At 59.9% G+C, this 57,671-nt stretch carries 49 protein-coding genes (1 of these 49 running past the window's edge); 32 read left to right on the top strand and 17 right to left on the bottom strand.

Annotation, left to right across the window (positions count from 1 at the left end; all coding sequences use genetic code 11):
- On the bottom strand, positions 1-25 hold the 5' end (the start) of the coding sequence (gene torR, locus G5380_RS17550; protein WP_042080622.1) for a two-component system response regulator TorR. The gene continues 689 nt to the left of window position 1, outside the view; the window shows 25 of its 714 coding nt (coding positions 1-25); the start codon lies at positions 23-25; its stop codon lies off the left edge, out of view.
- Between the two features lie 145 nt (positions 26-170).
- Here torR and torC point away from each other — a divergent pair, with 145 nt between their 5' ends.
- The 6 genes from torC to G5380_RS17520 all read left to right on the top strand — a co-directional run bounded on the left by torC (position 171) and on the right by G5380_RS17520 (position 6,925).
- A complete protein-coding gene (gene torC, locus G5380_RS17545) occupies positions 171-1,337 on the top strand; it encodes a pentaheme c-type cytochrome TorC (RefSeq protein WP_080771394.1) in 1,167 nt (388 codons plus the stop codon).
- A gap of 27 nt (positions 1,338-1,364) precedes the next feature.
- The gene (gene torA / locus G5380_RS17540) at positions 1,365-3,857 is read left to right on the top strand and encodes a trimethylamine-N-oxide reductase TorA (protein WP_421352944.1); all 2,493 of its coding nucleotides are present in this window, start codon (positions 1,365-1,367) and stop codon (positions 3,855-3,857) included.
- A gap of 100 nt (positions 3,858-3,957) precedes the next feature.
- On the top strand, positions 3,958-4,626 hold the full coding sequence (gene torD, locus G5380_RS17535) for a molecular chaperone TorD (protein WP_181223322.1): 669 nt from the start codon (positions 3,958-3,960) through the stop codon (positions 4,624-4,626).
- A 7-nt stretch (positions 4,627-4,633) separates the two neighbouring features.
- Complete coding sequence (locus G5380_RS17530) at positions 4,634-5,002, top strand: hypothetical protein (RefSeq protein WP_216951965.1); 369 nt, start codon at positions 4,634-4,636, stop codon at positions 5,000-5,002.
- 170 nt (positions 5,003-5,172) lie between these two features.
- Positions 5,173-6,312 carry a hypothetical protein gene (locus G5380_RS17525; protein ID WP_421313401.1) on the top strand — a complete coding sequence of 380 codons (1,140 nt, stop codon included), beginning with the start codon at positions 5,173-5,175 and terminating at the stop codon, positions 6,310-6,312.
- On the top strand, positions 6,302-6,925 hold the full coding sequence (locus G5380_RS17520; protein WP_216951967.1) for a MipA/OmpV family protein: 624 nt from the start codon (positions 6,302-6,304) through the stop codon (positions 6,923-6,925). Before G5380_RS17525 ends, G5380_RS17520 begins: the two co-directional genes overlap by 11 nt.
- Here G5380_RS17520 and G5380_RS17515 read toward each other — a convergent pair.
- Both G5380_RS17515 and G5380_RS17510 read right to left on the bottom strand, forming a co-directional pair.
- Positions 6,915-7,148 (bottom strand): hypothetical protein, encoded by a 234-nt coding sequence (locus tag G5380_RS17515; RefSeq protein WP_216951968.1) that lies wholly within the window; start codon positions 7,146-7,148, stop codon positions 6,915-6,917. The two genes, G5380_RS17520 and G5380_RS17515, sit on opposite strands and share 11 nt — an antisense overlap.
- A gap of 277 nt (positions 7,149-7,425) precedes the next feature.
- Complete coding sequence (locus G5380_RS17510; RefSeq protein WP_216951969.1) at positions 7,426-7,704, bottom strand: hypothetical protein; 279 nt, start codon at positions 7,702-7,704, stop codon at positions 7,426-7,428.
- Between the two features lie 169 nt (positions 7,705-7,873).
- On the opposite strand from G5380_RS17510, the gene acs reads away from it, so the two are divergent.
- From acs to G5380_RS17475, 7 genes are all read left to right on the top strand, one after another.
- Positions 7,874-9,820 (top strand): acetate--CoA ligase, encoded by a 1,947-nt coding sequence (gene acs, locus G5380_RS17505; RefSeq protein WP_421255682.1) that lies wholly within the window; start codon positions 7,874-7,876, stop codon positions 9,818-9,820.
- A gap of 288 nt (positions 9,821-10,108) precedes the next feature.
- On the top strand, positions 10,109-10,558 hold the full coding sequence (gene aroQ / locus G5380_RS17500) for a type II 3-dehydroquinate dehydratase (protein WP_139743401.1): 450 nt from the start codon (positions 10,109-10,111) through the stop codon (positions 10,556-10,558).
- 36 nt (positions 10,559-10,594) lie between these two features.
- Positions 10,595-11,050: an acetyl-CoA carboxylase biotin carboxyl carrier protein gene (accB, locus tag G5380_RS17495; protein WP_216951971.1), complete on the top strand. Its 456-nt coding sequence runs from the start codon at positions 10,595-10,597 to the stop codon at positions 11,048-11,050.
- Positions 11,051-11,065: 15 nt separating this feature from the next.
- On the top strand, positions 11,066-12,406 hold the full coding sequence (gene accC / locus G5380_RS17490; protein WP_216951972.1) for an acetyl-CoA carboxylase biotin carboxylase subunit: 1,341 nt from the start codon (positions 11,066-11,068) through the stop codon (positions 12,404-12,406).
- A 127-nt stretch (positions 12,407-12,533) separates the two neighbouring features.
- Complete coding sequence (locus G5380_RS17485; RefSeq protein WP_005349483.1) at positions 12,534-12,797, top strand: YhdT family protein; 264 nt, start codon at positions 12,534-12,536, stop codon at positions 12,795-12,797.
- Positions 12,787-14,244 carry a sodium/pantothenate symporter gene (gene panF, locus G5380_RS17480; RefSeq protein WP_204420362.1) on the top strand — a complete coding sequence of 486 codons (1,458 nt, stop codon included), beginning with the start codon at positions 12,787-12,789 and terminating at the stop codon, positions 14,242-14,244. The genes G5380_RS17485 and panF overlap by 11 nt, the downstream gene beginning before the upstream one ends.
- A gap of 89 nt (positions 14,245-14,333) precedes the next feature.
- The gene (locus G5380_RS17475) at positions 14,334-15,761 is read left to right on the top strand and encodes a PTS transporter subunit EIIC (protein WP_346213141.1); all 1,428 of its coding nucleotides are present in this window, start codon (positions 14,334-14,336) and stop codon (positions 15,759-15,761) included.
- A gap of 1 nt (position 15,762) precedes the next feature.
- Here G5380_RS17475 and G5380_RS17470 read toward each other — a convergent pair whose 3' ends face one another.
- On the bottom strand, positions 15,763-16,635 hold the full coding sequence (locus tag G5380_RS17470; protein ID WP_167570465.1) for a LysR family transcriptional regulator: 873 nt from the start codon (positions 16,633-16,635) through the stop codon (positions 15,763-15,765).
- Between the two features lie 100 nt (positions 16,636-16,735).
- Here G5380_RS17470 and G5380_RS17465 point away from each other — a divergent pair, with 100 nt between their 5' ends.
- The 4 genes from G5380_RS17465 to G5380_RS17450 all read left to right on the top strand — a co-directional run bounded on the left by G5380_RS17465 (position 16,736) and on the right by G5380_RS17450 (position 20,968).
- A complete protein-coding gene (locus tag G5380_RS17465) occupies positions 16,736-17,752 on the top strand; it encodes a zinc-binding alcohol dehydrogenase family protein (protein ID WP_421352943.1) in 1,017 nt (338 codons plus the stop codon).
- Between the two features lie 537 nt (positions 17,753-18,289).
- Positions 18,290-19,168 (top strand): 50S ribosomal protein L11 methyltransferase, encoded by an 879-nt coding sequence (gene prmA, locus G5380_RS17460; protein WP_042080614.1) that lies wholly within the window; start codon positions 18,290-18,292, stop codon positions 19,166-19,168.
- 201 nt (positions 19,169-19,369) lie between these two features.
- The gene (locus tag G5380_RS17455; protein ID WP_421352942.1) at positions 19,370-20,347 is read left to right on the top strand and encodes a D-2-hydroxyacid dehydrogenase family protein; all 978 of its coding nucleotides are present in this window, start codon (positions 19,370-19,372) and stop codon (positions 20,345-20,347) included.
- A gap of 66 nt (positions 20,348-20,413) precedes the next feature.
- A complete protein-coding gene (locus G5380_RS17450; RefSeq protein WP_421352941.1) occupies positions 20,414-20,968 on the top strand; it encodes a sugar O-acetyltransferase in 555 nt (184 codons plus the stop codon).
- Between the two features lie 382 nt (positions 20,969-21,350).
- On the opposite strand, the gene G5380_RS17445 is transcribed toward G5380_RS17450, so the two are convergent.
- A complete protein-coding gene (locus G5380_RS17445; RefSeq protein ID WP_179902439.1) occupies positions 21,351-21,899 on the bottom strand; it encodes an NAD(P)H nitroreductase in 549 nt (182 codons plus the stop codon).
- Positions 21,900-22,013: 114 nt separating this feature from the next.
- Positions 22,014-24,041, bottom strand: a complete 2,028-nt coding sequence (locus G5380_RS17440) for an FAD-dependent oxidoreductase (protein ID WP_421352940.1) — start codon at positions 24,039-24,041, stop codon at positions 22,014-22,016.
- Between the two features lie 208 nt (positions 24,042-24,249).
- On the opposite strand from G5380_RS17440, the gene sppA reads away from it, so the two are divergent.
- Complete coding sequence (gene sppA, locus G5380_RS17435) at positions 24,250-26,094, top strand: signal peptide peptidase SppA (protein ID WP_421352939.1); 1,845 nt, start codon at positions 24,250-24,252, stop codon at positions 26,092-26,094.
- Between the two features lie 91 nt (positions 26,095-26,185).
- Here sppA and G5380_RS17430 read toward each other — a convergent pair whose 3' ends face one another.
- From G5380_RS17430 to G5380_RS17395, 8 genes are all read right to left on the bottom strand, one after another.
- Positions 26,186-27,106 (bottom strand): L,D-transpeptidase family protein, encoded by a 921-nt coding sequence (locus G5380_RS17430; RefSeq protein ID WP_005338927.1) that lies wholly within the window; start codon positions 27,104-27,106, stop codon positions 26,186-26,188.
- Between the two features lie 511 nt (positions 27,107-27,617).
- Positions 27,618-28,859, bottom strand: coding sequence for a tetratricopeptide repeat protein (locus G5380_RS17425; RefSeq protein ID WP_144714242.1), 1,242 nt, complete (start codon positions 28,857-28,859; stop codon positions 27,618-27,620).
- Between the two features lie 11 nt (positions 28,860-28,870).
- Entirely contained in the window at positions 28,871-29,506 is a 636-nt protein-coding gene (locus G5380_RS17420) for an energy transducer TonB (RefSeq protein WP_005343441.1), read from the bottom strand.
- A gap of 16 nt (positions 29,507-29,522) precedes the next feature.
- Positions 29,523-29,930 carry an ExbD/TolR family protein gene (locus G5380_RS17415; protein WP_005338933.1) on the bottom strand — a complete coding sequence of 136 codons (408 nt, stop codon included), beginning with the start codon at positions 29,928-29,930 and terminating at the stop codon, positions 29,523-29,525.
- A gap of 67 nt (positions 29,931-29,997) precedes the next feature.
- Positions 29,998-30,525, bottom strand: coding sequence for a MotA/TolQ/ExbB proton channel family protein (locus G5380_RS17410; RefSeq protein ID WP_005338936.1), 528 nt, complete (start codon positions 30,523-30,525; stop codon positions 29,998-30,000).
- A gap of 10 nt (positions 30,526-30,535) precedes the next feature.
- Positions 30,536-31,909, bottom strand: coding sequence for a MotA/TolQ/ExbB proton channel family protein (locus G5380_RS17405; RefSeq protein WP_110303404.1), 1,374 nt, complete (start codon positions 31,907-31,909; stop codon positions 30,536-30,538).
- On the bottom strand, positions 31,906-32,670 hold the full coding sequence (locus G5380_RS17400; protein WP_005343435.1) for a DUF3450 domain-containing protein: 765 nt from the start codon (positions 32,668-32,670) through the stop codon (positions 31,906-31,908). The genes G5380_RS17405 and G5380_RS17400 overlap by 4 nt, the downstream gene beginning before the upstream one ends.
- Positions 32,671-32,778: 108 nt before the next feature.
- Positions 32,779-35,334, bottom strand: a complete 2,556-nt coding sequence (locus tag G5380_RS17395) for a TonB-dependent receptor (RefSeq protein ID WP_216951982.1) — start codon at positions 35,332-35,334, stop codon at positions 32,779-32,781.
- 740 nt (positions 35,335-36,074) lie between these two features.
- Between G5380_RS17395 and G5380_RS17390 the strand changes: the two genes are divergently transcribed.
- From G5380_RS17390 to G5380_RS17370, 5 genes are all read left to right on the top strand, one after another.
- A complete protein-coding gene (locus G5380_RS17390; RefSeq protein ID WP_031227629.1) occupies positions 36,075-37,100 on the top strand; it encodes an ABC transporter permease subunit in 1,026 nt (341 codons plus the stop codon).
- A gap of 106 nt (positions 37,101-37,206) precedes the next feature.
- The gene (locus tag G5380_RS17385; RefSeq protein ID WP_005343430.1) at positions 37,207-38,250 is read left to right on the top strand and encodes an ABC transporter permease; all 1,044 of its coding nucleotides are present in this window, start codon (positions 37,207-37,209) and stop codon (positions 38,248-38,250) included.
- A 149-nt stretch (positions 38,251-38,399) separates the two neighbouring features.
- Positions 38,400-40,217, top strand: coding sequence for an extracellular solute-binding protein (locus G5380_RS17380; protein ID WP_368166975.1), 1,818 nt, complete (start codon positions 38,400-38,402; stop codon positions 40,215-40,217).
- Positions 40,218-40,248: 31 nt separating this feature from the next.
- The gene (locus G5380_RS17375) at positions 40,249-41,307 is read left to right on the top strand and encodes an ABC transporter ATP-binding protein (protein WP_421342010.1); all 1,059 of its coding nucleotides are present in this window, start codon (positions 40,249-40,251) and stop codon (positions 41,305-41,307) included.
- The gene (locus G5380_RS17370; protein ID WP_158110256.1) at positions 41,304-42,350 is read left to right on the top strand and encodes an ABC transporter ATP-binding protein; all 1,047 of its coding nucleotides are present in this window, start codon (positions 41,304-41,306) and stop codon (positions 42,348-42,350) included. The genes G5380_RS17375 and G5380_RS17370 overlap by 4 nt, the downstream gene beginning before the upstream one ends.
- Positions 42,351-42,451: 101 nt before the next feature.
- On the opposite strand, the gene G5380_RS17365 is transcribed toward G5380_RS17370, so the two are convergent.
- The gene (locus G5380_RS17365) at positions 42,452-43,063 is read right to left on the bottom strand and encodes a YitT family protein (protein ID WP_421209943.1); all 612 of its coding nucleotides are present in this window, start codon (positions 43,061-43,063) and stop codon (positions 42,452-42,454) included.
- Between the two features lie 309 nt (positions 43,064-43,372).
- Between G5380_RS17365 and G5380_RS17360 the strand changes: the two genes are divergently transcribed.
- The 9 genes from G5380_RS17360 to glnE all read left to right on the top strand — a co-directional run bounded on the left by G5380_RS17360 (position 43,373) and on the right by glnE (position 54,461).
- The gene (locus tag G5380_RS17360) at positions 43,373-44,386 is read left to right on the top strand and encodes an NAD-dependent epimerase (protein ID WP_227341320.1); all 1,014 of its coding nucleotides are present in this window, start codon (positions 43,373-43,375) and stop codon (positions 44,384-44,386) included.
- Positions 44,387-44,496: 110 nt separating this feature from the next.
- Entirely contained in the window at positions 44,497-45,102 is a 606-nt protein-coding gene (locus G5380_RS17355; RefSeq protein ID WP_421209946.1) for a DUF2076 domain-containing protein, read from the top strand.
- 204 nt (positions 45,103-45,306) lie between these two features.
- The gene (locus G5380_RS17350) at positions 45,307-45,495 is read left to right on the top strand and encodes a hypothetical protein (protein WP_043822919.1); all 189 of its coding nucleotides are present in this window, start codon (positions 45,307-45,309) and stop codon (positions 45,493-45,495) included.
- 155 nt (positions 45,496-45,650) lie between these two features.
- Positions 45,651-46,508 (top strand): lytic transglycosylase domain-containing protein, encoded by an 858-nt coding sequence (locus G5380_RS17345; protein WP_421209948.1) that lies wholly within the window; start codon positions 45,651-45,653, stop codon positions 46,506-46,508.
- Positions 46,509-46,615: 107 nt separating this feature from the next.
- The gene (locus G5380_RS17340) at positions 46,616-47,446 is read left to right on the top strand and encodes a 5'-methylthioadenosine nucleosidase (RefSeq protein WP_216951989.1); all 831 of its coding nucleotides are present in this window, start codon (positions 46,616-46,618) and stop codon (positions 47,444-47,446) included.
- A 186-nt stretch (positions 47,447-47,632) separates the two neighbouring features.
- Complete coding sequence (ettA, locus tag G5380_RS17335) at positions 47,633-49,300, top strand: energy-dependent translational throttle protein EttA (protein WP_421352938.1); 1,668 nt, start codon at positions 47,633-47,635, stop codon at positions 49,298-49,300.
- A 162-nt stretch (positions 49,301-49,462) separates the two neighbouring features.
- Complete coding sequence (locus G5380_RS17330) at positions 49,463-49,792, top strand: hypothetical protein (RefSeq protein ID WP_227341326.1); 330 nt, start codon at positions 49,463-49,465, stop codon at positions 49,790-49,792.
- 264 nt (positions 49,793-50,056) lie between these two features.
- Entirely contained in the window at positions 50,057-51,400 is a 1,344-nt protein-coding gene (locus tag G5380_RS17325; protein ID WP_005343409.1) for an NCS2 family permease, read from the top strand.
- A 187-nt stretch (positions 51,401-51,587) separates the two neighbouring features.
- Positions 51,588-54,461, top strand: coding sequence for a bifunctional [glutamate--ammonia ligase]-adenylyl-L-tyrosine phosphorylase/[glutamate--ammonia-ligase] adenylyltransferase (glnE, locus tag G5380_RS17320; protein WP_421352937.1), 2,874 nt, complete (start codon positions 51,588-51,590; stop codon positions 54,459-54,461).
- 173 nt (positions 54,462-54,634) lie between these two features.
- Here the strand turns inward: glnE and G5380_RS17315 are convergent, their stop codons facing one another.
- The gene (locus tag G5380_RS17315) at positions 54,635-56,797 is read right to left on the bottom strand and encodes an AsmA family protein (protein ID WP_421209953.1); all 2,163 of its coding nucleotides are present in this window, start codon (positions 56,795-56,797) and stop codon (positions 54,635-54,637) included.
- A gap of 132 nt (positions 56,798-56,929) precedes the next feature.
- Positions 56,930-57,436 (bottom strand): NUDIX domain-containing protein, encoded by a 507-nt coding sequence (locus G5380_RS17310; RefSeq protein ID WP_421209955.1) that lies wholly within the window; start codon positions 57,434-57,436, stop codon positions 56,930-56,932.
- Positions 57,437-57,671: the final 235 nt, after the last annotated feature.

Genomic DNA, 57,671 nt, shown 5'->3' with positions numbered 1-57,671 from the left:
CAACAACCAGAATGTGGTAGCTCATGGGCAGGGTTCACGATGGTCGACAAGGGAGGATTATTCTATTCACATTTTGTCATAAATACCCCTATTTCATTAATTTGTGGCGGCAACCCTGTTCACAACGCCTCCCTATCATGGCTCCCATCAAAAAAGTGATGTGAGAGAGCATGATGAAAAAACTGTGGCACTTCCTGCGCACCCCCAGCCGTCGCTGGTCGGTACTGGCGCTGCTTCTGGTGGGCGTCGGCGTCACCCTCGCGGGCACCGTCGGCCTGCACTACGGCTTTGAGAAAACCAGCAGCCTCGAATTCTGTATCTCCTGCCACTCCATGAAAGACACCGTCTATCCGGAGTACAAGGAGTCCATCCACTTCAAGAATGCCTCAGGGGTACAGGCGGTCTGTACCGACTGTCATCAGCCGAAAGATTTCGTCGGCAAGGTTGCCCGCAAGATGGAGGCGGCCAACGACCTCTATCAGGAGTACATAGGCCACAGCATCGACACCCAGGAGAAGTTCGAGGACCGGCGCCTGCATCTGGCCGAGAAGGTGTGGGCGCGGATGAGCAGCCAGAACTCCAAGACCTGCAAGTCCTGCCACAGCTACGACAACATGGATCACGCCAAGCAGTCCCCGGCGGCAGCGCTGGCGATGAAAGATGCGGCGGCGAAGAACATGAACTGCATCGAGTGCCACAAGGGCATCGCCCACGAACTGCCCAACATGGCGGGCGGCTTCCGGGCCACTTACGCCACTCTGGTCAACGACGCGCAAGAGGCGCCAGCCGCCGAGACCCTCTACAACCTGGGTGAAAAAGATCTCTATGCCAGCGAACAGAGCAGCGACCCGGTCGGCAAACTGCTGCCTGCCTCCCGCATCGACGTCGTAGACCGCAGCGGCGATCGCCTCAAGGTGACCATCGAAGGGTGGCGCGAGAGCGACGGCAAGGGCCGGGTGCTGAGCGAATACATGGGCAAGCGGGTCTTCGTCGCCACCATCCGTGACGAACTGAAAGCGAGCGAGAAAGTGCTCAAACAGGAGACCGACAGCGCCACTCATATCAAGTGGGAGCAGGTTCAGGTGCAGGCCTGGGTCGATGGCAAGGGCTTTGAGTCCTCGCTCAAGCCAATCTGGGATTACGCCGGCGAGATGTACAAATCCACCTGCAACTCCTGCCACGGCGCGCCGGATCCCGCTCACTTCACTGCCAACGGCTGGATTTCGGGACTCAAGGCGATGTCTGCCTACTATCGCCTGAGCAAGGAAGAGGAGCGCACCCTGCTCAAATACCTGCAAAACCATGCCGCCGATACCGGTGGTCAGGGCAGCCACTAAGTCCGGATTCGAAAGAGGAATAACAAGATGATCAATATTTCCCGTCGTGGTTTTCTGGGTGGCTTGCTGGCCAGCGGTGCCTCTGCCCTGATCGGCCCCTCCCTGCTCGGTCGCGCCGTGATGGCCGCCGAGTCCGGCGAAAAACTGGTGCAGTCCGGCTCCCACTGGGGCGCCTTCCGGGCCCGGGTGGTCGATGGACGCTGGGTCGAGACCCTGCCGTTCGAGCATGACAAGCACCCCACCGACATGCTCAAGGCCTTGAGTGAGGTGGTCTACAACCCCTCCCGCATCCGCTACCCCATGGTGCGGCTGGACTGGCTGCGCAAGGGCCACCAGTCCGACACCAGCGAACGCGGCCAAAACCGCTTCGTGCGGGTCACCTGGTCCCAGGCGCTGGACTTCTTCTATCACGAGCTGGAACGGGTGCAGAAAACCTATGGCCCGAGCGCCCTCTATGCCGGCCACTCCGGCTGGCAGTCGGTGGGCAAGTTGCACTCCGCTGGCGCCATGCTGGGACGCGCCATGAACCTGCACGGCACCTATCTGGCCAAGGCCGGTGACTACTCCACCGGTGCCGCCCAGGTGATCCTGCCCCACGTGGCGGGCGCCATGGAGGTGTATGAACAGCAGACTTCCTGGCCGCTGGTGCTGGAGCACAGCAAAACCATCGTTATCTGGGGCTCAGATCCCATCAAGAACCTGCAGGTGGGCTGGCTGGTGCCGGATCACAGCGTCTACGACTACTGGGCACAGCTGAAAGAGAAGGTGGCCAAAGGCGAGATCCGGGTGATCAGTGTCGACCCGGTCAAATCCAAGACCCAGAAGTACCTCAATTGCGATCAGGTGACCCTGAATCCGCAGACCGACGTACCGCTGATGCTGGGCATCGCCCACACCCTCTACAGCGAGAAGCGCCACGACGAGGCGTTTCTGAAGAACTACACCACCGGCTTTGACAAGTTCCTGCCCTATCTGCTGGGCACCAACGATGGTCAGGTGAAGGATGCGGAGTGGGCCGCCGCCATCTGCGGCGTCCCTGCCGAGACCATCCGCGAGCTGGCCCGCGCCATGAGCAGCGGCCGCACCCAGCTTATCGGCGGCTGGTGCGTGCAGCGCATGCACCACGGCGAACAGTACGCCTGGATGCTGGTGGTTCTGGCCTCGATGATTGGCCAGATCGGCCTGCCGGGGGGCGGTTACGGCTTTGGCTGGCACTACAACGGGGCGGGCACCATCACCTCCAGCGGCCCCATCATGTCCGGTTTCAGCTCGGTCATTCCCGGCGTTAAACCACTCCATGATGGCGACTGGAAGGGCTACTCCAAATTCATTCCGGTGGCCCGTTTCGTCGACTGCATCCTCAATCCGGGCAAGCAGATCGCCTTCAACGGCCAGACCATCACCTACCCCCACATGAAGATGGCGGTGTTCTGCGGCAACAACCCCTTCCACCACCAGCAGGATCGCAACAAGATGGTCGCGGCCTGGCGCAAGCTGGAAACCGTGGTCAGCATCGATCACCAGTGGACCGCCAGCTGCCGCTTCGCCGATATCGTGCTGCCCGCCACCACCACCTACGAGCGGGATGACATCGAGCAGTGGGGTTCTCACTCCAATGCGGGCATTCTGGCCATTTACAAGGTGGTGGAGCCGCTGTTCGAAGCGCGGGATGACTACGACATCTTCGCCGATCTCTGCCGTCGCTTCGGTCGCGAGGCCGAGTTCACCGGTGGCAAGAGCAAGCTGGAGTGGATCCAGAGCATCTATGACGATGCCCGCCTGCAGGGCCGCGGCATCGGCATTCGTCTGCCCCGTTTCAGCCAGTTCTGGCACGGCGAAGGCTTCGTCACCTTCCCGGCGGGCCAACCCTGGGTACGTCACGAGTCGTTCCGTCAGGAGCCTGATCTGGAGCCGCTGGGCACCCCGTCTGGCCTTATCGAGATCTACTCCAAGACCATCGCCGACTACGGCTATGGGGATTGCCCGGGCCATCCGGTCTGGATCGAGCCCTACGAGCGCTCCCACGGCGGGTCGGGCAGCAAACAGTACCCGCTGCACCTGCAATCCTGCCACCCGGACAAGCGGCTGCACAGCCAGCTCTGCTCCTCCGACAACTATCGCGCCACCTACACAGTGCAGGGTCGCGAGCCTGTCTACATGAATCCGCAGGATGCCAAATCCCGCGGCCTCAAGGACGGCGATCTGGTGCGGGTGTTCAACGGCCGCGGTCAGGTATTGGCCGGTCTGGTGGTAAGCGATGACTACGCCCCCGGCGTGGTGCGCATTCAGGAAGGAGCCTGGTATGGCCCGCAAGAGGGTGGCAAGGTAGGGACTCTCTGTACCTACGGCGATCCCAACGTGCTGACTGCCGACATCGGCTCCTCCAGCCTGGCGCAGGCCACCACGGCCCATACCGCGCTGGTGGAGATCGAGAAGTTCCGCGGGCAGGCACCTGCCGTCACTGCCTTCGGCGCGCCGGAATCGGCAAAGGGCATCGACCCCATGTTCCCGGCACTCTGACCCCGGGGGGGACGAAAGCGCCCCCTTGAGTTTCCTTTATTTTTAAAGTCGTTAGAATCGGGAGCCATCAAGGCTCCCGATTGCCATCCACGGAGGAAAAATGCAGGAATTTATGGCTACCAGCGAACGCCGGGCCGAACTCTACTGGTGGTTCTCCACCCTGTTCGCCGCCGAACTCAGTGATGAGCAGATCGCCGAATATGACACCTATGATGTGCGAAGCTTCCTGAAAAGCCTCTCCACCCTGGATCCGATGCGCGAAGCCGTGGCCGAGCTCAACGATGCCATCGCTCGCCTGCTGGTGCGCCCGGATCGCCAGCTGGAACTAGCCGCCGACTTCGCTGGCCTGTTTCTGGTGGATCCCAAACAGGGCGCCCTGCCCTACGAATCGCTCTACCGCGGCGAGGCCAAGCTGCTGATGCAGGCCCCGATGGCCGAGATGCAGGCCCGCCTCGATCGCCTCGGCATCAATGTCAGCGACAAATACAAAGAGCCTGCCGACCATCTGGCCATCGAGCTGGATCTGATGGGCAATCTCATCATCCGCGCGGCGGAAGCCAAGAGCGCAGCCGAGCGGGAACGCTGGCTCGACGAGCAGGAAGCACTGCTGCACGGCCATCTGCTGGGCTGGTTTGAAAAGTTCGAAAGCGCCTGTCGCGCCGCCGACCGGTTTGGCTTCTACGGCGCCAGTGCCCGTCTGCTGGGGGTCTTCCTCAAGATGGATGCCAACTACCTCTCTCTGGTCAAACCGGCACCGTCCGCCGACTGAGGCCGCGATGAAGACAGCCCTGCTTCTGATTGCATGCTGGCTGCTGGCCCTGATCCCGCTGGATCAGGGCATTACTCCCCTGATCGCGCTGCTGTTCAACCCGGATCGCGAGCTCTACGGCACCGCCCAGCTCACCGGATTTGCCGGCATCCTGCTCACCCTCTACCTTGCCAATCTCGGCGTCGAGGTGGTGTTGCGCCGCCGCTTCCAGATCGCCGGCATGCTGGCGCTGCTGGCCGCCTGGATCGACTTTATCAACAGCAGCGGCAGCGAGTCGCACTTCCTGCTGCTCTATCTGCTTGCCCTCCCCTTCCATCTGCTCGGCTGGCTGGTACTGGTGCGCGGTATTCAGGCATTTGGCCGAGAGAAAGGCTAAAAAACAGCCAATAATATTGCAAATCATGACAGCAAGGTCAGGCACTTCCCAGTCATTACAAGCACATCGGTACAGCTCCCCGTAATATTTGCTTACATTCAGCTCCCGTTCAGTTTTAAAAAAGCCGATATAGTGCCGCTCCTTTCGCCACACTACACAGGAGCAATCGTATGCCTCCACAGGATGCGCGCATCACAGGCCTCGATCTGTTGCGCGGGCTTGTCATCTTCATGGCCGTCTTCGAGCACTACACCGGTTACCTCAACTACTGGTACATCGATTTCTTCAATCGGGAACATGCCTTGTGGGACAGCTTCTATGTATCACACAAGGCAATGGCGGGGCACCTGCTCCCCATGGATCAGCTGACAGCACACGCATCAGCCTGGTTAATCCCCTGGGTCAGCCAGATCTACCTGGCCTTGGCCGCATTCAACCTGAGCCGCCGCGATCAGGCCAGCTTCAAGCCGCAGCTGGGCAGCAAGCTGGCCCTGTTTACCAGCATCATACTGATGCTCTATGTCGAAGGGTTGGTCATCGCCCCCAACTTCGGCGAGGCCATCTCATTCTACCCGGTCATGCTCTGGATGTGCCTGCTGGCGCTCTTCTCCATGGTGTATGCCTGGTTCGGCATCCGCGGCATGCTCCTGCTGACCCTTCTAAGCCTGCTACTGGATCAACTCGGCGTACAGGATCTGCTCGGCCATATCGACAGCTGGATGAAGCTGCACGTTCACCCCGACTATGAGCTGGATGCCCGTCTCGACCTCTTCATGGCCAGTGGCTGTTTCGGCTTTCTCTATGGCTGGTGCTGGCATCAGCGCCCACAATGGCGAGATCGCCTCAACCGTCTGGTACTGACGCTGTCGCTGGTGGCGCTGGCCATCTATCTCATGTTCGGCGAGACAAGCACGGTCGAGCTCAACGACATCTACGCCAACGAACACGAACTGGCGCTGGACATGATCGGCCGAGCCGGGATCTGGGGTATGGAGTTTCTGGTGATCGGTACCGTGCTCTGGCTACACCAACACAATATCCGTCTCTGCTGGCGACCACTCAACTGGATCGGCATGTACTCGCTGACCGTCTTCATCTTCCACAAGAGCATCTTCGTGCACCTGTGGGGCCCCTTGCTACTGTGGTGGACCGCCCGTCAGGGCACCATACTGCCCAACAGCTTTGGCCTTATCATGTTGCTCTGCACCGCCAGCGTACTGCTGATTTATGCTTTCCAGCGCTCCGGCATCATCTGTCATCTGATGGGAATGCATCAGGATCGGGACTGGGCGCGGCTATATGGCAAATAAGTATTGGCTGTCGCTGCTAATACTGGTAACGCTACCATTGCAAGCAAAGGAGTTGTTACTCGGCAGCAGCTGGCAACTGGACAGTAACCAGGCCAGTAGTAACGCAACCCAGCACAGCCAACTCTGGTGGGGTTATGAACGGGAGACCCAGGTTGGGCTCCTTTTCACTAACGGAAGCAGTGCCGGGCTGGCACTACCTCTCTATGAAAAGAGTTTTATCGCCTTGGGAGTCGGATCCATGCCAGTGGTTGATAGTACCCGTTTCAGTGCTATGTGGCGCCTGGGATGGCAGCTGGATGATGACCATCAATTGACGTTGTCCCAGCTCGTCGACCTCACTGGCCGTTATGGCCAGCTCTGGTACATGGAGCACAGCCTGCCGCTGCCGGCCGGGCTCTCCCTCAACCTCTGGCTGACCCGGGGCAGTCAGGCCCACATGGCCGCTTATGATGCTCATGAAGGTTGGCGAGACTGGGGGCTAACCCTGGAGCACAGTTGGGCTTGGCAAAAGTGGCAACTCGACGCAGAAGCGGGTGCCAAGCAGTGGCTCATCAAGGATCGCGATTGGCAACCCGTCGTGAACCTGACCCTGAGCTATCGCTTCAGCTGGTAACACTCACACCACAGGCAACTTCCACGTTTACCAGCGCCCACCTATCTTGGGTCCAGCCAAATGAAAACGCACAGACAGTCAAACCCATCGCATCATTAGGCTCTACAATGCAACTGCTTCCTGCAATCAGGGGGATATCCTGTTGCTGCGCACTCCAGGTTTCCTGACCAAATGGCAACATGCCAACCATGTTGCCAAATTCCATTACAACAGAGTCAATCATCGTCAGCCCTCTTTGCCAGCAAGCCGCACAGCTCAAGCACTAACGCTCTGATCGCGCATGATAAACATCCTCTGTTAGCAACATAACGCTCTCTCGGGATGTCAAAAGGACCACGGTAGCAAGGGCTTGCAACTCAGGCTGAACATCTGTGCCCACAAGCCCTTAACAGGGGAAAAAGGGATTATCTATTGGTACGCAACGTCAGGTCGACTGCGTTCATCAAAGGATGATGATGTCATTGGTGCCGCAGGGGAAAATCCCCTAGCGATAGATATGACTATCTGCCAAACGTCAGGGTGGGAACACCACCATCATCCCGCTCATTGAGCATGCGTGTGAGCGGTGAGTCGCCAGAGTAACGGGATCCAGGCTCACTGAGGGAAAATTTGGCCCCCGGTTTTTTTGCCTGCCATGCGTTGCCAAGCTGATCGGCAACCCGATCCCGCACGGTCTGTGACGGCTCCTGATGCGTAATCGCAAACTCTTTGGGGGGCTTGTCTGCCAGTACAGGCACATCAAACTGCCAGAGGGATGCACAGAGCAATAGAGAGAACATAACTACCTCCATCCATCAAAGTCCTCCTTTTTACTCACTCACCACCTGAGTGTCACCCATTACCCTGTAACCAAATGTTGCAGTCTATCCAAAAGTCTAATTGCCCCCATCAGCCAAAGGTATAAGTTGTTACTTAATTATTAAAAGTATGTATTCAAAGGAGTGAGTGATGAGCGAGAGCAAGGTCTATCCGGTCAAACCCCATATCAGCAACAGCGCCCTGCTCGACAAGGGCGACTACGCCGCCATGTACCAGGCCTCCGTCGAGGATCCCGATACCTTCTGGGGTGAACAGGGCAAAATCCTCGACTGGATAAAGCCCTACACCAAGGTAAAAAACACCTCCTACGATCCGGGCCATGTCTCCATCAAATGGTTTGAGGATGGCCAGCTCAACGTCTCCGCCAACTGCCTCGATCGCCACTTGGCAGAGCGTGGCGACAAGGTCGCCATCATCTGGGAAGGGGACAACCCTGCCGAAGATCGCAAACTCACTTATCGCGAATTGCACGCCGAAGTGTGCAAGTTTGCCAACGTCTTGAAAGCACAAGGGGTTCACCGCGGCGACGTGGTCTGCCTTTATATGCCCATGGTGCCCGAAGCCGCCATCGCCATGCTGGCCTGTACCCGCATCGGCGCGGTACACAGCATCGTCTTCGGCGGCTTCTCGCCGGAAGCGCTGGCCGGCCGCATCATCGACTCGGGCTCGCGCATCGTCATCACCGCCGACGAGGGACTGCGTGGCGGCCGTCCGGTGCCACTCAAGAAGAATGTGGATGAAGCGCTCACCAACCCGGATACCCAGGTCAACAAGGTTATCGTGCTCAAGCGCACCGGCGGCAATGTCGCCTGGCACAACCACCGCGACATCTGGTGGCATGAAGCAACCGCCGCCGTCAGCAGCGACTGCCCGCCCGAGGCGATGAACGCCGAAGATCCGCTCTTTATCCTCTATACCTCCGGCTCCACCGGCAAACCCAAGGGGGTGCTGCACACCACCGGCGGCTATCTGGTCTATGCCACCCTCACCTTCAAATATGTGTTCGACTACCACGAAGAGGACATCTACTGGTGTACCGCCGATGTGGGCTGGGTCACTGGTCACTCCTATCTGGTCTACGGGCCGCTTGCCAACGGCGCCACTACCATCATGTTCGAAGGGGTGCCCAACTACCCGGCCACCAACCGCATGAGTCAGGTGGTGGACAAGCACCAGGTCACCATTCTCTATACCGCCCCTACTGCCATCCGCGCCCTGATGGCCAAGGGCAACGAAGCGGTCACCGGCACCTCGCGCCAGAGCCTGCGCATCATGGGCTCGGTGGGTGAACCCATCAACCCGGAAGCCTGGGAGTGGTACTACCGCACCATCGGCGACGAACGCTGCCCCATTGTCGATACCTGGTGGCAGACCGAGACCGGCGGCATCCTGATTACGCCGCTGCCCGGCGTCACCGACCTGAAACCCGGCTCAGCCACCAAACCCTTCTTCGGGGTGCAACCTGCGCTGGTCGACAACATGGGCGAACCGCTGGAGGGGGCCACCGAGGGCAATCTGGTGATCACCGACTCCTGGCCGGGTCAGATGCGCACCGTATTCGGCGATCACGAGCGGTTCGAGCAGACCTACTTCTCCACCTTCCCCGGCCGCTACTTCACTGGCGACGGTGCCCGTCGCGATGCCGATGGCTACTACTGGATCACCGGACGGGTGGATGATGTACTGAACGTCTCCGGCCACCGCATGGGTACCGCCGAAATTGAATCGGCGCTGGTGGCCCATCCCAAGATCGCCGAAGCCGCGGTGGTGGGGGTTCCTCACGAGATCAAGGGTCAGGGCATCTATGCCTATGTCACCCTGATCGCCGGGGAAGAGCCGAGCCGTGAGCTGCACAAAGAGGTGAAGGAGTGGGTGCGCAAGGAGATCGGTGCCATCGCCACGCCAGATGTCATTCACTGGGCGGAGGGGCTGCCGAAGACCCGTTCCGGCAAGATCATGCGGCGAATTCTGCGCAAGATCGCCACCGGCGAGACCGACAGCCTGGGGGATATCTCCACCTTGGCGGATCCGGGCGTAGTAGACAAACTCATCCGCGAGAAGTCGGAAGCAGCCTGATCCCGCTTCGTTTGTTGCTCGACAAAGCCGGCCCTGTGCCGGCTTTGCTGTTTCTACAGCGGTACAAACGGCCTGAGCGGCTGAAACTGGGTGCACAGGGAGGTGGAGCTCAATAAATAGCCAGATGTAGAGATTAGACCAGTAAAATGCTGCTAATTTTCACGAAATCAATATAATTGCGAAATCTGTGTGCCAGGGCACACCGATTTGCGCAGAAAATGGCTAGATTTCAGGTAGTCCACAAGATAGCTGACAGATAGCAGCATGATCATCGAGGATGCACTCAATATGTCGCAACATCGCCGAATTCTCCTGCTCAACGGTCCAAACCTGAATCTGCTGGGCAAACGGGAACCGGGTATCTACGGCAGCAAGACGCTCGATGAGATCGTCGCCGATCTGAAGCTCAACGCCAGCGAACTCGGTGTCACTCTGGAACATCTGCAATCCAACGCCGAACATGAGTTGGTCAGCCGCATCCATCAGGCCATGGGTCAGGTGGATTTCATCATCATCAATCCGGCCGCCTTCACCCACACCAGCGTCGCCATCCGCGATGCGCTGCTGGGTGTCGCCATCCCCTTTATCGAGGTTCACCTGTCAAACGTTCATGCCAGGGAGCCGTTTCGTCATCACTCCTATCTGTCTGATGTCGCCAAAGGGGTCATTTGTGGTCTGGGGGCCGATGGCTATCAATTCGCTTTAACCGCGGCCGTGCGCCATCTGCACGCGGCTTGATAATCACTGATCAGATAAAGAAGAAAGAGAATGCTAATGGATATCCGCAAAATCAAGAAGCTGATTGAACTGGTTGAAGAGTCCGGCATCGCCGAACTGGAGATCTCCGAAGGTGAAGAGTCCGTTCGCATCAGCCGCAACTTCGCAGGCCAGGTCACTGCCGCACCGCAGATGATCATGCAGCAAGCAGCCGCTCCGGTTGCCGCTCCAGCCGCCGCCCCGGTTGCCGCTGCGCCGGCCGCAGATGCCGCACCGAGCGGTCACCTGATGCGCTCTCCCATGGTTGGCTCCTTCTACCGCTCCTCCAGCCCGGAAGCCAAGCCGTTCGTGGAAGTGGGTCAGCAAGTCAATGTCGGCGATACCCTGTGCATCGTCGAAGCCATGAAAATGATGAACCAAATCGAGTCTGACAAGGCCGGTGTGATCAAAGCGATCCTGGTTGAAAATGGTCAGGCCGTCGAATTTGACGAGCCGCTGTTCATCATCGAATAAGGGAAATCGCCACCCATGTTGGACAAAGTAGTCATCGCCAACCGCGGTGAAATTGCCCTGCGGATCCTGCGCGCCTGCAAAGAGCTCGGGATCAAGACAGTGGCCGTTCACTCCACCGCCGACCGGGAGCTCAAACATGTGCTGCTGGCCGACGAATCCATCTGTATCGGCAAACCAGCCAGTACCGACTCCTACCTCAACGTTCCGGCCATCATCGCCGCCGCCGAGGTGACCGGTGCCGTGGCCATCCACCCGGGTTACGGCTTCCTTTCCGAGAACGCCGATTTTGCCGAAGTGGTCGAAAAATCCGGCTTCATCTTCATCGGCCCGCGCGCCGAGACCATCCGCCTGATGGGTGACAAAGTCTCCGCCATCGAAGCGATGAAGAAGGCAGGCGTACCGTGTGTACCGGGCTCTGACGGTCCGGTGGACAACGACACCAAGCGCAATGCCGCTATTGCCAAGCGCATCGGCTATCCGGTGATCATCAAGGCTGCCGGTGGCGGCGGTGGTCGTGGCATGCGCGTGGTACGCAGCGAGGCCGAGCTAGCCTCCGCCATTGCCCTAACCAAATCCGAAGCAGGCCAGTTCTTCAAGAACGACATGGTTTACATGGAGAAGTACCTGGAAAACCCGCGCCACATCGAAATTCAGGTGTTGGCAGACGGCCAGGGCAACGCCCTCTATCTGGGCGAGCGTGACTGCTCCATGCAGCGTCGCCACCAGAAAGTGGTGGAAGAGGCGCCGGCGCCCGGCATCACCGCCGAAATGCGCAAGTTCATCGGCGAGCGCTGTGTGCGCGCCTGTATCGAGATCGGCTACCGCGGTGCGGGTACTTTCGAGTTCCTGTACGAGAACGGCGAGTTCTATTTCATTGAAATGAACACCCGTATCCAGGTTGAGCACCCGGTCACCGAGATGGTCACCGGTATCGATCTGATCAAGGAGCAGCTGCGCATCGCCGCCGGTCAGCCCCTGTCGATCACCCAGCAGGATATCCGCATCCGTGGCCATGCCATCGAGTGCCGGATCAACGCCGAAGATCCGGCCACCTTCATGCCCTCTCCGGGTCTGGTGCAGCGCTTCCACGCGCCGGGTGGACTGGGCGTGCGTTGGGACTCCCACATCTATGCCGGTTACAAGGTACCGCCCCACTACGATTCGATGATCGGCAAGCTGATCTGCTACGGCGAGAATCGTGACATTGCTATCGCCCGCATGCGTCATGCGCTGGACGAGCTGGTGGTGGAAGGGATCAAGACCAACGTACCGCTGCAAAAAGAGATCATGAAAGACGAAAACTTCCAGCACGGTGGCACCAATATCCACTACCTGCACAAGAAGTTGGGTCTGTAAGGATCGCTGATAGTGACCGGACTTCCGGTGGAAGTCTGCTCCGCAAGGAGCCTCTGCTGAAAAAGGGCCATGGCGACATGGCCCTTTTTTGTTATCCTTGCGCCCCTCAAATTTGTCGGAGGCCAAGGTGAACCGTTTTGCTCTCGCCCGCCGGGAAGCAGCTTTCTGCCTGCTGCTGACCCTGTTCTACTTCTTTGCCTGGTATGGCACCGCCTATTTTATCCCGCTCCAGCTGGAGTTGTGGGGGCTGCCGCTATGGTTCCTGCTCAGTTGCATGGTGATGCCGCTGCTGTTCATTCTGCTCTGCGCCCTGATGGTGAACCGGCTGTTTGTGGAGATCCCCCTCGATACCCACTCCCCTTCCGGCAAGGAGTCATCCCATGAATCTTGAGTTGATGCTGCCGCTCGTCATCTATCTGGTGCTGGTGCTGGGGGTGGGTTTCTGGGCCAGCCGCCATCGCGCAGAAGGCAACTTCGTGCAGGAGTACTTCATCGGCAACCGCAGCATGGGCGGGCTGGTGCTGGCGATGACGCTAGTGGCCACCTACACCTCGGCCTCCTCCTTTATCGGTGGGCCGGGCGCGGCCTACAAGATCGGTCTGGGCTGGGTGTTGCTGGCGATGATCCAGCTGCCCACCGTCTGGCTCACTCTGGGAGTGCTTGGCAAGAAGTTCGCCATCATCGCCCGCCGGGTCAATGCGGTGACCATCAACGACATGCTGTGGGCCCGCTACCAGAGCAAGGCGGTGGTGATCCTCGGCTCCATTACTATCATCCTCGCCTTTATCGCGACCATGGTGGTGCAATTCATCGGCGGCGCCCGCCTGCTGGAGACCGCTACCGGCCTCTCCTACCAGCAGGGGTTGATGCTGTTTGCCAGCTGCGTGCTGCTCTACACCATCATCGGCGGCTTTCGCGCGGTGGTGATGACTGATGCCCTGCAGGGGATCATCATGCTGATCGGCACCGGCGCCTTGCTGGCGGGGATTTTGATTGCCGGTGACGGCCTGCCGAACCTCATCCACCAGCTCAGGGAGATCGACCCCAAGCTGGTGAGCCCGCAGGGGGCCGGCGACATGCTGACCCAGCCCTTTATGTTGAGCTTCTGGATCCTGGTCTGTGTCGGGGTGGTGGGGCTGCCCCACTCGGCGCTGCGCTGCTTTGGCTATCGCGACAGCAAGGCGCTTCACCGCGGCATCCTGATCGGCACAGTGGTCAGCGCCCTGCTGATGTTTGGCATGCATCTGGCGGGCGCCCTTGGCCGCGCCATCCTGCCCGGCATGGACAGCCCGGACAAGATCATGCCCTCCCTGATGATGGAAGTGCTGCCCCCCTGGCTGGCCGGGGTCTTTCTGGCGGCACCGATGGCGGCCATCATGTCCACCATCGACTCCCAGCTGATCCAGGCTTCCGCCACTCTGGTGAAAGATCTCTACCTCAACTATCTCAATCCAAAGCAGGAGAAGCTGGAGGTGCGCATCCCCCGCCTCTCCCTGCTCTGCACCCTGATCTTGGGCACCCTGGTGCTGCTGGCGGCGCTGCAACCGCCCGAGATGATCATCTGGCTCAACCTGCTCGCCTTTGGCGGTCTGCAGGCGGTGTTCCTCTGGCCACTGGTGCTCGGCCTCTACTGGTCGCGGGCCAACGGCCCGGGCGCGCTGGCCAGTATGGTCAGCGGCATCGTCAGCTATGGGGTACTGAGTCAGTGGGGGATCAAGCTGGCTGGTCTGCACGCCATCGTGCCAAGCCTCACGCTGGCGCTGGTGGTCTTTATCACGGTGAGCCTGCTGACGGCACCGCCCTCGCGGGAAGTGCGCGAGCTTTTCGGGCAGAAATAATAAAAATATAAATTAGGGGTTCCAAAACTATCCCCAAATAGGTGTTTTCCGGTTAAACTGTGCGCCAAGTCACAGAACGTAGCCGCTGTATGCCCGTTAAAGCCACTCGACAAGTCGTTACTCAAGCCCTGCAGCGGCTCGGTTATGCCCTGCTGCTGCCCGTCTCCATCCTGCCGATGGCGGCGCTGATCTACCGGCTTGGCCAACCCGACGTGCTCGATTTGGCGGTGCTCTCCCTCACCGGTCAGGCGATCTTCAGCCAGATGCCGCTTATCTATGCGGTGGCGATCGCCTTTGGCCTGAGTCGGCAGGAGCTGGGCGGACAGACGCTGGCGGGTGCGGTCAACTTCCTGCTGCTCAGCACCGCCTTCAATACGCTGGCCCCCAACCTGCACGCAGACATGATCTGCGGCCTGCTGGCGGGACTCACCACCGCCATTATCTATCCCTGGGTTCACCAGCAAACCCTGCCCCGCTGGCTGCAGATCGCCAGGGGGGAGTTTCCCAGCCTGCTGGTGTCGGCCTTGGCCTGCCTGCTGATCGCCATCCCCCTCTCGCTGCTGTGGCCGCCACTGGAGCGCGGGCTGACCCTGCTCACCTCCGAGCTGCTCACCACGCCGTTTGGCGCCTTCTGCTACGGCACCCTCAACCGGCTGCTGATCCCGCTCGGGCTGCATCAGGTATTGGGCAGCGTCATCGGCCTTGGCGAGAGCAACCTGCAGGCGCTGGCCACCGCCCAACCCCTTCATGAAGGGTATGTGGCCGGTCTCTACCCCATCATCATGTTCGGACTACCGGGCGCCTGTTTTGCCATCTGGCTGCACCGCCAGCGGATGCAGCGGCTGCCACAGGGCGGGCTGCTACTCACCCTGGCGCTCACCTCGGCACTGGTGGGTATCACAGAGCCTATCGAATTTCTGTTCGCCTTTACCGCCCCCTGGCTGTTTCTCGCCCACGCCCTGCTGACCGGGCTATCGCTCGCTGTCTGTAGCGGGCTGGGGATCAAGGTGGGCAGTTACTTCTCCGCCGGCCTGCTGGATCTGGTGCTGAGCTATCAGGCAGGGGAGCACAGCTTCTGGCTCATTCCGGTCGGTATCCTGTTCTTCGTTGCCTACACCCTGCTGTTCTATCAGCTGCTGGAGCGTGCCCCCCTCAGCATGCCGAGCAAGCCCATCGCAGTGGAGCATCCGCGCCTTGCCAGCGTTGCCCCCTCAGACCCGCAGATGCTGGCGATCCAGTACCTCAAGGTGCTGGGCGGGATGGACAATCTGGTGGCGATGAGTGTCTGTATCACCCGCCTCAGCCTGCGGGTGCGCGATATTTCACTGGTGGATGAATCTCGCCTGCTGGGCCTGGGCTGCCTCTCCTGGATCCAGCTCAACGACCACCAGCTGGTGCTGGTGCTGGGCCCCAGCGCCAGCCTGATTGAAGGGCAGATCCGCATGCTGGCGGAGCGCCAGTCGGTCCCCCTCGGCCTCAAACCCAATAAGGAGTCGGCCAGCCAGAGCAGCTGGTAACTCAGGCAAACGGCAAGCGCTCGGCCACGAAATCCATCAGGGTGCGCAGAGCGGGGGCCAGATGCTCCCGGCTCGGATAGATAAGGTAAAACGGGTTGGCCGGAATGGGCTGATCCGGCAACACCTTCTGCAATCGCCCCGCCGCCAAATCCCCTTCGCAGACATGGTGTGGCAACAGGGCAATCCCACCGTCATGGAGCGCCATCTCCCGCAGCGCCAACAAGCTGTTGCTGACACAGGCCCCCTGCGGCCGCCAGCCCCCCTCCTGCAATGGCCACACCGGCATGGCCGAGTGCACCAGACAGGCATAACGGCCCAGCTCGCTCAACTGCTGCGGCATGCCGTGGACCGCCAGATAGGCGGGCGCTGCCACCAGATGACGCGCCACCTGCCCGATGCGCCGACAGATGAGGCTGGAGTCTTTCAGCGGCGCCGCCCGCAGCGCCAAATCATAACCTTCCCCCACCAGATCGAGCTGTTCATCGCTCAGGGTCAGTTCCAGCACCACCTCGGGATAGAGGGCGCGAAACTCGGCGAGGATCCGGCCAAGCAATAGAGTACCGGTCGCCTCGGGGGCAGTGATCCGCACCCGCCCCGCCGGGGCCGAGCGCAGCCGTGCCATCGCCAGATTGGCGCTGCGGGCCAGTGCCAGCAGCCCCTGACAGTGCTCCACATAGAGCTCCCCCTGCGGGGTCAAGCTCAACCTGCGAGTGGTACGCTGCAACAGCCGCACCCCGAGCTGGGATTCGAGCCGCGAGATCTTCTGGCTCACCGATGACTTGGGCATACCAAGCAGCTCGGCGGCCCGGGTAAAGCTTCCCTGCTCCACCACGGTGGCAAACAGTCCCATCAACTCCAGATCGACATTGTTCATATATTCAAACAGTCTTTACCTATTACCCATCTTAATCTTCATAATCAACCAGACTAGAGTGAGTGGCAATCCCGAACACAGCGATTTGAAAGGAAAAACCATGAAAGCCATTGCCCTGACTCACTATCTGCCAAGCGACCACCCCGACTGCTTCATCGCCGCCAACCTGCCCGATCCGGTTCCGGGTCCGCGGGATCTGCTGGTGCGGGTCACCGCCACCTCCGTCAATCCGGTAGATACCAAGGTGCGCTCCCCCAAGGCCAAAATTGAAAGCTCGCCCAGGGTACTGGGCTGGGATGCGGTGGGGGAAGTGATCGCCACCGGCAGCGAAGTGACCCTGTTCAAGGCGGGCGACCGGGTCTGGTATGCCGGCGACATCAGCCGCCCCGGCAGCAACAGCGCCCTGCAACTGGTGGATGAGCGTATCGCCGCGATCGCCCCCACCAGCGTGAGCGATGTGGAGGCCGCCGCCCTGCCGCTGACCGCCATCACCGCCTGGGAGACCCTGTTCGAGCGCTTCGCCCTCACCCGCGAAAGCCGTGGCAAACTGCTGATCATCGGCGGCGCCGGTGGCGTGGGCTCCATCGCCATCCAGCTGGCCCGCCAGCTCACCGGCATGGAGGTGATTGCTACCGCCTCCCGCCCCGAGAGCCGCGAGTGGTGCCTCGAGATGGGGGCCCATCAGGTTGTGAACCACCACAAGTTGCAGGAGGAGCTGACCGCCCTTGGCATCACTCAGGTCGATACCATCTTCTGCACCAACGCCACCGCCGAGCACTGGGCCACCATGGCAGGGCTGATCCGCCCGTTTGGCCATATCTGTACCATCGCCGAATCGAGTGAGCCGTGGGATCTCTCCCTGCTCAAGAGCAAGAGCGTCACCTTCAGCCAGGAGTTCATGTTCACCCGCTCCCTGTTCCAGACGCCGGACATGATCGAGCAGCACCACCTGCTCTGCCGGGTGGCGGCACTGGTCGATGAAGGGGTACTGCAGACCACTCTGACCAGAACCATCCCCTCACTGACCCCAGTCACGCTGGCTCAGGCCCATTCCGAGGTTGAAGCGGGCCGCATGGTAGGCAAGCTGGTGATCGACATGAGCGGCTTTGCCAACTAAGCCTTCAAACGCACCATGATGGGATAAGTTCACCAAGGAGATGCCCCAAACGGGCACAACCAGCAGCGCTAATGCCAGCCAGCGGCAGGCCAACATCCAACAATCAGCCAAAAAAGAGGCCATTTCGCGAGAAATGGCCTGAATACCTGAACATTGGGGTAACAATCACACACATATCCTTATGCAGGACATATTAGTCTTTGCATCTGGCGTGCCAACTGCAGCATGAATGCGCCAAAACGGCGTCAGTCCATCCTTGAGCAAGGTGCCGACCTTGCTCTTTTTTTGTCTGGCAGACTGTTTACCAGGCAAAGGAGTGCAGATAAAAAAATGCCACCCGAGGGTGGCAGTGAAAGATGACGGAACTTGAGCAAAGCGTTCAGCGAAAACCGGTCGTCTTCGCCTGCATAGAGCAATACAGGAACCGTGCCAATCCGGCAAAAGCCCCCGTATCCCTCCACGTCATGGGCAAACCACGACAGCACTGCCCCATGATGGTAGAATCTCGCGGTTTCACATTTATGAAGAGTCGACGCCATGCCCTGGATACAAATTCGAATCAACGCCACTGCCAAGACCGCAGACAAGGTGAGCAACATGCTGCTGGGGCGTGGTGCCCAGGCGGTGACCTTTATGGATGCCAAGGATGTGCCCGTCTATGAACCCATGCCGGGCGAAACCCCGCTGTGGGGCGAGACCGAAGTGATGGGGCTGTTTGACGCCGAAACCGATCCGGCCCCCACCATCGCCTTCTTCCAGCAGATCTTCGGCGAAAATGTCGGCTACAAGGTCGAGCAGCTGGAAGACAAGGATTGGGTGCGCGAGTGGATGGATCACTTCCACCCCATGCAGTTTGGCGAGCGCCTCTGGATCTGCCCGAGCTGGCGCGATGTGCCGAACCCCGATGCAGTTAACGTGATGCTGGATCCGGGCCTGGCCTTCGGTACCGGTACCCACCCCACCACCGCCCTCTGCCTGCAGTGGCTGGACGGGCTGGATCTGAGCGGTAAAACCGTGGTCGATTTTGGCTGTGGCTCCGGCATTCTCGGCATCGCCGCCCTGAAACTGGGTGCTGCCCGCGTTATCGGCATCGACATCGACCCGCAGGCCATTCAGGCCAGCCGCGACAACGCCACGCGCAACGGTGTCGCCGACCAGATTGAGCTCTATCTGCCGGCCGACCAGCCACAAGATGTCGAAGCGGATGTGGTGGTCGCCAATATCCTGGCCGGCCCGCTGCGCGAACTGGCACCGCTGATCGCCGGTCACGGCAAAGCGGGCAGCCTGATGGCCCTCTCCGGCGTGCTGGAGAGCCAGGCTCCGGAGCTGGAAACCATCTACGGTCAGTGGTTCGAAATGGACCCGACCGCCGTCAAGGAGGAGTGGTGCCGCCTCTCCGGCCGCAAGCACGGCTAAGCGCGGGCAACATAGACGCCAACCTCATGCCATCAGGGCTCCCGTTCGGGGGCCCTGATTGTTTTGGCCTACCGAGCTCATCCAGGTCCGTGAGCATGGGCTTGATCGCCCTCCCTTCTGATTGTGTTCGTTTGAAAACAACAGACACCTTTATTCCGGTAAGATAGCGGTCCGAGCCAACGCAACCGAGAAGGATTTCTTATGCGGATTGCCATTCTGGATGACTATCAGGATCAGGTGCGCCACCTCCCCTGCTTTGCCCTGCTGGCGGGTCATGACGTCACCATCCTCAACCAGAGCGAACCCGATACAACGCGCCTTGCCGCCCTGCTGGAAGGAATGGAAGCACTGGTGCTGACCCGCGAGCGTACCCGCATCGACGAACAGCTGCTGATACAGCTTCCCACCCTTAAACTCATCAGCCAGACCGGCAAAATCAGCCAGCATATCGACCCGGCACTATGCCAACAGTACGACGTTGCCGTGGCAGAAGGAGTCGGCAGCCCTATTGCTCCCGCCGAGCTCTGCTGGGCGCTCATCATGGCAGCCTCCCGCCATGTACCTGCTTACAGCCAGGCGTTAAGCCAAGGCCAATGGCAGCAATCTGGTGACCTCGGTTTGGGACGCACACTGCATGGGCTGACGCTCGGCATCTGGGGCTACGGCAAGATAGGCCAGCGGATCGCCCGCTATGGCAAGGCATTTGGCATGTCGGTACTGATATGGGGCAGTGAGGCTTCGCGCAGGCAGGCCGAGCTGGATGGCTATGCCTGCGCCTCCAGCAAGGAGGCTCTCTTCAGTCAAGCCGATATCCTCACGCTGCATCTGCGCCTGAGCGAGACAACCCGCGGCGCTGTTACCCGCGCAGATCTGGCCCGCATGAAAGTTGACTCTCTGCTGGTCAATACCAGCCGTGCCGAACTTATCGAGCCGGGCGCCCTCTATGCAGAGCTAAGTACCCATCCTGGAAAACGGGCCGCGCTCGATGTATTTGACATCGAGCCGGCGACACAGGAAAGCGAGCCCCTGCTGCGCCTGCCCAATGTATTGGCAACGCCTCATCTCGGCTATGTGGAGCAAAACAGCTACGAACTCTACTTTCGCGTGGCGTTCGAGAATGTGCTGGCCTTTGCCGAAGGCAAACCTGCCAACCTGGTTCTGCCCGTATCGGGTGGGTGATCACGTTACTTCTGTCGTATTGGCGCCAATATCCAAATCCCTGGCAGATAAAGGAAAGCAACCTTCATGAGCGAATACCAGAAGATGATTAGCAGCCAACCGTACAACTGCATGGCACCCGAGCTGGCCCTGTTGCGCCGGGAAGCGGCACGGCGCTATCGCCGTTTCAATCAGGCGGAAGATGAGGCAGAGCAGCGGGCACTACTGGCGGAGCTGATTGGCAAATTGGCTGAGAATGCCTTTATCTGCCCGCCCCTCTACTGTACCTATGGCCACCACATCCACCTGGGCAAGGACTCCTACATCAATATGGGAGCGACCCTGCTGGACAATGCCCCCATTCGCATCGGCGCCCATGTGATGATTGGGCCAAACGTGCAGATCTATACCGCAGCCCATGCGCTGGAGGCCGACGAACGGATTCAGGGCACAGAGACGGCACTGCCGGTCACCATTGAAGACAAGGTCTGGATTGGGGGCGGCGCCATCTTGCTGCCCGGCGTCACCATAGGGCGGGAGGCGATCGTCGGCGCGGGTGCCGTAGTCACCAAAGATGTACCGGCCGGTGCTCGGGTAGTCGGCAACCCGGCCCGGATCCTGCCAGCCACAAACAGGGCATAAGGCAGCCAACCGGGTTGTATGCCGATACCGCCATCAACTCACAACAGCCCCGACACCCCATAAAAAAATAAAGCCCAATGTCACGAAGACGTTGGGCTGTTAAAAGGTGCTACGGAATTGCGACTCTCATCGCAGAAAAATTAGAAGGAGTGCCCTTCTAAACTGGCAGGGAGATATTAGCGAATGCGCAAACGTTTTACATAGTGAAATACCACAGGATTGCGAGGTACATCGCACTATTTAAATAATTACCTGCTATGGCACGCGAAGCCTCTTTGACCCATTTATTTTCCCCAATCACTCTGGTTACTATTCACGGTTAAACAGAAAAACCCCGATTTCTCGAGGCTTTGCTTCTCTCAACCGCAACGTGGCCAAAAAGTCAGAAACGGCGGACAAACTCATCGATGGGCAGCTCGCGCAGTTTACGCGCTTCCAGCATGGGGGTACCGAGATAGAGGAAACCCACCAGCTGATCCTCTGCCGCCAGTCCCAATCCTTTGTTGATCTGCTCATCGAAGATAAACCAGCCGGAGCGCCAGATACCGTTGAAGCCCTGCGCCTGCGCCGCCATCTGCATCGCCATCAGGGCACAACCGGCAGAGAGTTCCTGCTCCAGTTTCGGCACCTTGGGGTGATCCTGATAACGGGTTGCCACGGCGACGACCAAGGGCGCCCGCAGCGGCGCTTCGCTGCACTTCTTGATGCTCTCTTCATCTTCGCCACGAGCACGGGCAGCCTCGGCCAGCAGCTTGCCCAGCCGCTCACGCCCCTCCCCTTCAAACAGAATGAACTGCCAGGGGGTCAGGGTGCCGTGATCCGGCGCACGCAGGCCCGCCTTGAGGATATTGTCGAGCACCTCACCGCTCGGGGCGGGATCGGCGAGACGGCCACAGGAGTGGCGATTGAGCAACAGGGTGAGGGCATCCATGGGCAATTCCTTCTCTGGGGCAATGATGGCGCTACCTTAGCACAGCACCGAATGAAGAAAACCCCTGAGGCTCAGGGGTTTATCGCACTATAAAGGGCAGGATGGCACTGTTGGCTAGATGATCGCAGCCAGCTCGGCCCCTTGCCGGATGGCGCGCTTGGCATCCAGCTCGGCGGCCACGTCGGCTCCGCCGATGATGTGCACCGGCTTGCCTGCCGCCTGCAACCCGGCCTGCAGCTCTTTAAGGGGCTCCTGCCCGGCGCAGACGATCACCTGATCCACCGGCAGACACTGCTTGCTCTCGCCCACCTGAATGTGCAAGCCCTCGTCATCGATCCCCAGATATTGCACCCCGGAGAGCATCTGCACCTTGCGGTTCTTGAGCACGGTACGGTGGATCCAGCCGGTGGTCTTGCCAAGTCCGTCACCCACCTTGCTCTCCTTGCGCTGCAGCAGCCAAATCTGGCGCTCGGGGGCGTCGATTTCAGGAACCGTAAGGCCACCGCGCTCGCCAAGCTGTTTGTCGATGCCCCACTCCTTGAGCCAGTGATCACGGTGCCCATCGGCATCCATCTCCACCTTCTTCTCGACCAGATACTCAGCCACATCGAATCCGATGCCGCCGGCACCGATCACCGCCACCTTCTGGCCGACCGGTTTGTGATCCCGCAATACATCGAGATAACTCATCACCTTGGGATGTTCGATCCCCGGAATATTGGGGGTGCGCGGACGAATACCGGTAGCGAGGATCACCTCGTCAAAACCGCCGCCGAGCAGGCTCTCGGCACTCTGACGCTGGCCGAGATAGAGCTCGACGCCGCACTTCTCCAGCCGTTTGGCGAAGTAGCGCAGGGTTTCGTGAAACTCCTCCTTGCCGGGGATCTGCTTGGCGAAGTTGAACTGGCCGCCGATTTCGCTGGCCTGATCGAACAGGCTCACCTGATGACCGCGCTCGGCAGCATAGCAGGCAAACGCCAGCCCGGCTGGACCCGCCCCCACCACCGCCAGCCTCTTGGGCTGGGGCACGCGGCCAAAGGTCAGTTCGGTCTCGAAACAGGCACGGGGATTGACCAGACAGGAGGCGCGCTTCTGCTTGAAGACATGGTCGAGGCAAGCCTGGTTGCAGGCGATGCAGGTGTTGATCTCGTCCGCCCGATTTTCGGCCGCCTTGATGACAAATTCGGGATCAGCCAGGAAGGGGCGCGCCATGGAGACCATATCCGCCTCGCCACCCGCCAGAATCCGCTCTGCCACCTCTGGGGTGTTAATCCGGTTGGTAGTGATAAGCGGCACCTTGAGATGCTTTTTCAGCTCGGCGGTCACCCAGCTGAAGGCGCCGCGCGGCACGCTGGTGGCGATGGTGGGAATACGCGCTTCGTGCCAACCGATACCGGTGTTGATCAGGGTCACCCCCACCGCTTCCAGCGCTTTGCCAAGGGCAATCACCTCTTCCAGGGTCGAGCCCTGCTCCACCAGATCCAGCATGGAGAGGCGGAAGATGATGATGAAATCCGTGCCCACCCGCTCACGGATGGCGCGGACAATCTCCACCGGGAAGCGCATCCGGTTTTCGCTGCTGCCGCCCCAGCCATCGGTGCGCTTGTTGGTGCGTTCGCAGATGAACTGGTTGATGAGATAGCCTTCCGACCCCATCACCTCGACCCCGTCATAACCGGCCGCCTTGGCCAGCGCCGCAGTGGCGGCGAAGTCGCGAATGGTGCCGCGGATCTGCCGCTCGCTCATGGCCCGCGGCTTGAACGGGGAGATGGGAGCCTTGAGGGCGCTCGGCGCCAGGCTGAACGGATGGTAGGCATAGCGGCCCGCATGAAGGATCTGCAGCGCTATCTTGCCCCCCTCCTGATGCACGGCGCTGGTCACCTTCTTGTGCTTGCTCACCTGCCAGGGAAAGCTCAGCTGAGAGCCGTGAGGCACCAGCCGACCGCGCAGGTTGGGGGCAATGCCGCCGGTGACGATAAGGCCAACGCCACCACGGGCGCGCTCGGCGTAAAAGGCGGCCAGCTTGTCAAAACCGCCCTTCTCCTCTTCGAGGCCGGTATGCATGGAGCCCATCAAGACGCGGTTGCGCAGCTGGGTAAAACCAAGGTCGAGCGGGGTCAGCAGGGTCGGATAGCGGCTCACGATGCCTCCAGTTAATTTTTTGTTATCAAACTGAGGCTAGAGTAAAGAATCGAAAATTCTTTTTCAAACAAATGTTTGGACAATTTTTCAGCGAACAGCCGTGCCCTGAACGAAGATAGACGGGATCCGCCAGTCGGAAATGGCAATTTCGCCCGCAACTGGTTAATAATGGCTCTTCTCTACCCATTAACAGGGCGATAACGCGACTATGTCTATTTTCAAAGGTCTGGGTTGGTTGTTCCGCAGCCTGTGGCGCCTGCTCAATTTCACCCGGCTGATGCTGGTCAATCTGCTGTTTCTCATCGTAGTGCTGGTCATCGTCTTCAGCGTCAGCCAGAAAGAGGCTCCCAAGGCGCCCATCGAAGGGGCGCTGACCCTCAATCTCAACGGCGTGCTGGTGGAGCAACGCTCCCAGACAGATCCCACCGTACAACTGCTGCGTCAGATGGACAGCAGCGATGAGCAGCCGAGCGAGATCGTCCTCTCCGACCTGCTGTGGGCCATCAAGAGTGCCAAGGATGACGAGCGCATCAAGGCGCTGGTGATCAAGCCACAAGGGCTGCAGGGAGCCAACTTCACCAAACTGCAGGAGGTGGCGAGTGCCATCGACTCCTTCCGGGAGAGCGGCAAACCGGTGATCGCCATGGCCGACTTCTACACTCAGGGGCAATACCTGCTGGCGGCCCACGCCGATCACGTGCTGCTCAACCAGAGCGGCGCCGTGGTGATCGAGGGGCTTGGGGTCTACCAGACCTACTTCAAATCGGCGCTGGAGAAGCTCAATATCACCCCGCACGTGTTCAAGGTCGGCACCTACAAATCCTTCGTCGAACCCTATACCCGCGACGAGATGTCCCCCGAGAGCAAAGAAGCGAACCAGCGCTGGCTGGATCAGCTGTGGCAATCCTATGTGGCTGACGTAGCCGAGCAGCGGGAGATCGAACCCGATGCGGTCGCGCCGGGCAAGGATCGCTTCCTCGAGCTGCTGCGCAAAGCCGGTGGCAATGCCGCCAACTACGCCCTCGACAACGGGCTGGTGGATCAGCTGGCCACCCGCGACGAGATGACCCAGGCGGTCATTAAAGAGGTGGGTGAAGCGGACGACCACGGCTGGAAAGGGGTCGGCCTGAAAGAGTATCTGGCTGCCATTCCGGAACAATATCCCCAGAGCGGCAAGGATGAGGTGGGTCTGGTGGTCGCAAGCGGCGCCATCATGGATGGCGTCCAGCCTGCCGGTACCGTAGGCGGTGATAGCCTCTCCGACCTGCTGGCCGATGCCCGCCGCGATGACAAGGTCAAAGCCGTGGTCCTGCGGGTCGACAGCCCCGGCGGCAGCGCCTTCGCCGCCGAGCAGATCCGCGCCGAGCTGCTGGCCCTGAAACAGGCAGGCAAACCGGTAGTGGTCTCCATGGGCAGCTATGCCGCCTCCGGTGGCTACTGGATCTCCGCCGATGCGGACAAGATCTTCGCCTCCCCCACCACCCTCACCGGCTCCATCGGCGTATTCGGCATGTTCGCCACCATCGACAAGGCGTTGGCCCAGTTCGGGGTGCATACCGACGGGGTTGGCACCACAGATTACGTCGGCGTCGGCCCGACCCGCGCCCTGCCGGATCACGTCGGTCAGGCCATCCAGCTGAGCGTGGAGGATACCTACCAGCGCTTCATCGGTCTGGTCAGCAAGGGCCGTGGTCTGAGCCCGGAAGAGGCCGAAAAAGCGGCCGAAGGCCGAGTCTGGACTGGTGAGGATGCCAAGGCCCTGGGGCTGGTGGACGAGTTCGGCAATCTGGATGACGCCATCAAGGCAGCCGCCGAACTGGCCAACCTCAAAGAGTGGCAGGTGACCCCCATCGAGCAGGAGGAGTCCACCAAGGACAAGTTCCTGCGCCAGCTGTTTGACAGCAGTGCCCAAGTGCTGGCCCCCCAGTTGCAAAGCTGGCTGCCGGCTGGATTTGGCAAGGCATTGGTGGAAGTGAACCGCAGTCTCGACCCGCTTACCCGCTTCAACGATCCGCAAGGCACCTACGCCTTCTGCCCGGTCTGCGTGCAGTAAGCAAGCTGCGAATGCCCCATAAAAAACGGCGACCATCTGGTCGCCGTTTTCTTTATTCAGCCAGTGCGCGCGGCACCGCCAACTTGCTCAATCAGGGATTGAGGCGGGTCGGCATACCGGTACGCTGTTCCAGCACCTGCTTGACCACGTTGGAGTCAGACTCGGCGTGAGCGATGAAGCGGGTGATGGCCGGTGTCATCGGGAGCGGCACGGAGGCGGTGGAGTTGAACTCCTCCTCGGTGCGCGACAGCGGCTCGTGTACTTCCATGTAGCGACCGCCATCCGGCTCGACCGTGGTCTTGACCGGCTGGTTGACGAACTGGACGCGGGTGCCGACCGGCACGTTGTCGAACAGATACTTGATGTCGTCAGCGCGCAGACGCACGCAGCCGCTGCTCACCCGCAGACCGATACCGAAAGTGGCATTGGTGCCGTGGATGGCATAGAGGTTGCCAATGTAGAGGGCGTGCAGACCCATGGGGTTATCCGGACCGGCTGGCCATACTGCCGGCAGAGTCTTGCCCTGGGCAGCATAGCGGCGACGGATGTTCTCGGTCGGGGTCCAGGTCGGGTTGGCGCGTTTGCGCTCTACCTTGGTGATCCAGTTCTCCGGGGTGTTTACCCCCAGCTGACCGATGCCGATGGGCAGCACTTCCACCACGTTCTTCCCTTTCGGGTAGTAGTAGAGACGCATCTCGGCAACGTTGATGACGATCCCTTCGCGGGGCGCGTTGGGCAGGATCAGCTGGTGGGGGATGATCAGGGTGCTACCCGCTTTCGGCAGATAGGGATCAACGCCCGGGTTGGCTTCCATGATGTTGGTCAGACCCAGCTGGAAGTCAGCAGCGATCTGCTCCAGCGGACGGTTGTCCGCAGGCACCACGTATTCCTGGTTTTCACCGATCAGGCGGCTGTTGGCCGCAGGCAGACGGTACTCGACGGCGGCAGCCTGCTGGCTGACCAGCGCAAATGTGCATAAAAGGGCCGAAGCGGCAGTGCGAAGGGGATTCATAAAATTCCTGTGTGGTTTCCTGTACCAAATGGGCCGGGGGCCGTCTCATCCTCGGTCTGCCGGTGGCGGGTCAACCTGCCCCACGACGCCAATAACCGAGCGCGCATTCTTTCCTGAGTCGGCCAAAATTTCAACTTCCATATGTTGCTTTTCTTGTTAAAAGTAGCCGTTTTCGGTGTGACGCTTATCAACAGGGCAAAAGCCACACTGGCAAGTCGCAGCTGAGTGAAAGATGAATGGCACTGCCCGCCAGTCAGCGAGCCACCCAAGCCCCCGTCAACCACAGCGCTGTGTCACCTGGTGTCACGGTTGCAGCCTTAGCGGAAACGTTTGTCGCATCCGGGGAGATAGGCCAATGTCGAGGGAGGCTCTGTATTGGCATGAAGAGGGATAAAACCGCGCATCGGCCACCAGCCGGTGCTGGCAGCCACCATAAAAAAACCGCTCCGAAGAGCGGTTAATGGAGCCACCAGGCAACCATAAAAGGGACTACAGGTAGTTGTCATTGGAATTACTGGACGGCTGCCTCTCCGGTGCCACTCTGCTCTTTGAGGAAGCTGATCCACGGAGATGCCCGACCGCTGACGTTGCCATTCTGAGCCGCCTGGGTGAAGGCGTTGAGGGCCTCCTTCGGCTTTTGTTGCTCAAAATAGGCGACACCGGTCAGGAACTTGAGATCCGCACGCTGTTCACCATTGGCATTGGCGGCCGGTTTGGCGGCCAGCGCCACCAGATCCTGATAGCGTTTGCTCTGGATCATCATGCGTGCCATTTTCAGCTGCAATTCGGCGCTCGGGGCCAGCTGGTAAGATTTGGCCAGGGTGTCGATGGCCGGATCCAGCTCCTTGGCCTGATGCCAGTAGTTGGCCAGGGTCTTGTAGTTGCTGGCGCTCTGCTCAATCACCCCGTCCTTCATCCCCTTCTCCATCACCCGTGCGGCGCGATGGGGAATGCCGGTGAAGGCGAGGTAGTTGGCGAGGCGCTGCAGCTCGGCGGCCTCGGTCAACATGCCGAGGTTATAGGCCGACTCCAGCGCAGCCAGCGCCTTGGCATCGTTGCCTGCCTGCATATGCATGGCCGACAGCTGGGTCCAGTACTTCTTCTTCTCCGGGAACATGTTGACCAGAGAGGTCAGCACCTCGGTCGCCGGTTTGTACTGTTTCAGCTCGTAGTGAGCCCCCATCTTCAGCAGATACCAGGACTCCGGCGCTTTACCTGCCGACAGCTTGATCGCCTGATCCACTGCCGGGATCGCGTCACGGTACTGCTTGAGCTGCACGTGGGCGTTGGCCAGCGTGATATAGGCATGGGAGTTGGGCTTGTCATCCTTGCCCTGGTTGGCAAACCACTCCTTCATGGTCTTGATCGAGCCCTGATAATTACCCTCAGCCATATAGAGCTGGGCCAGGTTGTAGCGCACCTGCTGGGCCACCGGTGGCGGCAGGCCGCCTGTCGCGATGGCATCGGCAAAGTACTTGGTCGCCTGACCGTATTTCTCCTGCTGAGCAGCTACGAAACCGAGAGTCTGCAATATGACCCCCTTGTCGTAGACCCGATCACCCGCGCCGGAGAGCGCGTCTTGCAGCTTGGCATTGGCCTCGCCGTATTTCTTCTCGGTGATCAGCTCCTGCGCCTTGTTGACCGCCCGATAGGCCCGATCCGACAGGGCCGGCTGCTCGGCGGCCCAACTGGCGGTGCTGAGCAGCACCGCCATGGCGACCGGGGCGAGGATCATCTTGTGTAACTTGTTCATCGCCACCTTCCTTAGTTGACCGCAAACTCGATCTCTTGTTGCATCCGGCTCGCCTGCGGCTTGCCATCCACCATGGCCGGTTTGAACGTCCACTTGGCGATGGTTTTGCGCGCCTCTTTGCCGAGGTCATAGCTGCGCGGCTCTTCCTTGACGATCCGCACGTTGCTGACGGTACCGCGCTCGGTGACGGTGAACTCCACCAGCACCTTGCCGGAGGCCAGCCCCGCCAGTGCCGCCTTGCGAGGCATCATGGGCTCGAAGGTTGCCAGCGGAATGGCGCCGTTGTTGCCACCAACGCCACCACCACCGCCGCCGGTGCTGTAGGCACCCAGCGCGTTACCACCACCGATGTTGACCGGGATGTCGAGCTTGGGCATGTCCATCGGCGCGCTCTCCATCTTCGGCCGATCCGTGCTGGCCACCTCCATCTCGGGAGGCGGCGGCGGACGCTTGGGCGGCGGCGGTTTGGGCAGCTCCCGCTGTTTCTCTTGCAGGGTCTCCTGGGGCTTGAGGCGGATGAAATCGGTCATGGTGACGTCATCCTTCTCCACCAGCTCCCGGTGATCCGGTGTGATCAGCTTGTTCATTCCCAGAAACAGAAAGAACACCACCACACAGGAGACCGCCAACGATATCAGGTATCTCATAGGTCTCTCTCCGGCATCAGCTGCTCTTGTCTGCCGCGATGGAGATGTTCTGGACACCGGCCATGCGGATCTGATCCATGACCTGCACCACCAGACCGGAACGGGATTCGTTATCGGCCTGGATCACCACGGCGCTCTCCGGGTTTTCGGCCCGCAGCCGCTCGATGTTGGCGCGTACCGCCCCCACCTCGACTACCCGCTTGTCGACCCAGACCTGACCGTTTTCGCGCACCGCGACCATGATATTGCCCTTCTTCACCGTCTCGGCCGTGCTGGCACTGGGACGGTTGATCTCGACACCGGACTCCTTGACGAAGGAGGTGGTGACGATGAAGAAGATCAGCATGATGAACACTATGTCCAGCATGGGGGTCAAATCGATAGCCGCCTCGTCAGCACCACTGTCGCTGTAACGTTTTCTCATAGCAGAAACTCCTTGCTTGTTCTGTGCCCCCGGCAGGCCATGCCTCGTCGGGGGTATGCATCCTGCATCAACCGTGTTTCAGGTTGTCTTCCAGCTTTTGCACCGCCAGTTTGGCCTTGTGATCGAGCTGGTTGACAAAAAACAGGCCGGAAAGGGCGGCGATCATGCCCGCCATGGTCGGTACTGTTGCCTTGGAGATCCCCGATGCCATCGCCCGCGGCGAACCGGTACCGGTGATGGCCAGGGTGTCAAACACCTGCACCATCCCGACCACAGTGCCGAGCAGCCCCATCAACGGGCAGAGAGCGATCAGCACCTTGATGACCGGCATCCCCTTGTCCACCGCCATGGCGACCCGTGAGACCAGCTCGCGCCGGATCTGCTTGGCAGACCAGGAGAGATGATCGGTGCGGGCCAGCCAGGTGGCCTTGGTCTGCTTCACCTGCTTGGGGTAGACCGCCATGAAGTAGAACCAGCGCTCCAGCAACAGGGCCCACATCATCAGAGTCAGGAAGAACAGGGCGACCAGTACATCGCCCCCCAATCCCAAAAACCGGCGGACCGACTCGACTTCTTCAATCAACCAGAACCACATGGGTGACTCCTTACGCTGCGGCTTTGGAGGCGTGCAGACGTTCCTGATAACGGGCGACGAAACCGGCGCTCTGCTCTTCCAGCACCTGGATCAGACGACGGCTCTGGGTCTGCACAATGGTGTAGAGGAACAGCATGGGCACCGCGACGACCAGACCCTGCATGGTGGTCACCAGCGCCTCGGAGATACCGCCCGCCATCAGCTTGGGATCGCCGGTACCGAACAATGTGATGGCCTGGAAGGTGGCAATCATCCCCACTACGGTACCGAGCAGACCCAGCAGCGGCGCGACCGAAGCGATCAGCTTGATGATGCTGATGCCCTTCTCGAACTTGGGCACGTTGCGCAGGATTATCTCGTCGAGCTTGGACTCCAGATCCTCGATGTTGTCACCGCGATGGCTCTGGTAGGCCCCCAGCATGTCACCAATGGGGTTGCCCTTGATGATCTGATCAGATTTCAGCTGCTTGCGCATGGACGAGCCGATCAGCGACAGGCGGATACCGCAGAAGATGGCCAGCAGGGTACCGAGCACGCCGAGCACCATGATGACGTAACCCACTTCACCACCCTGATCGATCCGCTCCTTGAGAGTCGGTGACTGCACCAGCAGAGAGAGGATCACGCCGCGAGACGGGTCGATAAAGATGGGCTTGACCCCGTCACCGCCCTGTTCAAACTCGGCGATCGGTGCCAGCACCCCCTTGTCAGGTTGACGGGAAAGCTGCTCGAACTTGCCGGTCTCCGGCACGAAGGTGAGGTACTTGCCTTCGGAGACAGTGTTGAACTCACCGATCTGGGTGACCGTCTTCTCGGCCTGGTTGCCTTCGCCGTAGACCACAGTCGCCGGGATCTGGCTCACCTTGCCACCGTCCACCATGCGGCTGAGGGTGGTGGTCCAGAACGCTTCCAGATCGTCGCTGGAGGGGAGCTCTTTACTCTCGGCCAGACGGGTCAGCAGCGCGGTCTGTTCCGGATGCTCGACCCGACGGGCGGAGGCGTTGAAGATCCCCTTGAACTCACCGGCGAACTGACGCAGTACGCCGAACATCTCACCCATGTTGCCGGAACGCTGGCGCAGGGTTTCAGTCAGCTCGGTCAGCTGCTTGTCATTGGCATCGAAGGTCGCCTTGAGCTGCTCGCCCTTGGCGGTTTCGGCAGCCAGCTCGGCCTTGGCCTTGGCCAGCAGCGCCCCCTGCTCGTTCTTGTCAGCCAGGAAGCGGGCTTCCCGCTCCTTGTTGAGTTGGGATTCGCTCAGGCTGGAGGCCTTGACCTGATTCAGCAGCGCATTGAGATCCACCGGTTTTTCGGCGGCGGTCACCGGCAGGGTGACCAGGGTTGCTCCCGCAATCAGGGAGGCAATCGCAAGTTTGATTCCTTTCATGATGCTTTCTCCGCAGTTTGAACCGGCAGCTTGATCAGAGCGGGAGGCGCCTGCTTCTTGGCGATGCGAAGGCCCTGTTCAACCGCACTGCGATACTCCTGGGGCAACTCTTCCCACTGGCGAGTCTTCTTGTTCCACATCCCGGTCTCATTGCCATCCGGGGATTGATAGAGCAGCGCGATGCGGCCAACCCGCAGGAACTCGTAGGTCTTCTCGCTACCATCCTTGTCCAGGCTCGCCTTGTAGGATTCGATGGTGCGGCTGAAGCCCTCCTCGATCTGGTAGGCCTCCAGGATCTTGCGGTACTTCTCGGAGATGGTGACATCGGCACGGTTCATCAGGTCGGTCAGGGCTGCTACGCGGTCCTCGCGCTCGACCTTCTGGAACGGCAGATCCAGCGCCACAAACTGCTCGAGGGAGTCGATCATCTTGAGCATCAGGGGGACAACTTCGGTGCTGGTCTGATCAATCTGGGCGATCTGCTTTTGCATCGACGCCAGCTCGGCACTCTGGGACTCGACCATCTTGCTCACCTGCTCGTTGTAGGTGCGCAGACTGTCGACCTGACGCAGGGCGGCCTTGTACTGGGCCAATGCGGATTCGGCAGATTCGGCATAGCTGTCGATCTTCTGCTGGGAAACTTTTGATGCGTTGTCGGTGGCGGCTTGAGCGTCCACGGCCTGACCGGCAGTGGCGGCACTCAGATTGAAGCTGGTCAACAAGGCGGCCGAAACCAGGCTGCCAAGGAGCGCTTTCTTCATTGTAATGGTCCTTGTCTTCATAGGATTACCCTATCTCCGTAACTTCCTTGGACGTTGGGCACAGCCGGCCCGACCGGGCCGGCTGAGGTTGTATATCAACAGGGTTGATTAGAACTTCTGGGTGTAGTCGATGTAGTAGACCCGTCCGTCAATGCTGTAGAGGTATTCATCGTAGGTGTAACCATCATTTGACAGGGAAGGTCCACGGTTGAACATGTTCTTCACGCCGGTCTGGATCTTGGCATTCCAGCTGGTATCGACCGCGACGTTCAGGTTCCAGATGGTGTTGGAAGCAATATGGCCCTCTTCCTTGTCATCCACATAGTCCTGGCTCTGGGAGTCGATATAGTTGGTGCTCAGGTAGGTATCCAGATTCCACAGCTGCGGGAAGTTGGCACCGATCCCGGAGTTGAAACGGAAATCGGGTTTGCCATTCCAGCCCTTCTTGTCAACCATTGGGCCACCAGCAAACAGACCTTCCTCATATTTCAGGATGTAGCTGCTGCCAAAGTCGTATCGCAGGGTGAAGGAGTTGAAGTCGTACTTGTAGTCCGCCTTGAAGTCGATACCACTGGTCTTGAGTTGCCCCAGGTTGACCATGCCGGCATAGACCTTCTCGACATCGCCGTTGGCGTCACGAATGACGTTCGGGTTGCTGCCGGTATTGAGCTCCTGATAGAACTGGGTCTGGGTGGTAGCCAGCTGGATTACGTCATCAATCTTGATGTAGTAGTAATCGAGCGACAGGTTCAGATTGTCCAGCGGATTGTAGGCCGCCCCGATAGTGAAGGTATTGGCGGTCTCTTCCTTCAGGTTCTTGTTGGATTGGCGCGTTGTCTCGTACTGCTCTTCGGAACAGTTGGCAATACCATTGGCCTGGCAGTAGACATAGTCCTTGGCAAAATCCGCTGACTGGGCATCCGCCGCATAGAGATCATTCAGACCCGGCGCGCGGAAAGACTGGGACCAGGAGGTACGGAACATCAGCTGGTCGAGTGGCTGATAACGCAGACTCGCTTTGGGCGAGAAGGCGCTGCCAAAGTCGCTGTACTTGTCATAACGACCCGCCAGGTTCAGCTCGATCTGCTCGGTGATGGGGATCAGGCTCTCGATGTAGGTGGCAAACACATCGCGCACACCGCTACCGGAGTTGCCGGATGAACCCAGTACGTTACCCGCTTCGGACTGGCTGTCGTAGGTGTCGGAATAAACCCAATCGTTATACTCGGCACCCAGATACCAGCTGACCGGGCCAGCAGGCAGTTCGCCCATCTCCCAACCAAGACCGCCATACCACTGGAAGAAATCCATCTTGGAGTTGCGGCTGGTGGTATAAGAGAGATCCTTGGTGGCATCAGCGGAGAAGCTGCCGTTGACGAAGTTTCCACTGTTTACCTGAGTCTGAACCGCCGGCTCCAATACATAGCCATTACCAATACTCTGGTTATCTGTCTTGGAGTACATGTAACCGGCGTTCCACTCCAGATCGCCAACCGCCTCGGTCGGAACCACCCCTTCAAAACCCAGGTTCAGGGTACCGGTCAAGTCGGTCACTTCATTGTCACGGGGACCGACGTTGTTGAAGCGGTAGTAAACCGTCGCAGCCTTGGCGGTGCTAAAGTTGTTGGCAGACAGGACTGCAGCGCTTTCAGGGGTGGAGCCATCCACGGTGAAGGCACCAGCAGCAGGAGCGAAACGACCAAAACTGGTGACCCGGGAACCAATCATCTGTGGCACGAAATCCACATTGTCGTTGATATGGTAGCGGCCGTTGACATAGACGGTGTCGCGAGTACGCGAGGCGGTCTTGGCTGCGACCTGGGCAAAGTCGAAGCGGCAAGCCGTACCCTTGGTGACAAAACCGGCGCCGGTGCTTTCACAGTCGACCCCATTCAGAGTACGGGTTACGGTCTTGCCAGTTGCCGCGTCTACTCCCTTGATATTGCGACCATAGAGGCTAGGAGACTCAGCCCCCTGCTTGGCCAGATAGTCACGATCCTTGTAATAGATTTCGTCTTTGACATCATGCTCGTAGACCATCATCAGGGAACCTTTCTCACCCGAAATACCGCTGACGATGGAACCACTCTGTTCGTCACCACCTTCCTCGGTCGGTGAACCGACGCGCCCCTGGAATGACAAACCTTCAAAACCCTCTTTGAGGATCACGTTGATAACGCCACCGATGGCATCAGAACCATACAGGGCAGAGCCACCGTCCAGGTTCACTTCCACCCTCTCAACGGCCGCCATGGGGATGGTGTTGAGGTTGATGGCGGTGCCCCCCATTGAGGGAGAACCGGCGATACGCTTGCCATTGAGCAGCACCAGTGTGCGATCTTCACCAAGGCCACGCAGCCCTACGGTGGCTTGTGACTGGGCTGAGCTACCGGAGGATGGAGAGAAACCACCAAAGGAGTTGTAGGAGGCCTGTTTCAGATAATCAGCCACAGTCTGCTGGCCAGACTGTTCAATTTGGGCCTTGCTGACAGAGACAACCGGAGTCGCCCCCTCAACATCAACACGAGAGATACGGGAGCCAGTGACTTTGATTTTCTGCAGTTTTTCGACATTCTGCCCTTCTTCGGCAGATACGGATGGGGCCGCCGCAAGGCTCGCCAAGGCGAACGCAATCGCAGCAGAGATTCTGCTCTTCCTAAGCATCGCTTATATCCTTCCTGGTTGTTTATTGTTTGCTTCCTGATACCGCCCTCTTTGGAGCGATGCGTAAGGCTTATCAATCTTTGACTGGCGACGTCAATGGAGTGGGGGGATCGGGAGGGTGAGATGTGGAATAAGCGGAGTGTATTAATTTTGACCGGCATAAATAGTGAATAATTCTGCCAAAAACATCCCGCGCAATGTGAAATCGTTGTTAAAACATGTAAAAGACGCTGAATTAAAAGTTGATGAACTTATTTATTTACGTGCTGTCTCTTTATATCTTATTTCGATTTATTGGCAAAAATAAGAATAAAACTCTATTTTAATTATTATTGTGACTGACCACTCCGATGGGGGAGATAGATAAATTTGTCGAGATGATATCGTTTTCCCTTCTTTGACAGCAGAAATAAAAGCACTTAAAATTCAATCGCATAAACAAACACAAGATTCAAACAAACAGCTGTTTATATTTTTTAAAATAATGTTGAGCAGTAGCGTTTTGTTTTGATTTTCACTTTTCAGATAAAAAACGTCATTTTTCGGTGCTTTTGGTCTCAGCGGGTCATTTGTCCCAGTTTTCCATTTCCTTGTACTTGATTTTTGTTGCAGAGCTTTTACAGTGGCCAAGCGGATTGTCTGCTGTTTGGCAACCAATCCAGCGCGTAATGCCAGGAAGGACAGGCCCGTCACCGGATTTGACTGGCCGCAAAAAAGAACAACAAGGACGAGGTTCCACCATGCTGTCGTATTTCCTACGCCGGATGCTTTTGATCATCCCGACGTTTCTCGGTATCACCCTGCTCGTCTTCACCATCACCCGTTTCGTGCCGGGCGGACCGGTCGAACGCATGCTGCTGCAAGCCCAGGTTTCCCAGAATGAATCCGGCCGTTCCAGCGGCAGCAAGGGGGCGCAAGCCCTCTCCGATGAACAGATCGAGGAGCTCAAGGCCTTCTATGGCCTCGACAAGCCCATGCTGGTCGCCTACTGGGAGTGGCTGCAGAAGCTGGCGGTGCTGGATCTGGGCGAATCGACCCGCTACTACGAGCCGGTGTGGGATCTCATCAAGGAGCGGCTCCCCGTCACCGCCTTCTTCGGACTGGCGACCTTTCTGCTGAGCTATGCGGTCTCCATTCCGCTGGGGGTGGCCAAGGCGCTCAGGCACAACAGTCGCTTCGACTCGTTAAGCTCCATGCTTATCTACATGGCCTATGCCCTGCCCGCCTACGTGGTGGGGATCTTCCTCATCACAGTCTTCGCCTTCCATCTGGAGTGGCTGCCAATGGGCGGTTTTCCGGGGGACGACTTTGAGTACATGGAGAGCAGCTGGGATCAGATCCGCACTGTCTTTGCCCATGCCCTGCTGCCGCTTATCGCCTACGCCATCGGCGATTTCGCCATCCTCACCATGACTATGAAAAACAGCCTGATGGAGAACCTGTCGGCGGATTACGTGCGTACCGCCGTGGCCAAGGGGTTACCGTTTCGCAAGGCGGTCACCGACCACGCCATGCGCAACAGCCTGATCCCCATCGCCAGTCACCTGGGGTCTGTGCTCACCGTTTTCTTTGGCGGCTCCTTCCTCATCGAGACCATCTTCAACATCGACGGCATCGGCCTGCTCGGTTACGAGGCGATCGTCGAACGGGATTACCCCACCGTCATGGGCATTCTGGCCATCACCTCCATGCTGATGCTGATAGGCAATATCGTCTCCGATATCTGCGTGGCCCTGGTTGATCCGCGCGTGCGGTTTGGAGATTGACCATGAACCAGACCTCTATTGCCATGCTGATGCTGATATCACGCCATATCGTCTCCGATATCTGCGTTGTACTTGTTGATCCCCGCGTGCGGTTTGGAGACTGACCATGAAGCTCAATCCGGTTACCTTGAAAAAACTCAAGCGCTTCAAGTCGATCAAGCGCGGTTACTACTCCTTCATCATCTTCACCACCCTGGTGCTGCTCTCCCTGCTGGCGGAGCTGCTGGTCAACAGCCGGGCGCTGATAGTGAGCTATCAGGGCCAGCTGCACTTCCCCACCTATGGCGATGTGATCCCCGGTCAGCAGTTCGGGCTCGATTACGAGTACGAAACCAACTACCGCCAGCTCAAGGCCAAATTTGCCGCAGAGGGCCAGGGCGACTGGGTACTGCTGCCGCCGGTACCCTGGAACCCCTACGAGCAGGATTTCAAAGAGGATGCCTACCCGCCCTACGCCCCCAGCGCGGCCGAGCGCCACTTCCTCGGCACCGACACCAGCGGCCGAGACGTGCTGGCGCGACTGGTTTACGGCTTTCGCATCGCCATCGGCTTTGCCTTTATCGCGCTGGCGGCCAGTTACGCCATCGGAGTCACCATCGGCTGTCTGATGGGCTTTCTCGGCGGCCGCTTCGACCTCATCCTGCAACGCTTTATCGAGATCTGGTCCCAGGTGCCGTTTCTCTACGTCATCATGATCCTGGTGTCGCTGGCCAAGCCCAACTTCGGCCTGTTTGTCGCCATCAACGTGCTGTTCGGCTGGATGGGGATCACCTGGTATATGCGCACCCTCACCTACAAGGAGCGGGCGCGGGACTATGTGATGGCAGCGCGGGCGCAAGGGGCGACCACCGGGCGGATCATCTTCAACCACATCCTGCCCAATACCCTGATGATGATCGTCACCCTGGCGCCGTTCGCCGTGGTGGGCAATATCTCCACCCTGACGGCCCTCGACTATCTGGGCTTCGGGCTGGCACCGCCGACCCCGAGCTGGGGGGAGCTGCTCTCCCAGGGCATCAACAATCTGGATGCCATCTGGATCGTCAGCTCGGTGGTGGCCGCGGTGAGTCTGGTGCTGATCATGGTCTCCTTTATCGGTGAGGCGATCCGCGAGGCGTTCGATCCGCGCAAATTTACCCGTTACCAATAAGCCAGCCGATGCCAGCGCATCGGCAGGCGTCGGGTAACGAACAGTGATTAATGAAGGACGGGCCGCCGCCATCGGCGGTCCCGGGAGCAAGGGATAATCCCGTTATCAATCAAGACCCCCAGTGTAGGGGCCAGACCTGGAAGTCAAACATGAAAAATAAAATCAAATGGATAGGTGCTCTCTTTGTGCTGGTAAACGGATCCTGGGTCTGGGCGGCCAGCCTGCCCGCGGATCTCAAATGGGAGACCAACGACACGGATCCTGTGTTCGCCTCCCCCAAGGCGCTGTCGGGCGGCAGCCTCAATATGTTTGTGGAGAGCTTTCCGCTGACGTTCCGCACTGTGGGGCCTGACTCCAACGGATCGTTCCGCTCCTTTATTCTCGATAACCAGTTGCGACTCATCAGCTTCCACCCCAATACCGGCAACCCCATCCCCTCACTCGCGACCCACTGGGCCATCGCGCCAGACAGCCAGACCGTCTACTTCAAGCTGGATCCGCGAGCCAAATGGTCGGATGGCAAGCCGGTCAATGCCGATGACTACACCTTCGGCTACGAGATGATGCGCTCCAAACACATCAAGGGGCCCTGGTTCAACAACTACTACACCACTGAAGTGGTAGCGGTAGAGAAGATCGATGATCACACCATTATGGTCAAAGCGGGCAACCGCAAGGCCAAGATGGACCTGCTCAACACCACCGAGCTGTGGCCCCAGCCCAAGCACTACTACAAGCTGACCCCCAACTGGGTGAAGCAGTACAACTGGGCCGTGGTGCCCACCACCGGCCCCTACGTGATCAGCGACGTCAAGAAGGGCAAGTCGGTCACCTTCAGCAAACAGAAGGATTGGTGGGCAAAAGACGATCGCTACAACCAGCACAGATTCAACATCGACACCATCAAGGTGCAGGTGATCCGCGACCACAACATCGCCTTCCGCCACTTCCTGAAAGGGGAGATCGATACCTTCGAGATGATCCTGCCCAACTGGTGGCATGAAAAAGCGGTCACCCCGGAGTACAAAAAAGGCTACGTGCAGAAGGTAATGGCCATGACCGACACCAAACAGGGCGGTCAGGGGGTGCACCTCAATGTGGCCAACCCCAAGCTGGCGGACGTGAACGTGCGCCTCGGCATCCAGCACGCCTTCAATATCGACAAGATGATAGAGACCGTGCTGCGCGGCGACTATGACAGAGCCACCACCTTCGACTCGGGCTTTGGCGAGTTCACTGACATCACGTTGCCGGAGCGGGCTTATGACATCGACAAGGCTCGGGAGTACTTTGCCAAGGGCGGCTATAACAAGCCGGGGCCGGACGGCATCCTGCAAAATGAGAAAGGGGAGCGGCTGACGCTGGCGCTCACCTACACCAGTCAGGAGCACTCCAAGCGACTGACCGTGCTGAAAGAGGAGGCCAAGAAGGCGGGACTGGATCTGGAGCTCAATCTGGTGGATGGCGCGACCGGTTTCAAGGTGATGCTGGAGAAGAAACACGAAGCGGCCTGGCTCGGCTGGGGCGGCGGCGGTCTCTATCCGCAATATTGGGAGTTTTTCCACTCCGCCAACGCCAACAAGCCGCAGACCAACAACCTGTTCAACGTAGCGGACAAGGAGCTAGACGCGCTGATCGACGCCTACAACGTCGAATTCGACATGGCCAAACGGGCCAAGCTCTCCCAGCAGATCCAGCAGCGCATCTATGACCTCGCCATCTTCGTGCCTGGGGTGCAGCTCAACTATGTGCGGGCCAGCAGTTGGCGTTATGTGATGCTGCCGGACGTACCTGCCACCAAGAACACGCCGGATCTGCTCTACTGGCCGATGGACGGTTATCCTCACAGTAGTGGCGGTCTGCTCTGGCTTGATCCCAAGGTGAAGGAAGAGACCCGCAACGCCAAGGAGGCAGGGGAGGCGCTGGCGCCCATCAACCTGCTCGACAAGACCTATGCACGTCATTGATATTCAGGCCATTGCGAAGGGAGCAGCCGTTATGCCCAACACTCAGGCCCCCATTCTTGACGTACCGGATAACGGGGGGGAGTTCGCCGTTGATAACGGCCAGCACCCAGCCCCAATCCTCGAAGTACGCGATCTCGAGGTGGAGTTCGCCGTCGACGACGGCAAGATCAAGGTGCTCGACGGGGTCAGCTTCAAGGTGGCACCGGGTCAGACGCTGGGGATCGTCGGCGAGTCTGGCTGTGGCAAAAGTGTCACTTCGCTCGCCATCATGGGGCTCTTGCCCAAGCCCCATGGTCAGGTGGTAGCAGGCTCCATCCGCTTTCAGGGGGAGGAGCTGCTGTCGCTTGCGCCAGATCAGATGTACAAGGTGCGCGGCAACCGCATCTCTATGATCTTTCAGGAGCCGATGACGGCCCTCAACCCGGTGCAGACGGTCGGTGAGCAGCTGATGGAGGTGTTTCGCCTTCATCGCCCCGACTACGACAAGGCCCAGCGCAAAGCCGCGGCCATCGCCATGCTGCAGAAGGTGGGGATCCCGGAACCGGCCCAGCGCTTTGCGGTCTATCCCCACAACCTCTCCGGCGGTATGCGCCAGCGGGTGATGATCGCCATGGCGCTCTCCTGCGAGCCGGACCTGCTTATCTGCGACGAGCCGACCACGGCGCTGGATGTCACCATTCAGGCCCAGATCCTCGAACTGATGAAAGAGCTGCAGGCCCAGACCGGGATGGCCATCATCTTTATCACCCACGATCTGGGGGTAGTAGCTGAGCTGTGCGACGAAGTGGTGGTGATGTATGCCGGGCGGGCGGTAGAGCAGGCCGACGTGTTCGAACTGTTTGACCACCCCCGTCACCCCTATACCCACGGCTTGATGAGCTCGATCCCGCGGCTCGAGGATGAGCCCAAGAGCCTGCTCAAGACCATCAAGGGACAGGTGCCAGCCCTGCACGAGATGCCCGCTGGCTGCCGCTTCTCCAACCGCTGCCCCCATGCAACCGATCTCTGCATCAGCGCCATTCCGGCGGTGGAGCAGTTAAATCTGCGCCACCATGTCGCCTGTCACTACTGGAAGGAGTTGACCGTATGAGCACTCTGTTATCGGTCAGGGATCTGAAACAGCACTTCCGGCTGGGAGGCGGGTTCCTGCGCAAGCAATATACGGTTCACGCGGTGGATGGCATCAGCTTCGACCTGAAACAGGGGGAGACGCTGGGGCTGGTGGGTGAGTCAGGCTGCGGCAAGTCCACCCTCGGGCGCAGCCTGCTCAAGCTGTTCGAGCCGACCGCAGGCACCATCACCTTCGAGGGGCGCGATATCACCGCCCTCAGCCCGAAGGAGATGCGCTCCCTGCGTCAGGAGATGCAGATGGTGTTTCAGGATCCTGCAGAATCCCTCAACAGCCGCCACACCGTGGGCCAGATTTTGGAGGAGCCCTTTATCATCCACGGTAAAGGTAACACTGAGCAGCGCCGCGGCTGGGTGCAGGAGTTGCTGGCAAAAGTGGGCCTGCCGGGCAGCGCGGTGGATCGCTACCCCCACGAGTTTTCCGGCGGTCAGCGCCAGCGGATCGGCATCGCCCGCGCCATCGCCCTCAAGCCCAAGCTGCTGGTGTGTGACGAGGCGGTCTCGGCCCTCGATGTCTCGGTGCAGTCGCAGATCGTCAACCTGCTGCTCAGCCTGCAGCGAGAGATGAATCTCTCCATCATCTTCATCGCCCACGATCTGTCGGTGGTCAAACACATCTCGGATCGCATCGCAGTGATGTATCTGGGACGGATCGTCGAACTGGCGGATGCCCAGTCGCTCTATCTGGCGCCGCGCCACCCTTACACCCAGGCGCTGATCTCCGCCATTCCGGTACCGGACCCGCGCAGGCGCAGCCAGCGCATTCTGCTGACCGGCGATGTGCCCTCCCCCATCTCGCCGCCAAGCGGCTGCCACTTCCACCAGCGCTGCCCCCATGCGACCGAGCTGTGCAAAAGCAAGGCGCCCAAGCTTGAGGCGTGTGATGAGGCCCATCATCAGGTGGCCTGCCACACCCCGCTCGCCGTCGGTGGTCACGCTATCAGCGGCAGTGCCATCAGTGGCAACGCCATGAGCGGCGACAGCAGGCTGGAGCAGGCGAGCTAGGCGCAGCGAACAAACCCCAGGGTAGAAACAGACGAGGCGGCCATCAGGCCGCCTCGTGCTATCGGGTCACGCTTGTCTTATCGGGTCACGGCTGCCGCTTGTCAGGCAATCTGGTAGCGGCCCGGCTTGTGGTTGAGTGTCAACACCAGATTACAGATAACCGCCGCCACGATGGAAAGCGCCAGGATCCAGGACTGCACCACGAAAAACGAGGCGACAACAATGGCGCAATCGAGCCCCATCTGCAGCTTGCCCGCCCGGATGCCAAAGCGATCCTGAATAAAGAGCGCCAGAATGTTGAACCCCCCCAGACTCGACTTGTGACGGAACATGATGAGCAGCCCCATGCCAATCAGGGTGCCGCCGATCAGCGCCGCATAGAGGGGCTCTATCTTGCCGATCTGCAACACCCCGTTAAGGTGATCTGTCATGTAGGAGACTGCTGCCACTGAGACAAAGGTGTTGAAGGTAAAACGTGGCCCCATCCGCAGCCATGCCAGCGCATAGAAGGGCAGGTTGATGCCGAAAAACAGCAGGCCGAAGCTGATGCCGGTCACCTTTTGCAGCAGCAGCGCCAGCCCGGCAGTCCCGCCGGTGAGCAGGCCAACCTGATGAAACAGAAAGATGCCGAGGGAAACAAAGCCGGCCGCCGTCAGCAGGGCCAGCACATCCTCATAAATAGGATGGGCAGTGCGAATCGAGGTGTTGTCCATAACCTGTATCCAAGCGAAGTAAATAGAGAGTGTCTGTCGCCTGCCGTTGCGGGCGGGCTGCGAGCCCTGTCCACAGGGCTTCGTTATGGGGTCCAGTCTATTTTTTGTGAAAAGGATCACAACAGTCAGGCTGAACGCCCCATTCTGGTGCCTGTCATCTGGCATTGACACTCGCTGCACCAAGATGCAGCATGCCGCGCCGTCAGAGGCGGTTTGCCATGGCACAAACGCGCCGGCTCTGCTACAAAGCGCGCAGCCCCCTTTTCCCATCACCGTAAGGAGCCCCATGATCTGCACAGGACCCCAACCATGACGTATCTGGTCACCGGCGTCGCCGGTTTTATCGGTTTTCATGTGGCCAGCAAGCTGTGCGCCGCAGGCCATCGGGTGGTGGGGATCGATAACCTTAACGACTACTACGAGGTGATTCTGAAAGAGGCACGGCTGGCCCAACTGGCCAGTTTCCCCAATTTTCGCTTCGAGCGGCTGGATCTGGCGGATCGTGAAGCCATGGCGGCCCTCTTTGCCAGCCACGGTTTCGAGCGGGTGATCCATCTGGGGGCACAGGCGGGGGTGCGCTACTCCATCGACAATCCGTTCGCCTATGCCGACAGCAACCTTACCGGCATGCTGACGGTGCTGGAGGGGTGTCGTCACCACGGGATTCAGCACCTCATCTACGCCTCCTCCAGCTCGGTCTATGGCATGGGGGATCAGATGCCCTACTCCACCGCGCAGCAGGTGGATCACCCGGTCTCCCTCTACGCTGCGACCAAAAAGAGCGGCGAGCTGATGGCCCACGCCTATTCGGCGCTCTATGGCCTGCCCACCACAGGGCTGCGCTTCTTTACCGTCTACGGCCCCTGGGGCCGGCCTGACATGGCCATCATCAAGTTCACCCGCGCCATCCTCGCGGGCGAGCCTATCGACGTATACAACCACGGCGATCTCAGCCGCGACTTCACCTACATAGACGACATCGTCGCGGGGATCCTCACCATGGCCGACCAGCCGCCCCGCCCCAATCCCGATTGGCATGCCAGCGAGCAGAGCGCGGCCGAGAGCGCCGCCCCCTACCGCATCCTCAATATCGGCAACGGCCAGCCGGTGCGGCTGCTCGATTTTATCGAGGCGCTGGAAGAGGCCATCGGCAAGCCCGCCATCAAGCGGATGCAGCCGATGCAGGCAGGCGACATGCACGCCACCTGGGCCGACAGCGAGCCGCTGCACACCCTCACCGGCCTGCGCCCCGCCACGCCCCTCAAGCAAGGTGTTGCCGAGTTTGTCCGCTGGTATCTCAACTACTACCGGCCCGTCCGCTGACGAGCACGGGCAGCCTCTCGGTCATTGATGAGTTAATCAGATACCACTGATGCCCCGCGGGTTTTAGGATGGCTGAACGCACTGTCTGCGCACCATAGCGAGGATTTGAGATGCAATCACAGGAACAGGGTCTGATCGATGGACTGTTCGACCGCCTCAAGCAAGCGCAAGCCAGGGATAGCAAGCGAGACCCACAAGCGGATCAGCTGATCCGCCAGCATCTGGCCCAGCAGCCCGATGCCCCCTACTACATGGCCCAGGCGCTGCTAATTCAGCAGGCTGCCCTTACTCGCCTCAACGAGCGGGTCAAGGAGCTGGAAGCCAGCCAGAGCACCCCAAGTGGTGGCAGTTTTCTCTCCGGCCTGTTTGGTAGCGAAAGCAGCCCGCCCCCGCGCTTTACGCCGCCACCGGCATCCGCTCCTGCCCAGCCAGCATCCCGTACCAGCTCCTTTTTGGGCGGCGCCCTGCAAACCGCCGCCGGTGTGGCCGGTGGCGTGATGCTGGCCGATATGATCGGCGGACTGTTTCACAACAACCGCCCCGAGGAGATCATCGACATCATAGAGCCAGCGACCATCGCCAATCCGGTCGATGCGGAACCGGTGCGCTGGGACGGCTGGGATTCACCTCCCGATGCTGGCAGCAATTTTCTCGATGACGATAACCTGAGTGGCGGCTGGGCCGACACTGACGATAACAACGGCGGTTTCTTCTGATCGTCAAACCATTACTGGCCCCGCATCTGGCGGGGCCCAACTCGATACGAAACCCATGACTATGGAAAGTGTGATGACACCACGGATCGGCAGCGGCATGACGCGATATACTCAGCGCGCTTCGTGCCACTCGGGAACAACTCCCGACCCCAGGCGCTCTGTCCGTGGCCACGCAACACCCCCATGACGACAAGGAGCCACCTCATGATCCGAACCCTGCTTTTGACCGGTGCCGCCATTGCGGCCTATGCCCTGACCCAGAGCCACTCTCTGCTTCCCCTGCTCAGCCTGCTGGCCCTGCTTTCGCTCTGGGTTGTCAGCGAAATTGGCAGCTTCTATCGCGCGCTTCCTCCCGCCGTGCTGGATGAGCAGGAGTATCACCACGACTTTTAACCGGATGAAAAATGGTGTGAAACTGTCGAGATGCCGTTAGTTCCATACCGTTTTGCTCTCTGAAACCAACCGGCTATAACAACAGGATCCACTGGGTTCGTGGCGATAGCAGCCATGTTCCTCTATATCTTCTGTACTCAAACAGGAGATAACCCATGAGGCACATCAGCGAAAACGGACTGTTTTTGCTGCTTTTTTTGTCGTTGTTACTGGCAGGTACGCCGCGGGCGATGGCACAAGGCAGGGATTTCAGACAGGCCCCCAAGGCGCTAACAGCGATCAAGCAGGGTCAAGTTGCCCAGCAACACGGTCATCTGCAAAAAGCCATCGCCCTCTATTGCGTGGCCGCCAGTACCGGCAACCCGGAAGGATATTTCCGGATCGGTCGCCTGCTCGCCACCGGCCCCGCCTCGGTTCGCAGCGCCAAGCTGGCTAACAGTTATCTCGCCATGGCAATGCGTCTTGGTAACCGGCAGGCTGCCCGCTACTACAACGCTCGCATCGGCAATGCCCCCATGGGTGATCAGTGCGGCATCGGGATCCGTGGCGGTCAGGGTGGCTATCTGGCCGGGCTCCCTTCCACCCCCTTCAATGTCGACACCTGGGTGGCCCGCCAGCCTCCTGCCAAGCAAGAACTGGTCACCATGCTGCGCCACGCCGCCAAACACCATAAGGTGGATGCCCGGCTGGTGCTGGCGATTGCCATCGCCGAATCCAATCTCAACAGCCGTGCCGTTTCACCCAAGAATGCTCAGGGGCTGATGCAGCTGATCCCCGAAACCCAGCAGCGGTTTGGTGTCACTCACCCCTTTGATCCGGCACAGAACATCAAGGGAGGCGTCAGTTATCTCAAGTGGCTGGATCGCCGCTTCGATGGCGACTGGGTACTGATCTCGGCGGCCTACAATGCCGGGGAAAAAGCGGTGGAACGCTATGGCGGGATCCCACCCTATGACGAAACACAGGAGTATGTAAAACGGGTGCTCTACTTCGCTGGCCACAAGCAGCCCTGAGGCCATTCATCAGCATGTCCGTTACTGACAAAACACGCACCAACATTGCGCAACCGTTTTCCTTTCGGTAGGATCCGGCGCTTTCTCGCCAGCCCTACAGGTATCCCATGAATATCATCAAACGCTGTTCGCGCCTGCTCACCCTCTTTGCCCTCCTCTCCTCCAGCGTGATGGCGGCCACCCCGGCCCCCATCCTGATCCAGGGGGCGATGGACGTCGAAGTCGAAACTCTCGTTGCCGCACTGAAAGACAAGACGGAGCTGACTGTGGGGGCCTGGACATACTGGCAGGGTACTATCTCGGACTATCCGGTGGTCATCTCCCGCACCGAGGTGGGTCTGGCCAATGCCGCTGCCGCCACCACGTTGGCGATTGAGCGTTTCAAACCGCGTCTCATCATCAATCAGGGTACGGCAGGAGGCCATGATCCGGCACTGCACCGGGGCGATATCGTTATCGGCACCAAGAGCTTCAACATGGGAGCCTATCGCAGTGACCTGATGCCCGCCGAGCAAGGCGTCGATCCGAGCAAATGGCACAACTTCGAGGTCACCATGCGTCTGCGCGATAACGGCAAGCTGGTGGAGCACAGCTCGTTCGCTGGCGATCCCGAGCTGATTGGCCGCGCCCTCGGTATGGCCGATCGCTATCGCCACGGCCGAGTAGTAGGCGGCATCATTGGCACCGCCGATGAGTGGAACCGACAGGTAGCGCGCATCAACTGGCTGCATCAGACCTACCAGACCGCCGCGGAAGAGATGGAAACCTCCTCCGCCGCCCTAGTGGCCGAGGCCTACAAGGTACCCTTTGTCGGCATCCGGGTACTCTCCAATACCGATCTCCACGGTGAAGAGTTTGACCCGCAGACTGCCATCCACTGCCAGCAATTTGTCATTGATTACGCAAACGCGCTGATCAACAGTTTCCACAAGGCATAAGGCCCTATAAGAGGCCGTCATGACAGGCGGCCTATCTTTCCCCCCCATCTTTGCCCCCCCTTGCCCATTGGTTTACAATCGGAACGTTTTTTGGAACCGGGTTGACCTGTGTCGACCAGGCCCCACCACGACATCAGTCTGTTAATGCCAAGACATTAACCTGCTGAAAAGGAAGAGAATTAGCCAATGGCTCAATTTATTTACACCATGAACCGGGTCGGCAAGGTAGTGCCGCCCAAGCGTCATATTCTCAAGAACATCTCCTTGAGCTTCTTCCCGGGCGCCAAGATTGGCGTGCTGGGTCTGAACGGCGCCGGTAAATCGACCTTGCTGCGCATCATGGCGGGCATCGACACCGAGATCGAAGGGGAAGCCCGTCCGCAGCCCGGCATCAAGATCGGCTACCTGCCGCAGGAGCCGAAGCTGGAGCCGGAGCAGACCGTACGCGAAGCAGTCGAAGAGGCCGTTGGCGAGGTGAAGCGCGCCATGGCCCGTCTGGACGAGGTCTATGCGGCCTACGCCGACCCGGATGCCGACTTTGACAAGCTGGCCCGCGAACAGGGCGAGCTGGAGGCCATCATCCAGGCCCAGGGCGGCCACAACATGGAAAACCAGCTGGAGCGTGCGGCCGATGCCCTGCGCCTGCCGGCCTGGGATGCCAAGATCAAGCACCTCTCCGGTGGTGAGCGCCGCCGTGTGGCGCTCTGCCGTCTGCTGCTGGAAAAGCCGGACATGCTGCTGCTGGACGAACCGACCAACCACCTGGATGCGGAATCCGTGGCCTGGCTGGAGCGCTTCCTGCACGACTACGAAGGCACTGTTGTGGCCATCACCCACGACCGTTACTTCCTCGACAACGTGGCGGGCTGGATCCTGGAGCTGGACCGCGGCGAAGGTATCCCGTGGGAAGGCAACTACTCCTCCTGGCTGGAGCAGAAGGACGCCCGTCTGGCGCAGGAAGCAAGTTCCGAAGCGGCCCGTCGCAAGTCCATCGAGAAAGAGCTGGAGTGGGTTCGTCAAAACCCGAAAGGGCGTCAGGCCAAGTCAAAGGCCCGTATGGCTCGCTTCGAAGAGCTCAACACCAACGACTACCAGAAGCGCAACGAGACCAACGAGCTGTTCATTCCGCCCGGACCGCGCCTCGGCGACAAGGTGGTGGAAGTGGCCAACCTGCGCAAATCTTACGGTGATCGGGTGCTGATCGACGATCTGTCATTTGCCATTCCGAAGGGTGCCATCGTCGGCATCATCGGCCCGAACGGTGCCGGTAAGTCGACCCTGTTCCGCATGATGTCGGGTCAGGAGCAGCCGGATTCCGGTACCATCACCCTGGGTGAAACCGTGGTACTGGCCTCTGTCGATCAGTTCCGCGACAGCATGGATGACAAGAAGACGGTATTCGAAGAGGTCGCTGACGGTCAGGATATCCTGCGCATCGGCAACTACGAGTTCCCGAGCCGCGCCTATATTGGCCGCTTCAACTTCAAGGGTTCCGACCAGCAGAAGCGGGTTGGCGAACTCTCCGGTGGTGAGCGCGGTCGTCTGCATCTGGCCAAGCTGCTGCAGACCGGCGGCAACGTGCTGCTGCTGGATGAACCGACCAACGATCTGGATATCGAAACCCTGCGCGCCCTCGAGAACGCCCTGCTGGAGTTCCCGGGTTGCGCCATGGTCATCTCCCACGACCGCTGGTTCCTCGACCGCATCGCCACCCACATCCTGGACTATCAGGACGAGGGCAAGATCGAGTTCTTCGAAGGCAACTTCACCGAATACGAAGAGTGGAAGAAGAAGACCTACGGCGCCGAGGCAATCCAGCCCCATCGCGCCAAGTACAAGCGCATCACCAAGTAACTTGGCAGTGCAGGGCGAGTGGCCATCCAGCCGCACCGCACCAATCACGACAAGCGCATCGCCAAATAGGGCTGACTGCGTGTTGAGGGGAGCTTCGGCTCCCCTTTTTCTTGCCTTTTGACTTACAATCCTAGACGGATGCCTTTGCATGGATGTAGCACGATGACGACCCCCATAGAGAAAAAACTCACCATCCAGATCCGGGTTGAACCGGGTTGTCTCGGGCCGGATGGCAAGACACATATAGAGACCTTCTGTGCCGCTGCTGCCAAGATTTTTGCCGCCGTGGAGCCCGAGCTGGTGAGCTGGGTGCTGATCCCCCGCTATGACAAGCAGCTGCCGGAGCAAGAGTTCTTTATCGAAGGGCGCAAGCTGACCGAAGAGCAGGCAAGCCTGTTTCTGCGCCGCCTCGGCCGCGAACTGGGTGAGGTTCAAGACCGGCTCGATTCTGTGCTGGCCCAGCTGGTCGAGCGCTACTTCAAGACCCTTTAAGTCCCCACTTTTCGATAAAAGGTTCTCTGCTGAGAACCTTTTTTCACGCTCAAAAAGCAAACGTTTGAATTTTTGCTCTATTCATTGATCCGCTTCGCAGATCCGGGGTTTGTAAACGGCGCCGCCTGTGTAAAAATGTGCGCGCTGTCACGGTATCAGGACGAGTCTGGTTACTTAACCGCCAGAAACAGGGCAATTTACCCCGCATGGATGGGATAGCCCGTTCCCCTGCTGCTTATTTCACGTCACCTATTGGAATCCAACATGAATCAACAACACCAAGCTGCCAATCAGGCCGCCGGGCAAGGATTGCTTGAGCGCCTGTTTGCCCTGCAAGGCCATGGCACGACCGCCCGCACCGAAGTGATCGCCGGTATCACCACCTTCCTGACCATGGTCTATATCGTGTTCGTCAACCCGCAGATCCTCTCTGCGGCGGGCATGGACACCCAGGCCGTGTTCGTCACCACCTGCCTCATCGCCGGTATCGGCAGCATCCTGATGGGCCTGTTGGCCAACCTGCCGATCGCGCTGGCCCCCGCCATGGGCCTCAATGCCTTCTTCGCCTTCGTGGTGGTCGCGGGCATGGGTTACTCTTGGCAAGTGGGCATGGGCACCATCTTCTGGGGCGCCATGGGTCTGTTGATCCTCACCCTGCTGCGGGTGCGCTACTGGCTGATCGGCAACATCCCGCTCACCCTGCGGGTCGGCATCACCGCCGGTATCGGTCTGCTGATCGCCCTGCTCGGCCTACACAACGCCGGGATCGTCGTGGCCAGCCCCGCGACTATGGTGACAGTGGGCAATCTCACCTCCCTGCCCTGCCTGCTGGGTCTGCTCGGTTTCTTCCTGATCTGCATCTTCTCCGCCCGCGGCGTCCACTCCGCCGTGCTGATCGCCATCGTGGTCACCACGGGTCTGGGCTGGCTGTTTGGCGATGTCACCTTCAAGGGCTTTGTCTCCATGCCTCCCAGCATCGAGCCGGTGTTCGGCCAGCTGGATCTGATGGGATCGCTCGATATCAGCCTCGCCGGGATCATCTTCTCCTTTATGCTGGTCAACCTGTTCGACTCCTCCGGCACCCTGATCGGCGTCACCAACCGCGCCAAGCTGGCCGATGACAAGGGCCACTTCCCGCGCATGAAACAGGCGCTGATGGTCGATAGCGTCAGCTCCGTCGGCGGCGCTTTCATGGGCACCTCCTCGGTTACCGCCTTTATCGAGAGCAGCTCCGGCGTCGCCGTCGGCGGCCGTACCGGTCTGACCGCCATCGTGGTCGGCCTGCTGTTCCTGCTGGCTATCTTCTTCTCCCCGGTCGCCGCCATGGTGCCGGCCTATGCTGCCGCTGGCGCCCTTATCTATGTGGGCGTGCTGATGTGCTCCGAGCTGACCCGGGTGAAGTGGGAAGATTTGACCGAAGCGGTACCGGCCTTTATGACCGCCGTCATGATGCCGTTCAGCTTCTCCATCACCGAGGGGATCGCCGTCGGCTTTATCTCCTACTGCGTGATGAAGGCGGGTACCGGCCGCTGGCGCGAGATCAACCCCTGCGTGCTGGTGGTGGCCCTGCTGTTCGTGCTCAAGTTCGTCTGGGTCGACAGCCACTGATAATGACCAGTGCAATCCGATGGGCTCCCGACAGGGAGCCCATTTTTATTTGCCGGATCATGCTTCTCGCCCCTGCGCTGTGACGCGGGGGCCTGACAGTGCTAGATTGGCAGCCACCATTTTGAACCGGCAGCGTTGTTAACCTCGTGTCGTTAACCCGCTGTCGTGAACCACAAGGACGGCAACCGTGGCCCAGCACTCTCCCTCTTTCTCCGCCCTCTCCCCCCTGCTGCAGGAGCTGGCCCAGCGCCAGTGGCAACGGCTGACTGAACTGGCCCCCGACTACGGCAACCAGCCCGAGCCGGTGCGCCAGACCCTGCTGACCCTGCTCGGTCTCTCCGATTTTATCGCCGATTCCCTCTTCAAACAGCCCGAGTTGCTGACACAACTGCTCGCCTCCGGGGATCTGGAGCGGGTCGAGCGCTGGCCCGCCTACCAGAGTGACCTCACCGCCCTGCTCGCCGAGGTGAGTGATGAAGAGGCGCTCAAGCGCATCCTGCGCCAGTTCCGCCGCAGCCGCATGCTGGTGATCGCCTGGCGCGAGCTGCTGGGCCACGCGACAGTAGAAGAGAGCTTTATCCACCTGACCAAACTGGCGGATGCCCTCATCTGCTCTGCCCGCGACTGGCTCTACGCCAAACAGTGCGGCGAGCTGGGCACTCCGATGGACGGCAACGGCAACCCGCAGCCGCTGCTCATTCTCGGCATGGGCAAGCTCGGCGGTGGCGAGCTCAACTTCTCCTCGGATATCGACCTTATCTTCACCTTCCCCGAAAACGGCTACACGGTTGGCGGGCGGCGCGAACTCGCCAACCAGCAGTTCTTTATCAAGCTGGGCCAGCGCATCATCAACGCCCTCCACCAGCCCACCCAGGATGGTCAGGTGTTCCGGGTCGACATGCGGCTGCGCCCCTTTGGCGATGCGGGGCCACTGGCCATCTCCTTCGCTGCCATGGAGGATTACTACCAGCACCACGGCCGCAACTGGGAGCGCTATGCCATGGTCAAGGCGCGGGTACTGGGGCCCCAATGCGAGCACGCCGTGGAGCTCGCCGAGATGTTGCGCCCCTTCGTGTTTCGCCGCTATATCGACTTTGGCGTCATCGACGGTCTGCGCCAGATGAAGGCGATGATCGCCGCCGAGGTGCGCCGCAAGGGACTGGAGGGCAACATCAAGCTGGGGGCTGGCGGCATTCGCGAGGTGGAGTTTATCGCCCAGGCGCTGCAGCTTATTCGCGGCGGTCGTGAACCTGCGCTGCGGGTGCGCCACCTGCCCGAAGCGCTGGCCGCCATCGCCCAATGTGGCGCCCTCGAATCCACCCATTGCAACCGCCTGCTGACGGCCTACCGCTTCCTGCGCCGGGTCGAGAACATCTTGCAGGAGATCGGCGATCAACAGACCCAGACCCTGCCCACCGAGGAGCGGGATCGCCAGCGGCTGATCGCCGCCCTCGGCTTTGCCGACTGGGGCACCTTTATGGCTTATCTGGATGAGGAGATGGCCGCCGTCCATCAGGAGTTCGCCGCCGTGGTGGGGGAAGAGAAAGAGGCACCCGCCCATCTGGAGCAGCTCTGGCTCGATCTCTGGCGCACCGAGCTCGACGCCGCCGAGCTGGAAAAATTGCTGACTGCTCAAGGGGTCGTCGAGCCAGCCCCGCTCTGCGGTGCCCTGCTGCGTTTCAAGGAGGAGTACAAGCGCCGTCAGGTGGGGCCGCAGGGGCGCATCGCGCTGGACTGGCTGATGCCGGAGCTGCTGCGGCTGGTGGTCGCCAGTGAGCAACCCGCCCGCCTGTTCGAGCGGGTATGCGAGCTGCTGACCCGCATCTTCACCCGCAGCGCCTATCTGCAACTGCTGGCGGAAAATCCGGGCGCCCTGCGCCAGCTGGTGCGGCTGTGCGACGCCAGCCATCTGGTGAGCGAACAGCTGGCCCGCTACCCTATCCTGCTGGATGAGCTGCTCGATCCCCAGCACCTCTACCACCCCACCCCGCTCGATCAGTACAAGCCCCAGCTGCGCCAGTTCCTGCTGCGCATCCCCGAAGAGGACGTGGAGCAGCAGATGGAAGCGCTGCGCCAGTTCAAGCAGGTGCAGCTGCTGCGCATCGTGGCGGCCGACATCGCCGGCGCCCTGCCGCTGATGAAGGTGAGCGACCACCTCACCTGGCTGGCGGAGGCGATCACCGAAGAGGTGGTCAATCAGGCATGGGCCCAGATGAGCGAGCGCTACGGGGTGCCGCCCGAGGTGGCAACCAGCGGCCAGCGCGGTTTCGCGGTGGTGGCCTATGGCAAGCTGGGCGGCATCGAGCTCGGCTACGGCTCGGATCTCGATCTGGTGTTCCTGCACGGCGGTGACCCCAACAGCTACACCGATGGCCGCAAACCCATCGACAGCCGCCAGTTCTACCTGCGTCTGGCACAGCGGATCCTGCACCTGTTCAGCACCCGCACCCCGTCCGGCATTCTTTACGAGATCGATATGCGGCTGCGCCCCTCCGGCGACTCCGGCCTGCTGGTCTCGTCCCTCTCGGCCTATGAGCAGTATCAGCAAAACGAGGCCTGGACCTGGGAGCATCAGGCACTGGTGCGGGCCCGCCCCATCTATGGCGATGACGCCATCGTTGCCGAGTTTGCCCGCATCCGCCGCGCCGTGCTGGCCAAGGAGCGCGAACTGCCGACCCTGGCCCGCGAGGTGCGCGAGATGCGCCACAAGATGCGGGATCACCTGCTCAAGGCGGGCGCCGGCGAGTTCGACCTCAAGCAGTCCCCCGGCGGCATGGTGGACATCGAGTTCATCGCCCAGTACCTGGTGCTGGCCCACGCCTGCGGTGAACCCGAGGCGCTCACCCGCTGGTCCGATAACGTGCGCATCTTCGATGAGTGCGTGCTGGCGGGGGTACTCACGCTGGAGCAGGCGGAGGGGCTCAAGCACGCCTATCTGGAGATCCGCAACCTCGGCCATCGCCTCAACCTCTCGGAGATCTCCCGCAAGGTGAGCGACGATCAGCTGCAGAGTGAGCGCAGCCATGTCCTCGGCGTCTGGCAAACCCTGCTGGGGGAGTAATTCCCGCCAGCGGCAATGAAAAAGGGCCCGCCTGAAGCAATTCAGGCGGGCCCTTCCCTATAGAGTTGCCAGGCCAATGCCTAGTCCGATACGACACTCACAGAACGGTCTCCACAATAAGAAAGAGCCCGCACGGGGCGGGCTCTGCATGGGGATAAAACGAAAGGCTGGGGCTATTTGAACAATCCCTTGAGCAGCTGGTCAGCCACACCTTTGACGGCTTCATTGTCGGCCTTGTCCCCCAGCAGCTTCTTGAGGCCGCGTTCGGCCTCCTTGCGCGCCTTATCCTCCAGCAGCTTGTTGTTGCTAAGCAGCGCCTTCACATCGAGCTGGTAGCTGGGGGCTTGCCAGTGACCGCCGATCCGCACCGGAATGGTGATCTCCTTCAGCTCATCCACATCCTTGCCCCCCTGCCCCTTGCTGCTCTCGACAATGGAGGTGAGGAACAGGAAGTCGAGGCTCTCCAGCACCAGCGCCGTCTGCCCCTCGCCCTTGACCCGCAAGGCGGGGGCAAAGAGCTGGATGTCGTTGCTACGGGCGATGCCGTCGGCAATCTGGAAGCTGGCGGTGAGGGCGCTGAAGTCGGTCTTGCGCGCCTCCTTCACCTGCTCGGCCCCCTTGCCGGTGAGGGTGGCCCGCGCCTCGCGGATCATTTCCGCTAGGTTGATGCCGTGCAGGGCGCCGTCGCTCAGCTTCAAGGTCACCTTGCCCTGCATTCCGTTGCGCAGTGCCAGAGGAGAGAGACCACGCCCCTGCACCTGCACATCGAGATCGCCCTTACCCTCCAGCAGATCGCTCTGGGCCAGAGTCTGCAGCAAGGGACGAATGTTCACTCCGGCCACCTGCTTGTGCACCTTGTAGGTGGCGGGTTGCTGGCGTGCGTCGAGAACCCCTTTCGCGCTTACCTGACCGCCCGCCACGGTCGCGCTGAACTGTTTGAGCGTCAGCAGTCCCTTGGCCAAAACCACCTGCAGATCGACAGTACCGAGATCCAGCCCTTTCAGGCGCAGGCTACCGAGTTGCAACCGACCATCCAGATCCACACCTTTGAGCGCGCCCAGATCCGGTTCAACCGCGGAGAGGGCTTCGCTCTTGCCGGTTGCTTCTTTATCGCCAGTTGCAGCGGTATTGGAAGCACCGACCGTTGGTTTGTCCTCTCTCGCCTGCGCTGGTGTGGTCGGTGCCGATCTGGCGAGCCATTTGTCGAGATCCAGCTTCTCCCCCTTGAGATCGAAGCTGATCGAGGGAACAGCGCCAAGCTGCACGGTTCCATCACCACTCAGCAGCGCCTCATCGGCACTCATCACCAGCTTGCTCAGGGTGATCAGCTGCTTGTCGAGCTCGGCACGGGCAAACCCGGCCAGTTTCAGCTTCATCTGCGGGCGTGGCAGCGCATCACCTTCCAGCGCTGCGGTCAGCAGTACATCGGAGAGCTCGGCAAGCTTCATCTCCTTGTCGAGCCGCCCTTTAAGTGTTCCTTCCAGAGAGCCAGCCAGTGAAGCTTGCTGCCCCTCACCCTTGGCTCCTTTCAGCGCCAACGTGAGGTTGCTCCACTCACCAAGGGCCAGTCGGTCTCCCTTGATGGAGAAACTGTCGAGTCGCAGAGACGGGTCACTCAGGCTGCCGCTGAGGCTCAGATCTTTCAGCTCACTCGCCATCACCTCCTGGGCCAGCTTGATCTGGGTCTGCCCTTTAACGTCGAAAGCGAGCTTGTCGGCACTCCCCTTGGCGGCCAGCGTCACGGGTACCCACTGACCGGTGGCCAGTTGCCCCATATCGAGATCGAGGCGATCCAGTCGCAGCGACGTGCCGCTGCGATCATCCTGTACCAGCGCACTGGCCTGGGAGAGCGCGACACCCTGCAAGCTGATCTGCCAGGGCTTGCTATCAGCGGTTGGCGCTGGGGCTGCGGGAACGACCGGTTCGCTTGCATCAGCAGTGGCATCTTTGAGCAGTCCGCTCAGATTGGAGCTGCCATCCGCCTTGGTCTGGATAAAGAGATAGGCGCCACTCAGGGTCACCTTGCCGATCTCCAGACGATGGGAGAGCAGCGGCAACAGGGCCACCGAGGCCTCGCCCTGCTCGAAACGAACCAGATCCGGCTCGGCAAAACCGGCCGGATTGCGCAGAGCGACCTTCTCCAGCGAGAGGCCGAGACTCGGCCAGAAACGCCAGTCAATCTCCCCCGCCATCACCAGCTCCCGACCCGTGCTCTTGCGCACCTGTTCAGCCAGTTGGGGCTTGAATTGATTGGGGTCGATAAGGCTTATCAACGTCACTATGGCCAGCAAGGCTGCCACGGCGATGCCGAGCAAGATGAGAACTATCTTCTTCACGATATGCTCCTTGAATCCGGATCCACTGCTGACTATACCACTCACCGTCTGACGAATGGCGTCTGCGGGACAAAAGTGGACAAGGATGAGACAGGGATGGTCGCTGCCAATCCCCATCGTCATCAGCAGGGATCAGGCTTGCAAAGAGGATTGCTGCAGCCGCGCCACCGCGGTGCGCGTCGACTCGAAAGCAAAGCGGGGCAAGGGGATATCGCTAATCTTCAGCCACTGACAGGCGGCCACATCGTCAGCCGGCTGGATGACCGGTTTTTCACTCAGCTTGATGGCGAAAAAGGTGTCACAGGTGTGATAGGTGATGCCATCGTAGGGATAGATATTGGGGAATGAGCCAAGATAGGTAAAAGGTTGGGCGCTGACATTGAGCCCCAGCTCCTCCTGCAATTCCCGCACCAGCGCCCCCTCCAGCGACTCGCCGGGATCGACAAATCCGCCCGGCAGATCCAGCAACCCCTTGCCAGGATTACGGGCACGCACCGCAACCAGCACCTCGTCCTGCCAGCAAAGCGCCACCATCACAGCCGTCGCCACATTTTGGAAAAAATGAAAACCGCAGCCACAGCGAAACTCTTTAGGGCTGACGCTCTGCAGGGTTTGACCGCCGCATTTTGGACAAAACATGGGCTATCTCCGACGAAATAAAGCACCATTTTACGCTGTTGTGACCGTTTTTTATGAGTAAAACCGACGGGGAAGACTAGGCATTCAAAGGGAGAGGAATAAAACGGGACAATTATCAGACGATTTAATAAATTGCATGCAACAAAAAACCCCGCTCGATGAGCGGGGTTCTTAAATTGGGTGCCTGGCAGTGTCCTACTCTCGCATGGCGAATGCCACACTACCATCGGCGCTA

This window comes from Aeromonas sp. 604443, from assembly GCF_049170315.1.
GTDB classification, from domain to species: Bacteria; Pseudomonadota; Gammaproteobacteria; order Enterobacterales; family Aeromonadaceae; genus Aeromonas; species Aeromonas veronii_A.
This window is presented reverse-complemented; position numbering and strand designations above follow the sequence as displayed.

Coding starts and splice junctions, on each gene's coding strand:
- accC (WP_216951972.1), top strand. CDS start 11,066: ATGTTGGACAAAGTAGTCATCGCCAACCGCGGTGAAATTGCCCTGCGG.
- G5380_RS17360 (WP_227341320.1), top strand. CDS start 43,373: ATGACGTATCTGGTCACCGGCGTCGCCGGTTTTATCGGTTTTCATGTG.
- G5380_RS17455 (WP_421352942.1), top strand. CDS start 19,370: ATGCGGATTGCCATTCTGGATGACTATCAGGATCAGGTGCGCCACCTC.
- G5380_RS17345 (WP_421209948.1), top strand. CDS start 45,651: ATGAGGCACATCAGCGAAAACGGACTGTTTTTGCTGCTTTTTTTGTCG.
- sppA (WP_421352939.1), top strand. CDS start 24,250: ATGTCTATTTTCAAAGGTCTGGGTTGGTTGTTCCGCAGCCTGTGGCGC.
- G5380_RS17420 (WP_005343441.1), bottom strand. CDS start 29,506: ATGAGATACCTGATATCGTTGGCGGTCTCCTGTGTGGTGGTGTTCTTT.
- ettA (WP_421352938.1), top strand. CDS start 47,633: ATGGCTCAATTTATTTACACCATGAACCGGGTCGGCAAGGTAGTGCCG.
- G5380_RS17330 (WP_227341326.1), top strand. CDS start 49,463: ATGACGACCCCCATAGAGAAAAAACTCACCATCCAGATCCGGGTTGAA.
- torC (WP_080771394.1), top strand. CDS start 171: ATGATGAAAAAACTGTGGCACTTCCTGCGCACCCCCAGCCGTCGCTGG.
- G5380_RS17405 (WP_110303404.1), bottom strand. CDS start 31,909: ATGAAAGGAATCAAACTTGCGATTGCCTCCCTGATTGCGGGAGCAACC.
- G5380_RS17520 (WP_216951967.1), top strand. CDS start 6,302: ATGGCAAATAAGTATTGGCTGTCGCTGCTAATACTGGTAACGCTACCA.
- G5380_RS17395 (WP_216951982.1), bottom strand. CDS start 35,334: ATGCTTAGGAAGAGCAGAATCTCTGCTGCGATTGCGTTCGCCTTGGCG.
- G5380_RS17475 (WP_346213141.1), top strand. CDS start 14,334: ATGCCCGTTAAAGCCACTCGACAAGTCGTTACTCAAGCCCTGCAGCGG.
- G5380_RS17350 (WP_043822919.1), top strand. CDS start 45,307: ATGATCCGAACCCTGCTTTTGACCGGTGCCGCCATTGCGGCCTATGCC.
- G5380_RS17425 (WP_144714242.1), bottom strand. CDS start 28,859: ATGAACAAGTTACACAAGATGATCCTCGCCCCGGTCGCCATGGCGGTG.
- G5380_RS17325 (WP_005343409.1), top strand. CDS start 50,057: ATGAATCAACAACACCAAGCTGCCAATCAGGCCGCCGGGCAAGGATTG.
- panF (WP_204420362.1), top strand. CDS start 12,787: ATGAATCTTGAGTTGATGCTGCCGCTCGTCATCTATCTGGTGCTGGTG.
- G5380_RS17355 (WP_421209946.1), top strand. CDS start 44,497: ATGCAATCACAGGAACAGGGTCTGATCGATGGACTGTTCGACCGCCTC.
- G5380_RS17380 (WP_368166975.1), top strand. CDS start 38,400: ATGAAAAATAAAATCAAATGGATAGGTGCTCTCTTTGTGCTGGTAAAC.
- aroQ (WP_139743401.1), top strand. CDS start 10,109: ATGTCGCAACATCGCCGAATTCTCCTGCTCAACGGTCCAAACCTGAAT.
- G5380_RS17400 (WP_005343435.1), bottom strand. CDS start 32,670: ATGAAGAAAGCGCTCCTTGGCAGCCTGGTTTCGGCCGCCTTGTTGACC.
- G5380_RS17515 (WP_216951968.1), bottom strand. CDS start 7,148: ATGATTGACTCTGTTGTAATGGAATTTGGCAACATGGTTGGCATGTTG.
- G5380_RS17465 (WP_421352943.1), top strand. CDS start 16,736: ATGAAAGCCATTGCCCTGACTCACTATCTGCCAAGCGACCACCCCGAC.
- accB (WP_216951971.1), top strand. CDS start 10,595: ATGGATATCCGCAAAATCAAGAAGCTGATTGAACTGGTTGAAGAGTCC.
- G5380_RS17375 (WP_421342010.1), top strand. CDS start 40,249: ATGCCCAACACTCAGGCCCCCATTCTTGACGTACCGGATAACGGGGGG.
- G5380_RS17445 (WP_179902439.1), bottom strand. CDS start 21,899: ATGGATGCCCTCACCCTGTTGCTCAATCGCCACTCCTGTGGCCGTCTC.
- G5380_RS17370 (WP_158110256.1), top strand. CDS start 41,304: ATGAGCACTCTGTTATCGGTCAGGGATCTGAAACAGCACTTCCGGCTG.
- torD (WP_181223322.1), top strand. CDS start 3,958: ATGCAGGAATTTATGGCTACCAGCGAACGCCGGGCCGAACTCTACTGG.
- acs (WP_421255682.1), top strand. CDS start 7,874: ATGAGCGAGAGCAAGGTCTATCCGGTCAAACCCCATATCAGCAACAGC.
- G5380_RS17525 (WP_421313401.1), top strand. CDS start 5,173: ATGCCTCCACAGGATGCGCGCATCACAGGCCTCGATCTGTTGCGCGGG.
- G5380_RS17510 (WP_216951969.1), bottom strand. CDS start 7,704: ATGTTCTCTCTATTGCTCTGTGCATCCCTCTGGCAGTTTGATGTGCCT.
- G5380_RS17530 (WP_216951965.1), top strand. CDS start 4,634: ATGAAGACAGCCCTGCTTCTGATTGCATGCTGGCTGCTGGCCCTGATC.
- G5380_RS17470 (WP_167570465.1), bottom strand. CDS start 16,635: ATGAACAATGTCGATCTGGAGTTGATGGGACTGTTTGCCACCGTGGTG.
- G5380_RS17310 (WP_421209955.1), bottom strand. CDS start 57,436: ATGTTTTGTCCAAAATGCGGCGGTCAAACCCTGCAGAGCGTCAGCCCT.
- G5380_RS17385 (WP_005343430.1), top strand. CDS start 37,207: ATGAAGCTCAATCCGGTTACCTTGAAAAAACTCAAGCGCTTCAAGTCG.
- G5380_RS17430 (WP_005338927.1), bottom strand. CDS start 27,106: ATGAATCCCCTTCGCACTGCCGCTTCGGCCCTTTTATGCACATTTGCG.
- G5380_RS17410 (WP_005338936.1), bottom strand. CDS start 30,525: ATGTGGTTCTGGTTGATTGAAGAAGTCGAGTCGGTCCGCCGGTTTTTG.
- G5380_RS17450 (WP_421352941.1), top strand. CDS start 20,414: ATGAGCGAATACCAGAAGATGATTAGCAGCCAACCGTACAACTGCATG.
- G5380_RS17390 (WP_031227629.1), top strand. CDS start 36,075: ATGCTGTCGTATTTCCTACGCCGGATGCTTTTGATCATCCCGACGTTT.
- torA (WP_421352944.1), top strand. CDS start 1,365: ATGATCAATATTTCCCGTCGTGGTTTTCTGGGTGGCTTGCTGGCCAGC.
- G5380_RS17340 (WP_216951989.1), top strand. CDS start 46,616: ATGAATATCATCAAACGCTGTTCGCGCCTGCTCACCCTCTTTGCCCTC.
- G5380_RS17365 (WP_421209943.1), bottom strand. CDS start 43,063: ATGGACAACACCTCGATTCGCACTGCCCATCCTATTTATGAGGATGTG.
- prmA (WP_042080614.1), top strand. CDS start 18,290: ATGCCCTGGATACAAATTCGAATCAACGCCACTGCCAAGACCGCAGAC.
- G5380_RS17415 (WP_005338933.1), bottom strand. CDS start 29,930: ATGAGAAAACGTTACAGCGACAGTGGTGCTGACGAGGCGGCTATCGAT.